Genomic DNA, 57,468 nt, shown 5'->3' with positions numbered 1-57,468 from the left:
CTTCCACGCCTACATGGTGGAGAAATACCCGGATTTGGAGCGCGGGGAGAGCGCCAGCAAGACAGGCCGGAAGCATATCCCCACCCGGCTGTTCAAACAGGCGGTTTCTCTCTCCAAACGGGCCAGAGCCATCGAAGCCGCCCTTGACGGCATAAACCCGCTGAACGCCGGAAAGAAAAAGGAAGAAGCCCTCTCCATGCTGAAAAAGTGGTTCCCGCAGATGGAGGACTTCTCCGGGCAGCTGAAAAAATACAAAGTCACGATCAAAGACCTTTTGGAAGAAAATCAAAAGCTGGAAGCAAGGGCAAAGGCCAGCGAAAGCGGAAAGATGAAAGACCGCATGGAACGGGCAAAGCTGGAAAGTGAACTGGAAAATATGCAAAGGCTGCTTGACCGCATCCCGCCGGAAATCCGCAGGGAATTAGGGCAGGCACAGCGACCCCGCCGGGGGCATGATCTTTGATAACCCTATCAGGTACTATTTTCCGCCTTGTTTTCATAGACATGGACAAAGGGCAGGCAGCAAAGGGGAGGTGGGAAGCTGCTGTGAAAAAGAGGAAACTCAATTACCGGTTCCATAACCCTAACCCAACGGCAGCTACCGCCGATTACTTACTGAAAATCTTTATGGAAGCAAACCAGGAAAAGGTACAGCTTGCCATACAGGCTGCCGCAGATACGGCGGACGGTTCCGGCAAAAAGGAAAACGAGGGGCACCCTGCATAAGCGGGGCGCCCCTTTCCCTATTGCAATCCTAAACAGCACATGATAAAATAGGGATGTAACAGAACGGTTTGATTTTAACAGAGAGGTTTTGCTATGAATATCGCTGCTTACTGCCGCGTTTCCACCGATAAAGAAGATCAGCTCAACAGCCTGGAGGCACAGAAGGAGTTCTTTTCAGAATACACCAAGCGCACCGGGGACAACCTGGTGCGGCTGTATGCCGACGAGGGTATTTCCGGGACAAAAATCAAAAACCGAAAAGAGTTTTTGCGGATGATGTCGGACGCGGAGCATGGCCTGTTTGATATGGTGGTGGTCAAGGACATCTCACGCTTTGCCCGGAATACAGTTGACCTTTTGCAAAATGTCCGCAAGCTGAAAGCGTTGGGAATCGAAACCCAGTTTTTGACCGCCAACATGACCAGTATGGGCAACAGCGAATTTGTGCTGACGATCTTCGGGGCCCTGGCCCAGGAGGAGAGCGCCAATACCTCCAAGCGGGTGAAATTCGGCAAGAAAATGAACGCTGAGAAGGGAAGAGTCCCCAACATCGTCTACGGGTATGATAAGATCATCGGGGATTACTTCAACCTCGCAATCAACGAGGAGGAAGCGGCAGTTGTCCGCCAGATTTATGAGTGGTATATTAAGGACGGCTATGGGGCGGCAAAAATCTCTATCTTCCTCAATGAGCGCGGCCTGCGGACAAAGCGGAACTGCCAATGGAGCCAGAACGGTGTCTGCCGCATCCTGACCAACGAACTCTATACCGGGAAAATCATCAACGGCAAGCAGGAAGTGACCGACTTTTTAACCGGCCAACGGGCGGACAAGGACGCTTCGGAATGGATGGTGGTGGAGCGGCCAGACCTGCGGATCATTGACCCGGAAACCTTTGAGCGGGCCCAGCAAATCATGCAGTCCCGCGGCAAGGCGTTCAAAGTGGATAAAGAACGGCAAAGCAACAAATACCTGTTCTCCACCCTCATCAAGTGCAAGGAGTGCGGCTGGTCTTTCCGGCGCACCGTCCGCACCTACAAGAACACCTATGTCCGCTGGGTCTGCTCCGGCCACAACGGGCGCGGGGCGGACAACTGCCCCAACGCCGTGACGGTGGACGAGGATGAACTCATTGAGGTTTTGCAGGAATATTTCGCCGGGTTGCTGAAAGCAAAGAAAAATGTCATCCGCTATGTAGTGGGGGAATTCCAGCGGGTCTACAAGGCAAAGGATGAAAACCTAAACTATGAAAAGGAACTGACCGCCCAGCTTGCCAGACTGCAAAAGACACGGCAAAAATATATGGATATGTACGCCGACGATTTAATCTCCCGCGAGGAACTCAATGATAAGATCGGCGGGATGCGGAAAGAGATCGAGCGGCTGGAAAACGAGCTGAAAATGGTGTCTTACCATCTGACAAAAGGTGAGCAGCTGGAAGGCGTCCTGCAACAAACTTTCAAAGAAATTGAGGACATCACCGATGTGCGGCAGATGACCAACGCCCAGCTCAAGCGGATCATCCAGAAAATCGAGGTGGACAAGGACGGGAATGTGGATATCTATCTGCGCCTGTTCGGTGATTTGGGCTTGGACGAAACCGTTCTAATTCGTCACGACGAAACACAAGGACCTGAGCGAGCGGCTGCCCGCCTTCAATCGCACCCTCTATCTCCAGGTCAAGCAGGTGCTGGATGAAAACAAGGCCGAGCGGCACATCCGGGGAGGGATTGCCACCAGAAACAAATACCGCGGCGGGGCATAAGCCCGCCGCGGTCATTTTTCTGCTAGTTTCAGCCCAGCAGGACCCCCAGGGCAGCCAGCGCAGTGCAGAGCACCACCGCCGCCGAGGCGCACACATCCGCCAGGATCCAGGGGGACAGGGAACGCTTGGGCGCAGGAGCCTCCTCCGGCTCAGCGTCCTCCTCCACCGGGGAGACCGCCTCCGGCTCCAGAGCCCGGCGGTAGGCCTCAAAGTCCAGCACCTTCCCCTCCGCCGGGGCGGGCTTGGCCTTTTTGGGCAGGACCACACAGCGCACCTCTTCTCCTCCGGATACCTTCCGGTCTCCCTCTACGGTGATGCGGGCGGCGTTCAGACGATAATAAATGGTCTCCATGGCGATCCCTCCTGCTCATCTTCCTTTGATAAGCACATTATCCCACGTCTGCTGTCCCATAGAATGGACTCAATGTCCCTTTATCCACATAGACGGCACAAACGGTGGAAAAGTTCCCTCTGTTTATCAGAACTTATGTTCGAGTAGAGTATACAACATATGTTCGATTTTTGCAAGAGAAACTTTAGGGAGAAAAGACCGCTGACAGGGACTGAGGAGCAGGCAGAAAAAAACACCGGAACCTTTTGGAGGTTCCGGTGTTTTTCTGTTTTAAATCATCTCTTTGGGAGGCGCCAGCCATTTGCCCAAACAGTAGTAGACCAGCATGCCGATGGAGGTGACCGTCCAGGTAATGGGATAGCTGGCCGCCACCATGTTGATGGTGTGGTAGACGGGCACCACGGTAAACAGCCACAGCAGCCGCAGACCGCACACGCCGAACACGGTAATCAGGGTAGGCACCAGGGACTTGCCCGCTCCCCGGATGGCGCCGGAGAGCAGTTCTATGAGGATGTAGGTGATATAACTGGGGGCCAGGAAGTGGACCATGCCCACTCCGATCTCCAGCACGTCGTGGTCAGGGGTAAAGATGGTAAGGATGGGCCGGGCAAAGAGCACCATAATGACGCTGATGCCCAGGGTAATCAATGCGCTCATGCCCACCGATATCCTTACACCCTTTTTCAGCCGGTCATACTTGCCTGCGCCGTAGTTCTGCCCGGCGAAGGTGGTCACCGACTGGGCCATGGCGGTAATGGTCATCCAGAAGATCACGTCCATTTTTCCATAGGCGGTCCAGGCGGCCACAGCGTCGGTGCCGAAGGAGTTGATGGCGGTCTGAATGACGATATTGGAGGCGTTGTACATCACGGACTGGAGGGCGGTAGGCACGCCCACCCGCAGGATAGCCTGGAGGAGGGAGCCATGGAAGGCCAGCTCCCGGGGAAAGAGCTGGAAGGGCGCGCCGTTGGCCCGCATGAGAGAGAGCACCACCAGCACGGCGGAGAGCAGCTGAGAAGCCACCGTGGCGATAGCCACACCCAGCACGCCCAGGTGGAACACCACCACCAGCAGCAGATCCAGCACGATATTGCACAGAGAGGCGGCAATGAGGAAATACAGAGGCCGGCGGGAATCTCCCACCGCCCGCAGTACGCCGGTACCCATGTTGTAGACCAGATTGGGGATCATGCCCAGGAAAAAGACCCGCAGATAGAGAATTGCGCCGGGCAGGGCGTCCTCGGTGGTATTCATGGCCCGCAGAGCCCAGGGAGTAAGGAGGAAGCCGACGATCATAAAGACCGCGCCCATGAAAATGGCCAGCAGCATGGCGGTGTGGACGCCTTTGTGGACTTCCTCTCCCAACCGGGCGCCGTAGCGCTGGGCAATGATCACCACCGCACCGGCAGCCAGGCCGGTAAAGATACCCACGGTCAGGTTGACAATGACGCTGGTGGAACCCACGGCAGCCAGGGCGGTCTTACCCACGAACCGGCCCACCACCACCGTATCCACTGTATTGTACAGCTGCTGGAAGAAGGTACCGAACCACAGGGGAAAGAAAAAGGCCAGAAGCTGTTTCCAGATGACGCCCTGGGTAATGTCGCCGGTCTGACCCAGCCGCATGGATATCCCTCCTGAACAGAAAAATGGTGCGGTCCCCAAGGGAGGCCGCACCAAGATTCTACACGGTTTTTTATGGAAAGGCAAGAGGGTTCCTGCGTCAGCCGGCAGCCTGGGCCGGCTTTCCGGTATAGAGCTGATAATACTTTCCTTTTTTCTCCATCAGCTGGTCGTGGGTGCCCCACTCGATGATGCGGCCCTGCTCCATGACCATGATGCAATCGGAGTTGCGGACGGTGGACAGGCGGTGGGCGATGACGAAGGTGGTCCGCCCGGTCATCAGGGCATCCATGCCGTCCTGCACCAGCTTTTCCGTCCGGGTGTCGATGGAGGAGGTGGCCTCGTCCAGGATCAGGGCGGGAGGATCGGCCACGGCGGCCCGGGCGATGGCAATGAGCTGCCGCTGGCCCTGGGACAGGTTGGCGCCGTCGCCGGTGAGCATGGTGTCATACCCGTCGGGCAGGCGGCGGATGAAGCCGTCGGCGTTGGCCAGCTGGGCGGCGGCGATGCACTCCTCGTCGGTGGCATCCAGGTTGCCGTAACGGATGTTGTCCATCACCGTGCCGGTAAAGAGGTGGGTGTCCTGGAGGACGATGCCCAGGGACCGGCGGAGGTCGGACTTTTTGATCTTGTTGATGTTGATGCCGTCGTACCGGATCTTGCCGTCGGCAATGTCGTAGAACCGGTTGATCAGGTTGGTGATAGTGGTCTTGCCGGCGCCGGTGGCTCCCACGAAGGCGATCTTCTGTCCCGGATGGGCGTACAGGCTGATGTCATGGAGCACTATTTTACCCGGCTCATAGCCGAAGTCCACGTGGTCCAGCACCACACCGCCCTCCAGCTTGGTGTAGGTGACGGTGCCGTCGGCCTTATGGGGATGCCGCCAGGCCCACACGTTGGTGCGCTCCTTGCTCTCGGTGAGCTGGCCGTCCGCCCCCTCCTTGGCGTTGACCAGCTCCACATAGCCCTCGTCGGATTCAGGCTGCTGGTCCATCAGCTCAAAGACACGCTGGGCACCGGCGGCGGCAGTGACCACGAAGTTGACCTGCTGGCTCACCTGGGTGATAGGCTGGGTGAAGCTCTTGTTCAGGCCCACGAAGGTGACCACCGTGCCCAGAGTGACCCCCGCCAGACCGTTGATGCCCAGCACGGCTCCTACGATAGCCACCAGCACATAGCTGAGCCAACCGATGTTGTTGTTGATGGGCATGAGCAGGTTGGCGTAGCGGTTGGCCTTGTCGGTGCTCTGGCGCAGGGCCTCGTTCACCTTGGCAAAATCGGCTTTGGCGGCCTCCTCATGGCAGAAGACCTTGACCACCTTCTGGCCGTCCAGCATCTCCTCGATAAAGCCGTCCACGATGCCCAGGTCCCGCTGCTGCCGGACATAGTATTTGCCGGACAGCCGGGAGAAGCACTGGGTAATGGTCAGCATCACCAGGGCGGTAAGTACCGAGATCACGGTGAGGGCGGGGTTGATGAACAGCATGGTCACCAGGGTGGCCACCATGGTGATCACCGAGTTGATGATCTGGGGAATGCTCTGGCTCAGCAGCTGCCGCAGGGTGTCGATATCGTTGGTGTACACCGACATGATGTCGCCGTGGGCGTGGGTGTCAAAGTACTGGATGGGCAGGGACTCCATGCTGCGGAACAGGTCGTTGCGCAGCCGGCGCATGGTGCCCTGGCTGACGTTGACCATGATGCGGTTGTAGGCAAAGGCAGCCACCACGCCCAGCGCCATCAGGCAGGCCAGCTTGGCGATCTGGGCAGCCAGTCCGCTGAAGTCCCGGGAGCCGCTGTTCACCATGGGCACAATGTAGTCGTCCACCAGGGTCTGGGGGAAGGTGGCGGCCATTACGGTGGCCACGGCGGAGATCAGGATGCACAGGATGACCAGCGCGAACAGGGCTCCGTAGGAGCGGAGCATATAGCGGAGCACCCGGTTGAGCACCTTGCCGGCGCCGGCCTTGGGTTTGGTTTGATTCATGGAAATGGCCTCCTTTATGCGCTCTGGTCGAAGTCGCCGCCGCCCTTGACCTGGGAATCGTATATTTCCCGGTAAATGGCGTTGGTCTTGAGCAGGTTTTCGTGGGTATCGAAGCCGTTGATGCGGCCCTCGTCCAGCACCAGGATGCGGTCGGCGTGCTCCACGCTGGAGATCCGCTGGGCGATGATGATCTTGGTGGTGCCTGGGATCTGCTCGGCAAAGGCCGCGCGGATGCGGGCGTCGGTGGCGGTGTCCACGGCGGAGGTGGAGTCGTCCAGGATCAGGACCTTGGGGTGCTTCAGCAGAGCCCGGGCAATACACAGCCGCTGCTTCTGGCCGCCGGACACGTTGGCGCCTCCCCGCTCGATGCGGGTCTGATAGCCGTCGGGGAAGCGGTCAATGAACTCGTCGGCGCAGGCCGCCTGACAGGCCCGGATGCATTCCTCCTCGGTGGCGTCCGGGTTACCCCAGCGCAGGTTGTCCAGAATAGTGCCGGAGAACAGGGTGTTCTTCTGGAGCACCACCGACACCTGGTTCCGCAGGGCCTCCATGTCGTACTGACGCACGTCCAGGCCGCCCACCCTGACGGAGCCCTCGCTTACGTCATAGAGCCGGCAGATCAGATTCACCAGGCTGCTCTTGCCCGAGCCGGTGCCGCCGATGACGCCGATGGTCTCCCCGGACTTGATGTGCAGGTCAATGTCGCTGAGGGCATTTTTTCCGCTGCCCTGCTTGTAGGAGAAGCTGACGTGGTCGAAGTCGATGGAGCCGTCAGCCACTTCGGTGACGGGCCGCTCCGGCTCGGCCAGGTCGGGGGTCTCCCGCAGGACCTCGCTGATCCGGCGGATGCTGGCCATGGACATGGAGATCATGACCACCACCATGGACAGCATCATCAGGCTCATCAGCAGGGACATGATGTAGCTGAACAGGCTGGTGAGGTCGCCGGTGGACAGGGTGCCTCCCACGATAAACTGGGCGCCCAGCCAGGAGGCGGAGAGGATGCAGAAGTACACCGCCAGCATCATGGCCGGGTTATTGAAGGCCAGCAGGCCCTCGGCCTTGACGAACAGCTTATACAGGTTGGCGGAGGCCTTGGCAAATTTCTGGTTCTCGTAGTCCTCCCGGACGAAGGCCTTCACCACCCGGATGGCGGACACGTTCTCCTGGACGCTGGCGTTCAGGTCGTCGTACTTCTGAAAGACCCGGTTGAAGATCTTCAGCGTGACCACCATAATGGCCCCCAGGACCACGATGAGGAATACCACCGCGATGAGGAACATCAGGCTCATCCGGGGGCTGATGATCAGGCACATGGCGTAGCTGAACACCAGCATCAGCGGAGCCCGCACCGCGATACGGATGACCATCATGAAGGCGTTCTGTACGTTGGTGATGTCGGTGGTCATCCGGGTGACCAGGCCAGGCACGCTGAATTTGTCGATGTTGGAAAAGGAAAAGGTCTGGATATTGTCATAGATGGCCTGGCGTAGGTTGGCCGACAGGCCGGCGGAGGCGCTGGCGGCGCATTTGCCGGCCAGGGCGCCAAAAGCCAGGCTGAGCAGGGCCAGGACCACCATCAGGATTCCGTAGCGGTATACGACGGACAGATTGGCGGCCTCCAGGCCCCGGTCAATGATGATGGCGGTGATAAAGGGCATGAGGATCTCCATAAAGATCTCCAGCGCCGCCATAGCGATGCACAGGAACGTGTCCTTCCGGTACCGCCCCAGGTGCCGTAATACTTCTTTCACGATTCGGTTGCCTCCCTTTGGGTCTCAGATAGATTGCGGAGCATTTTCTTTTGCAGGCGGTCCAGGTCGGACAGCTCCTCCGGCGAAAAACCCCGGTAGAGGATGTCCTCCATGGTTTGAAAGGAGGTCTCCAGCGCAGCCTGAAGCTGCCGGCCCTGTTCCGTGCCGAACAGCAGCCTGCGCCGGTCGTCCTCCGGACAGAGCTCCACCCGCACATAGCCCTTTTCCCGCAGCCGCTTGACCAGGTGGGAAATGGTGGCCTTGGAGCTCCCTGAAACCTGGTGGAGCGTCGTCACGGAGGCTCCTTCGCCGGCCTGCTGCAGCACATAGAGCAGCGCGTGGGCCTGCACGCCTGTAATATTGCGTTCCGCCAGCACCCGGTTGAAGCGCTGATCCAGCTGGATGCTGATCTGCCGGTTCTCCCGCATCAGCCGTCCTCGATCCAGTGCCATATGATATCCCCCCTTTGATCGCGTCGGGCGCAAATTGTTAGCTACCTTACTTTTTATAGCACTAACCAACTTGTATGTGAAATTCAAATCTGCTATAATCTATAAATAACTTTTATTGTTTTTCCGCATTGACTAAACTTTTCCCGCGGACAGGAGGCGGTTTTGTTGAATACCACGCAGTTGGAGTGTTTTATGGCGGTGGCGGATTTCCTCAACTTTTCCCGGGCGGCGGAGCATCTGCGGATCACCCAGCCCGCCGTCAGCCACCAGATCAAGACCCTGGAGGACGAGCTGGGGGTTGCCCTGTTCCGGCGCACCAGCAAAACCGTCCGCCTCACCCAGGAGGGGCACCTGTTCCTGCAATACGCCGAGGATATCCTGAAGCTGGCGGGCCGGTCCGTGACCCAGGTCAGACAGTGCCGGAGCAGCCGGCCGGTCAAGCTGGGCATTGGCTGCCGCAGCGCCGCCGATCTGCGGCTCATCCGTCCGGCCCTGGAACGGCTGCGGCAGGAGGAGCCGGAGGTGGTGCCCCAGCTGCGGCTGTTTCCCTTCAGCTCCCTGGACAACCTGCTTGCGGAGGGGGATATCGACGTCATGCTCACCTTTCAGGAGACCGTGCCGAAAAACAGCACCTATCATGAGCTGACCCGCTGCCCCATCGTGTGTATCTGCCGGGAGGACCACCCCCTGGCAAAGGCGGAGGAGCTGACTCCGGAGGAGCTGACTCCGGAGGAGCTGAAGGGGACGGCCACCATCGCCGCCTGCCGCCCTCCCGCCTGTCCTCCGTCCCTCTTCGCCCTTCAGGGGCAGATCGTCACCGCCATCCCCCCGGACCAGGTGATGTTCTGCGAAAACCAGGAGGTGCTGCTCACCCTGGTGGAGGCCGGGTACGCCTTCGCCGTGATGGCGGATTTCCCCCAGCTGCGGCGGCCGGGGCTGTGCCGGATCCCCCTGGTCGGACCCCCGTCTTTGTCCTATGGGGCGGCCTGGCCCGCCGACCGCCGGAGCCCGGTCCTGCGGCGGTTCCTGAACCTGCTGCGGGAGACCCTGTCCGGCGGCGAGATCGGGGAGAAAAAAGTGGGGATATAACTGTCCAATGGCTATTGAGGATAACAAAATCCTATGTTATAATACAATGTTGTGTTAGCGACTGCTTTGCCGCACAGGAAATAAAGGAGCTGTGGAGATAGATGAAATTAGGTATCGTGGGCCTGCCCAACGTGGGCAAGAGCACCCTGTTCAATGCCATCACCAACGCCGGCGCTGAGAGCGCCAACTACCCCTTCTGCACCATCGACCCCAACGTGGGCGTGGTGGCCGTGCCCGACAGCCGGCTGGACGCGCTGAGCGAGATGTACCACCCCAAGAAGACCACCCCCGCCGTGGTGGAGTTCGTGGACATCGCCGGTCTGGTCAAGGGTGCCAGCCAGGGCCAGGGTCTGGGCAACAAGTTCCTGTCCAACATCCGTGCCTGCGACGCCATCGTCCACGTGGTGCGCTGCTTTGACGATGAGAACATCATGCACGTGGTGGCCGACACCAGCACCAACGTGCCGGTGGACCCCGCCGGGGACATCGGCGTCATCGACATCGAGCTCATCATGGCCGACGTGGAGATGGTGGAGCGACGCATCGACAAGGCCCAGAAGGCCGCCAAGGGTGACAAAAAATTCCTGCGGGAGGTGGAGGTGTTCTCCGCCCTGAAGGACTGGCTCAACGACGGCAACTCCGCCCGCTCCTTCGAGTGTGACGAGGACGACGCCGCCATCATCGCCACCGCCGAGCTGCTGAGCCTGAAGCCCATCATCTACGCCGCCAACCTGGACGAGGACGGCTTTGCCGACTGCCAGAGCAATGCCTACTATAAGATCGTGGAGGAGCTGGCCGCCAAGGAGGGCGCTCAGGTCATCCCCGTGTGCGCCAAGCTGGAGGCCGAGATCGCCGAGCTGGACGCCGAGGAGAAGAAGATGTTCCTGGAGGAGCTGGGCATTCCCCAGTCCGGTCTGGACCGACTGATCCAGGCCAGCTACACCCTGCTGGGCCTCATCTCCTTCCTCACCTCCGGCGAGGATGAGTGCCGGGCCTGGACCATCGTCAAGGGCACCAAGGCTCCCCAGGCCGCCGGCAAGATCCACACCGACTTTGAGCGGGGCTTCATCCGGGCCGAGGTGGTCAATTTCGACGACCTGATGGCCTGCGGCTCCATGAACGCCGCCAAGGAGAAGGGCCTGGTCCGCTCCGAGGGCAAGGAGTATGTGATGAAGGACGGGGACATCGTCCTGTTCCGGTTCAACGTGTAAGATGACATACCGCGCGTCTCTCTCCCGGCCGGAGCTGCTGGACATCCGGGGACCGGAGGGACAGGTCACCCGGGGAGCCGACCAGGACTGGTACTCCGACCCCTGGCAGCAGCGGGCGGGCTGCGGCCCCACCGCCGCCTCGGTGATCTTTTCCTATCTGGCCCGCACCCATGCCGATCTGCTGCCCCTGTGTCCGGACGATGTGTCGGGCCGGGCGGCCTTTGTGGAACTGATGTGCAGGGTGTGGGACTATGTCACCCCCATTTCCCACGGGCTGAACAAGCCGGATCTGATGGTGGACGATATGGCGGCCTATGCCGGATCGGTGGGGCTGGAGCTGTCGCCCGCCCTGTTCACCGTACCCGCCGCCCGCACCAAGCGGCTCCCCTATGAGCAGGCCGCCGCCTTTGTGGCCGCCAGCCTGGAGCGGGACTGTCCGGTGGCCTTTCTCAACCTCCACAACGGGCTGGAAAAGCGGCTGGACTGGTGGCACTGGGTGACCATCACCGCCCTGGACGGGGACAAGGTCACCATTCTGGACAGCGGGGCGGAGCTGGAGATCGACTTGAGGCTGTGGTACCAGACCAGTAAAAAAAGAGGCGGCCTGGTGGCCGCCTTGGGGGTAGACGCATGCTGAAATGGATCGGGCTGTGGGTGCTTGCCCTCAGTATTCTGGACTTTTCCCTCATGGGGATCGACAAGCGAAAGGCCAAACGGGGCGCCTGGCGGGTGCCGGAAAAGACCTTTTTCCTGGTGGCTGTGCTGGGGGGCTCCCCGGGCGCCATCCTGGGTATGAGGCTTTTCCACCACAAGACCCGTCACTGGTACTTTAAGTGGGGCCTGCCGGCGATCCTCATCGCCCAGCTGGCTCTGGGGTTCTGGCTCTTCTGGATATGGAACGGGCGGCCGTAACGGCCGCCCGTTTTTGCTATGTTTTTTTCCAACCGTACATGCCCCGATTGCGCCACAGCAGAAGGCCGGAGAGCACGCAGCTCAGAGCTTCCGCCGCCGGCACCGCCAGCCATACTCCAGGTACCCCCAGCAGCCGGGGCAGCAAGAGCAGCCCGGCCATCAAGAAGCCAAAGGTGCGGGCAAAGGAGATGATCGCCGACCGGGTTCCGTCCCCCAGGGCGGTGAACAGGGCAGAGGCAAAAATGTTCACCCCGGCGAAGAGGAAGGCGGGCGCAAACAGCCGGAAACCGTACAGGGCCAGGTCGTAGACCTGGGTACCTTTGGGGGAGAAGACCCCCACAATAACGGGCGCCAGCAGCTGAGCCGCGGCGAAAATGGCCAACGCCCCCAGCAGGATAAACCGGGCGCAGTGGGCAAACACAGCCCGCAGCCGATCGTACCGCTCCGCCCCGTGGTTGAAGCTGAACACCGGGGCAACTCCCATGGAGAAGCCCAAAAAGAGGGCGATCAGCAGGAACTGGGCGTAGAGCACGATGGTAATGGCGGCCACACCCGGCTCTCCCAGCAGATCCAGCATGATGGCGTTAAAGAAAAAGGTGGTAACAGCGGTGGACAGGTTGGTAACCATCTCCGACGAGCCGTTAAAGCAGGCCCGGCCCAGCAGCCGCCACCGCAGCTCCGGCTTGCCGAAGCGCAGCCCGTGCTTCCGGGTCAGAAAGAAGATCACCCCGCACACCGCCGGGATGCAGTAGCCGGTGACGGTGGCGATGGCCGCGCCGGCGATGCCCATCTCCAACGGACCCATGTACAGCCAGTCCAGCACCCCGTTGGTCACCCCCGCCGCGATGGTGAGGCCCAGACCCAGGCCGGGCCGGCCGGCGGTGACGAAAAAGCTCTCAAACAGCAGCTGGAGCATGGCCATGGGGGCAAACAGCAGCTGGATGCGCAGATAGGTGACTGTGTCGGCCATCAGCACATCGCTGGCTCCCAGCAGCCCGGCTAGCTGCTCCGCTCCCAGGCAGCTCACCAGGGTAAAGACTCCGCCGGCACACACAGCCGTCAGAGCCAGAAAGCCGAAGGTACGCCTGGCGCCCTCCAGATCCCCCGCCCCCATTCGGTGGCCCACCACGGCGCTGCCGCCGGTACCCAGCATGATGCCTACCGCCAGCATGACGCTGACAGCAGGATAGGCGATATTGATGGCAGCCAGGGCGTTCTCTCCCACCAGCCGGGAGGTAAGTACGCCATCCACAATGGTATATAAAGATGTGACCAGCATCATAATGGTAGTGGGCAGGGCAAAGTACAGCAGCCCGCCCAGACTGAAGTCCTGGTCCAGCCGGTTTTTCACAAAAATTCCTCCTTCCCCAGGTGCTCCGAATATGATAAACTATCGGGTAACCCGAAAGTCAAGGGGGAGTTGACCAAATGCCGCAGAAAAACAAAGGCTTTACCACCGGGGAGTTTGCCCGGCTGTGCGGGGTGAGCAAACACACCCTGTTTCACTACGATGAAATCGGGATCTTTTCCCCCGCCATCCGAGGAGAGAACGGCTACCGTTACTATGCGCCGGTGCAGATCGAGGTCTTTAACGTCATCGCCGCCTTGAAGGAGCTGGGGATGCCGTTGGCGGAAATCCGCTCCTACCTGGACCGGCGCAGCCCGGAGGAGCTGCTGGTTCTGCTGGAACGGGAGCAGGCGGCTCTCACCCAAAAGCTGACCCGGCTGGGGCACATCCGGCGGCTCATCGGCCGCCGGGCGGAGCTGACCCGCCGGGCCATGGCAGTGGTCCCCGGCCGGGTGGAAATGGAGGATCAGCCAGAGCGGTGGTATGTGACCACTCCTGCCGCCGGCATCACCGATCAGGAAAAGTATGTCCATGTGATGGCCCGGCACCTGGAATACTGCGACGCCCACGGGGTGGACAGCCCCTACGCTCTGGGGGCTCTCATGCCCACGGACGCCGCACGGCGGGGAGATTGGGACGGCTACACCATCTGCTACACCCAAGTGGATCGCCCGCTGAAGGGGGTGGAGCTCTTCACCGCCCCGGCGGGACGGTACCTGACCTACTGCCACGCCGGCAGCTTTGACACTATACGGGAGGGATACGCCCGCCTGCTCTCCCACGCCGATGAAAACCGGCTGGAGCTGGGTCCCTGGGTGCTGGAGGATGTGCTGCTGGACGAGCTGTGCTGCAAGGGCTATGACCAGTATTTGCTGAAATTGTCTGTTTCGGTTATGGATGGAATTTAAAAAAGATGCAAAGTTTCTTCATGTTTTATACACAATTTCCGGTTATCCTAAGTACCGTTCCAAAGAGAAAAACCAAACCCGTCAAAGGAGCGAAGCGTTATGTATTACAGCGATTATAACAGACCCCCTGAGGAACGGGAGCCTATCATAGAGACCGATCAGTTCCACGTCCATGATACCGAACCGCCCAAGCCGAAGAAAAAGGGCATGGCCGCCAAGTTTGTGGCTCTGGGCCTGTGCTGTGCCCTCATCGGCGGCGCAGTGGGCGGCGGCGGCGTGTGGGCCGCCAGCCGGCTGGCAGGCAGCCATTCCGTGATTTATCAGGGCACCGGCAACACCACCGCCGTGTCCCTGGCCAATGTGGACGGCCAGACCGTCCTCACCCCGGAGGAGATCTACGCCGCCAACTTGGGCGCTGTGGTAGGCGTCAACGGCAATGTGGACACCAACGTGTTCGGCTACACCGTGAAGAACGCCGTGTCCGGTTCCGGCTTTGTCATCAGCTCCAATTCCACCACCAGCTACATTCTGACCAACTACCACGTCATTGACGGCGTCAGCGACATCACCGTGTTCTTCTCCGACGGCAAGAGCTATGACGCCACCCTGGTGGGCGGCGAGGCCGACAACGATATCGCCGTGCTGAAGATCGACGTGGGCAACCTGCAAACCGTGGTGCTGGGCGACTCCGACACCCTGAACGTGGGCGAGAACGTGTACGCCATCGGCAACCCCCTGGGTGAGCTGACCTTCACCTTCACCGGCGGCTACGTCTCCGCCAAGGACCGCTCCGTCACCATGAGCGACGGCACCGTGATGAACATGCTTCAGACCGATACCGCCATCAACTCCGGCAACTCCGGCGGTCCTCTGTTCAATGAGTACGGCCAGGTGGTGGGCATCGTGTCCGCCAAGCTGTCCAGCAGCTCCAGCTCGGAGGCCTCCGTGGAGGGCCTGGGCTTCGCCATTCCCATCAACGACGTGAAGGATATGATCACCTCCATCATGGAACACGGTTATGTCACCGGCAAGCCCAACGTGGGCATCCTGATGAACGACGTCAATGAGGCCGCCCAGCGCTACGGCGTTCCCGCCGGCGCTGAGGTCATGGCCGTGCTGGAGGGCTCCGGTGCCGATAAGGGCGGCCTGCAGGTGGGCGACATCATCACTGCCGTCAACGGCGAGACCGTGGAGAGCAGCGACGCCCTCAAATCCGCCGTTCAGGACTGCAAGGCCGGGGAGCAGGTCACCTTTACCGTCTACCGGGACGGAGACACCCTGGATGTGACCGTCACCCTGGACGAGGATAACCAGGACACCCAGGCGGCCATGGACCAGCTCTATCAGGAATATCAGGAGCAGCAACAGCAGCAGTCCCAGTCCCAGCAGCAGGGCGGGAACTACTACTACAACTTCCCCTTCGGCTGGTAATTTGAGATAAAAAAACCGCCCTCCCACACGGGAGGGCGGTTTTTTGTGTTTAGGGCTTCTTGCCCAGCTTATGCCGGGTGCCGTCGGGCTCCACGATGACAGTGTTCTCCAGCTGGGCCACCAGATTGTTCCGGTAGGCGGCAATATACTCCTGCCGCAGCAGGTCCCGCTCCACCATCTCTTCCGGAGTAAGACCCTCCTCGCTCTTGGCCTTTTTGGCCAGTTCATTGATCCGCGCGATTTTTTTCTCGTCCATTATACATACCGCTCCAATACGATCATAATACGCCCCTTTTTGGACGGGCCGCCCACTTCCTTCACCACGCACTTGCCAAAACCCCGGCAGGAGAGGGTGTCTCCCTCATTCACCGGCCGGTCGGGCTTGAGGCACTCCTGGTGGTTGAGCTGTACCTTGCCGGAGGAGATCAGGTCGGCGGCCTTGCCCCGGGATATGGAGAAACCGGAGGATGCCACCGCGTCCAGCCGCAGGGAGCTCACCGTATCCCGGATGGTCCTGACCTGCACCGGCGGAGGAGACACCATTTCCAGGGAAATGGAGCTCACCTTCAAGTGTACCCGGCCCGCCTGCTCCAGGTGGAGGAGCAGGAAGTCCGCCACGTCCTCCAGCACCAGCACGTCGCACACGCCGTCTCTCACCAGCAGGTCTCCCACCTTCTCCCGGTCCAGGCCCAGGCCCAGGATGGAGCCCAGGAAGTCCCGGTGGGTCAGGCTGCCGCCGGTCCAGGTACAGCGGAGGGCCCGGATGGGGTCATACTCCTGTCCGGCCAGCCAGTCCTCCTCCTCCAGCCAGTCGGGGAGAAAGGCGCACACCGTCCGCTCGGCGTCGGCAAAGCCGCCGAAAAACAGGTGCCGGGGCCAGCCCTCCGCCCGGATCAGCCCCTCCACAACGGCGCGCTCATGGGGGGAGAGAAAGCCGGTGTGACTGGGGACGCCCCGGTCCCAGGCCAGCTCCAGCTTGTCCAGTACCCGGGCCAGCAGCAGCCGCTCCTCACCGTCCCGGGCCAGCTTGTTCAGCAGTTCCGTCTTGGTCATGGTCCCCCTCCTTCGGAAGAATAGTATAGCATATCCGAGAAAAATCGTATATAATCAATTTAAAAATGATGACAAAGGAGATTGCACCCCATGCCTCAGCAGATCATTCCCAACCTGTACCGCATCCCCGTCCCCCTGCCGGGCAACCCGCTGAAGGAGCTCAACGCCTACCTGATCCGGGGAAAGGACCGCTGCCTGCTGGTGGACACCGGCTTCCGCCAGGATCCCTGCCGCCAGGCCCTCTTCTCTCAGCTGAAGGAGCTGGGTCTGGCTCCCGGCGACGTGGACGTGCTGCTCACCCATCTCCACTCCGACCACGCCGGTCTGGCTCCTGAGGCGGCGGGGGAGAAGGGCACGATTTTTGTCAGCGCCATTGACCGCCCGGCTCTGGACTGTTACAAAGAGCAGCGGGCCGCTCAGTGGGATGCCTGGCTTCTACGCTTTGGGCAGGAGGGATTTCCGGCGGAGCTGCTGAAGGATATGGAGCACACCAATCCCGCCTGGTCCATGGCGCCTCCGGAGGGGGGCCACTATGAGAGCCTGGTGGACGGCCAGGTGCTGGAGGCCGGCGGATTCCGGCTCCGGGCCCTGCTGATGCCCGGCCACACCCCCGGCCAGATGTGCTTCTGGGTGGAGGGCGAGGGCCTGCTGCTGCTGGGCGACCACGTGCTCTTTGATATCACGCCCAACATCACCGCCTGGCCTGACATGCCCGACGCCCTGGGCTCCTATCTGGAGAGCCTGGACGCCATCCGGAACTATGTACCCAAGTGTGCCCTCCCCGGCCACCGGGAGAGCGGCAACCTGGTCCAGCGGGTGGACCAGCTGAAGGAGCACCACCGCCAGCGCCTGGAGGAGGCCTTCCAGGCCGTAAAGAACCATCCCGGCGCCGGAGCTTATGAGCTAGCCGGATACATGACCTGGAAGATCCGGGCCAGAAACTGGGCGGAGTTCCCGGTAGCCCAGAAGTGGTTTGCGGTAGGGGAGTGCATGTCCCACCTGGATCACCTGATGACCCAGGGCCGGATCACCTGCAAAGCGGAGGACGGTCTGAACCGCTATCAGGCGGTATAATGAGCGAGGCACCGAAATGGACGCATGGTATGAGAAATACAAGGCCCTGAAGCTGGACGGCTACCCCATTGGTCTGGCGGAGGAGGACAGTGAGCCTTATTTCTGCACCCCCGTGGACGCGGAGATCATCGGCTGGGACAACGGAATCCACTACTGCTTCCTACCGAAATTCGGAGAAATGGTCTTTTGCGTCAACCCGGAGACCCGCTGCGACCAGTTTGTCTATCCCATCGCGGAAAATTTCCGGGATTTTCTGCGGCTGATCCTGGCCGTTGGGTGCACCAATCCCTTACAGCAGATCGTCTGGTGGGGCAGAAAGCAGTTTGAGGACTTTATCCGCAACCCGGAGGAGGCAGCCTATGCCGCTTCGCCGGAGGTGACGGCGGTGCTCCGGGCCATTGGGGAGCATCTGGACCTGACGCCCATGGAGGACCCCTTCGGGTACGTCAAGGGGCTCCAGACTGATTTCCCCTATGAGCGTATCCCGTTTTCCAACGAATACTACGACACCCTGGGCCTGGAGCGGCCCGACGGGACGGAGCCGGAGGAGAACGGCTTTGCCTTTGAGGCGGCGGTCTTTACCTTCCCCTCTGAACCGTAACACCCTGAAAAAGAACCGGCGCCCGGCCATTTTTGCAATGGCCGGACGCTTTTCTTATACGGAAACTGATTTTTGGAGACTGTATAACCGGGCGTATTCGCCGCCCTTGGCCATCAGCTCCTCGTGGGTGCCCTCCTCAGCGATACCGCAGCCGTCAATGACGATGATGTGTCCGGCAGAGCGGATGGTGGACAGCCGATGGGCGATGATAAGGGTGGTGCGGCCCTGGGCCAGCTCCTCGAAGGCGGACTGGATGCGGGCCTCGGTGACACTGTCCAGAGCGGAGGTGGCTTCGTCCAGGATCAAAATAGGCGGGTCCTTGAGGAAGATACGGGCAATGGACACCCGCTGCTTCTGGCCGCCGGAGAGCATCACGCCCCGCTCACCCACCTGAGTCTGGAAACCGTCGGGCATCTGCATGATGTCGTCATAAATCTCCGCCCGCTTGGCGGCCTCCACCACCTCCGCCTCAGTGGCGTCGGGGCGGCCGTAGCGGATGTTGTCATAGATAGTGCCGGCAAAGAGGAACACGTCCTGCTGTACGATGCCGATGTGCTCCCGCAAAGAGCGCTGCTGGAGCTCCCGCACGTCCTGGCCGTCCACCAGCACCCGGCCGCCGGTAACGTCGTAGAACCGGGGAATGAGCTGGCACAGGGTGGACTTGCCGCCGCCGGAGGGGCCCACCACCGCCACCGTCTCGCCGGGGCGGACATGGAGGGTGACGTGGTCCAGCACCGGCTCGGCGGAGGACTCATACCGGAAGGACACGTCGTCCACCAGAATATCACCCTTCACATGCTCCAGGGGATGGGCGTCGGGGGCGTCCTGGATGGCGGGCTCTACCCGCATCAGCTCCACGAACCGCTTAAAGCCCGCCATGCCCTGCATGAACTGCTCCACGAAGGCGGACAGCTTGCGGATGGGGGTGATAAAGGTGGTGACGTACAGGGCAAAGGTGGTCAGATCGATAAAATCCATCTGTCCCACCATGATCAGGTAGCCGCCGAAGGCGATGACCAGTGCGGACAGAATGCCCATAAAGAACTCCATCCCCGACTGGTAAAAGGCCATGGTGCGGTAGTAGCCCCGTTTGGCCCCCCGGAACTGGTCGTTGGCGGCGTTGAACTTGTCGCTCTCGGCCTGCTCGTTGGCAAAGGCCTTGGCGGTGCGCATGCCAGAGATGGAGGACTCCACCTCACCGTTGATGCCGGCCAGCTTGGCCTTGACCTCAATGGAGGCCTTCATCATCTTCTTCCGGGTGAGGGCAGTAAAGAGGATGAAGATGGGGATGACGGCAAAGACCACCAGGGCCAGCCGCCACTGGACGGTGAGCATGATGCAGAAGGCACCCAGAATGGTCACCGAGGAGATAAACAGGTCCTCCGGGCCGTGGTGGGCCAGCTCGGTGATTTCAAACAGGTCGCCGGTGACCCGGCTCATCAGCTGACCGGTACGGTTCTTGTCATAAAAGGAGAAGGACAGATCCTGCATGTGGGCAAACAGGTCCCGGCGGATATCCGCCTCCATCCGCACACCCAGCAGGTGTCCCCAGTAGGTGACAATAAAATAGAGCGCCCCCTTGAGGACGTAAGCTCCCACCAGGGCGGCCATGACGGCGAAGAAAGCGGTAAACAGCTTCTGGGGCAGCAGGGTCTGCATGGACCAGCGGGATACCATGGGGAAGAGCAGATCCACAATGCAGATGCACAGCGCGCATACCATATCCAGCAAAAAGAGCCGCCAGTGGGGCTTATAGTAGGAGACGAAGATCTTCAGATATCCGTCCTTGCGTGCGGCCATGGGGAGGCCCTCCTTTCTTTTCCTTACAATGAAGCAAAATTCAGTATATCCCGCCCCGGAATACTTTGTCAACCTGTTTGCAATTTCCAGGGAAATCGGTATAATGGTACTGCTTAATAAAAAGGAGCTGTTGGATGTGGCGGAGAATTTTCTGCTGGTCGCTTCCCAGGTTGGAACCCTGTTTTTAATGATGGGCGTGGGCTATGTACTGGCAAAAACCGGTAAGCTGACCGGAGATGGCCTGGCCCAGATGACATATATGCTGCTCTATGTGGTGGTGCCCTGCCTGATGATCGACACCCTGCAGATTCCCCGCAGCGCTGAGCTGATGCGGGTCATGGGGCTGTGCATGGCCCTTACCCTGGGACTCTATCTGCTGATGGCCCTGGGCGTATGCCTGCTGTTCCGGCGTCAGCCCACCAACACCCGCATTGTGCTGCGCTATGGTACGATGTATGGCAATATCGGCTTTATGGGGCTCCCTCTGATCCAGGCGGTGTTGGGAGATGAGGGCATGGTGTTTGCCATTATGGGCCAGGTGGGCTTCACCATCTTCGCCTGGAGCCACGGTGTACTGCTCATGGGTGGCAAAGAGGGCTTTTCTGTAAAAAAGATGCTCTTTAACCCCGGTATTTTCGGAGCAGTGGCCGGTGTGGGCCTGTTTTTGCTGGACTTCCGCCTGCCCGCCTTTCTGGGAGACGGCGTGGCCTTCCTGGGCAGTATGAATTCTCCCCTGGCTATGGTGGTCATCGGCGCACAGATGGCCTCCGCCGATCTGGGTGCTACCTTCCGCAACCCCCTGCTCTACTCCGCCGCCCTGGCCAAGCTGGCCGTTGTTCCCCTGGCCACCGCCCTGATCCTGCTGCCGCTGCACCTGGACCCGGTGATGTACACCACCCTGGTGATCCTGGCGGCCACCCCCACGGCGGGATACACCTCTATTTTCTCCCAGCAATACCAGCGAGATACATCCACTGCCGCCCAGCTGGTCACCCTGACCACCCTGTGCTGCATTCTTACTCTGCCCTGCTTTGCGGTGCTGGCCGCTCTCTTTGGTGGTTTATCATAGCAAAGTAGAATAAAAACCGACTTTCAAAAAAGGCCAAACCTATAGAATACAACAAAGTTAAACGTTTCTCTTGCAATGACTAGGACACTGTGGTATAAAAAAGTATATTTATACAGCGGAGCAGAAAATCTGAGGTCCGCAGCAGTTCCAGGAAAATAGCGGGGCGTACTGCGGTACAAGGCCGTAGTACGCCCTTTTCTATTTTATGCCATTCATTTTTATACTATATTTTTACAAGGAGGATCAGGTATGAAGATTAAGGAAAAATACCGCAGTTTCTACTACGAGACCATGGACGAGGTGCCTGAGCCCAAGATCGACCCCAAAAAGACCGCCCTGCTGCTGGTGGATCTGCAGAACGAATTCGTGCTGCGTGACTTCGGTGAGGCGCTCCAGTTCAAGGCCCAGGGTGAGTGGGAGCGTTGGATTCCCTTCCATGACCGTCTGGACGACATCGTGATCCCCAACAACAAGAAGCTGCTGGATTTCTTCCGCAAGAACAAGATGACCGTCACCTACGGCCGCATCGCCTGCCTGCGTGAGGACGGCGAGGACCGCTCTCCCGTGCAGAAGAGCGAGGGCTGGAACGGCATGCTTCTGCCGGTGAACAGCTACGCCGCTCAGATGATCGACGAGCTCAAGCCCATGGAGAACGAGATCGTGGTGAACAAGACCACCGACAGCGTCACCACCGGCACCAACTACCTGACCCTGCTCCAGTTCATGGGCATCGAGACGGTGGTGGTTACCGGCATCGTTACCGACCAGTGTGTGGCCTGCACCGTCCGCGGCCTGGCCGACGCCGGCTACAAGGTTATCTGCGTGGAGGACGCCTGCGCCGCCGGCAGCATGGAGCTCCACGACGCCGAGCTGAAGATCATGAATGTGATCTACTGCGATGTGCTCTCCACTGACGAGACCATCGCCCTGATTGAAAAGAACCTGTAACAGGTTTTTTTGTGTGCGAGAAAAAGAGGAGTGAAAAACAATGGCAAATGGTTTGAGAAAGGAATTGAAGCTGAGCAGCATGATCGCCATGGCCGCCGGCGGCATGATCGCCGCCTGGATGGTGGAGATCAAGTATTGGTTTGAGCTCAGCGGCGTAGGCTCTGTGCTTTCGCTGCTGACCTGCGCCATCCTGCTGCTGCCCCTGTGCTTCATCTATTCCGAGATGACCAGCATGATGCCCTACGCCGGCGGCCAGAACATCTGGGTCACCAACGCGCTGGGCTGGAACATCGGCTTTGGTGCCTGCTGGCTGGTCATGCTGCTTTACGTCATGGCCATGCCTACCGTGGCCTACGGCATTGCCAGCATGATCGGATATCTGACCCCCATCACCGCCCTGCAGACCAAGGTCGTGGCGGCCATCATTCTGGTGATTTGGTTCTTCCTGACCAACAAGGAGCTGAAGGTGCTGGCCAAGCTGCAGAACATTCTGTTCTGGAGCACCCTGGCGGTGTCCCTGGCTGCCTCCGTCATTTTCATTTTCAGCGGCCAGTGGAGCTTTGAGACCATGCAGCCCATCTTCCCCAACGGCTTCAATGGCTACACCGCCGCCGTGGCTCTGCTCATCATGAAGTTCGTGGGCTTCGACCTGATTCCCCAGCTGTCTGAGGAGGCCAACTTCCCCAAGAAGAACCTGTGGAAGGCCTTCCTGGGCGCCCTGGGCTGCACCGTACTGATTTACGGCATGGCCGTTATCGGCGTGGGCGGCATTGTGGACAACGAGTGGATCGCCCAGACTGACATCGTGGATCCCCGTGTGGCCGACATCATCGGCATGCACTGGCTGGGCGTGGTCATCGTGGTGATGGGCGCTCTCACCTGCATTACCACCCTGTCCTCCTTCTGGCTGAGCGCCTCCCGTATCCTGTACGGCGCCTCCCAGCAGCACCAGATGACCCCCCGCTTCTCCAAGCTGAACAAGAACGGTCAGCCCCAGGTAGCCAACATCGTGGTGGGCATCCTGTCTATCTACTTCACCATCTTCGCTCCCGACGCGTGGGTGAACTACATCTACACCATCTACGGACTGGCGGCCGGCCTGGTTTACCTGCTGGTGGCTATCTCCTTCCTCAAGCTGCGCTCCTCCCACCCCGAGTGGCCCCGTCCCTACAAGATCAAGGCGGGCACCCTGCTTGGCATCCTGGCCATCGCCTTCTGCGTGTGGGTCATCTACTCCTCCGCTATTGCCATGGATATGGGCGCGTGGATCGTGCTGATCATCTACGCTGTGCTGGGCATCCTGCTGTGGATCTATGCCAAGCACATGCAGAAGAAAGACCCTGTCAACTGGGCACCGGTGGAGCTTTCCCCCGATACCGTGAAGGCGGACATCGAGTAACAATCAGACATAGCAAAGGCCCCGGGCAAACAGCCCGGGGCCTTTATTTTACCCATTTCTTATGATCTATCCCGCAGATGGGGACGCCGTGGCAAAACTTTCTTGTAGAGCTCAACCTCGTCGACACAAGCTCCACATCCCTCGCTTCGCCGTATACGGCAAAGCTCTCTCGTTCCGCTGTGTCTCCTCTCCCACCCGCAGTCACTTCATTCGACTGCGGGTGGGCTCCCGCGAGATGCTCGTAGCGCTCCTTGGCGGCCAGCCAAACCCCGAAGAGGCCGCCGCAACAGAAAGACCCCCGGGCAAACGCCCGGGGGTCTTGGTGCTACAACTTACTTGTAGAGCTCGACCAGCTTGGTCAGGTGCTCGTAGCGCTCCTTGGCGGCCTCTTCGTTGCGGGCGAAGAGCTCCTTGGCGCGCTCGGGGAAGGCGCGGGTCAGGGAGGAGTAACGAGCCTCGTTCATCAGGAACTCCTGATAGCCGCCAGCGGGGGCCTTGGAGTCCAGAGTGAAGGGGTTCTTGCCCTCGGCCTTCAGAGCGGGGTTGTACCGGAACAGGTTCCAGTAGCCGCACTCCACAGCCTTCTTCATCTCCATCTGGCAGTTGGCCATGCCGCCCTTGATGCTGTGCATCTCGCAGGGAGCGTAGCCGATGACCAGAGAAGGACCATGATAGCTCTCGGCCTCGGTGATGGCCTTCAGAGTCTGGTTGGGGTTGGCGCCCATGGCGATCTGAGCCACGTAGACGTAGCCATACTGCATGGCGATCTCAGCCAGGCTCTTCTTGGGCTGGGTCTTACCGGCAGCGGCGAACTGAGCCACCTGGCCGATGTTGGAGGACTTGGAAGCCTGTCCGCCGGTGTTGGAGTACACCTCGGTGTCGAACACGAAGATGTTGACGTCCTCACCGGAAGCGATGACGTGATCCAGGCCGCCGTAACCGATGTCGTAGGCCCAGCCGTCGCCGCCGAAGATCCACACGGACTTCTTGTTCAGGTACTCCTTCTCCTTCAGGATCTCGCGCACCAGAGTGCAGGCCTCGCAGGTGCAGCCCTCGCCCTGAGCCTTGTGACCCTCCATGGCGGCGATGTAAGCCTTGGCGGCCTCGCCGTTGGCCACGCCGTCATCCATGGTATCCAGCCACTTCTGAGCAGCAGCGGCGATGGTCTCGTCCACATAGTCGATGGCGATCAGCTTGCGGGTCTGGTCAGCCAGACGGTTGCGGATGGCCTTCTGGCCCAGGTACAGGCCCAGACCGTGCTCAGCGTTATCCTCGAACAGGGAGTTGGCCCAAGCGGGACCCTTGCCCTCCTTGTTGACGGTGTAGGGAGAGGTAGCAGCAGGACCGCCCCAGATGGAGGAGCAGCCGGTGGCGTTGGAGACGAACATCCGCTCGCCGCACACCTGAGTGATCAGGCGGGCATAGGCGGTCTCAGCACAGCCGGCGCAGGAGCCGGAGAACTCAAGCAGAGGCTGCTTGAACTGAGAACCCTTGACGGTGGTGGTGTCCTCCACGTCGGCCTTGGGAGCGACCTTGGCCACCATGTAGTCGAAGACCTCCTGCTGGGCGGCCTGGGACTCCTGAGGCACCATGGTCAGAGCCTTCACGGGGCAGGTGCTCACGCACACGGAGCAGCCCATGCAGTCCAGGGGGCTGACGGCCAGAGCGAACTTGTACACGCCCTTGCCCTTGCCGGCCTTGATGTCCACGATCTTCGCCTGAGCGGGAGCGGCAGCAGCCTCTTCCTCGGTGAGGGCGAAGGGACGGATGGTGGCGTGGGGGCAGACGTAGGAGCACTGGTTGCACTGGATACACTTGGTGGCATCCCACTCGGGCACGTTGACGGCCACGCCGCGCTTCTCGTAAGCAGCAGCGCCCTGGCAGAAGGTGCCGTCCTCATGGCCGTTGGCGAAGGCGGAAACAGGCAGGCTGTCGCCGTCCATGCGGCCCACGGGCTCCATGATCTCCTTGACCATCTTCACGGTAGCGGCATTGCCCTCCAGGTGCTCGACCTCCACCTTGTCCTCGGCGGTAGCCCAGGAGGCGGGGACCTCGAACTTGTGGAACGCGGTGGCGCCCATGTCGATAGCCTTGTGGTTCATATCCACCACGTCCTGACCCTTCTTCAGGTAGGAGTGAGTGGCGGCGTCCTTCATGTACTTGATGGCCTCTTCCTCAGGCATGACCTTGGCCAGCTTGAAGAAGGCGGACTGCAGGATGGTGTTGGTGCGCTTGCCCATGCCGATCTCGATGGCCAGATCGATAGCGTTGATGGTGTAGACCTGGATGTTGTGCTCAGCAATGTAGCGCTTGGCAGCGGCGGGCATGTGGTGATCCAGCTCCTCGTCGCTCCACTGGCAGTTGATCAGGAACACGCCGCCGTCCTTCACGTCGCGGACCATGGGGAAGCCCTTAACGATGTAAGCGGGCACGTGGCAGGCCACGAAGTCAGCCTTGTTGATGTAGTAGGGAGCGCGGATGGGCTGATCGCCGAAGCGCAGGTGGCTGATGGTCACGCCGCCGGTCTTCTTGGAGTCATACTGGAAGTACGCCTGAACGTACTTGTCGGTGTGGTCGCCGATGATCTTGATGGAGTTCTTGTTGGCGCCCACGGTACCGTCGCCGCCCAGACCCCAGAACTTGCACTCGATGGTGCCGGGAGCAGCGGTGTTGGGGGAGGGCTTCTCCTCCAGGGAGGTGAAGGTCACGTCATCCACGATACCCACGGTGAACTGACGCTTGGGCTGATCCTTGGTCAGCTCCTCATACACGGCGAACACGTTGCTGGGCGGGGTGTCCTTGGAGCCCAGGCCGTAGCGGCCGCCGATGATGGTGGCCTGACGCCCAGCGTTGGCGAAGGCGGTGACCACGTCCAGATACAGAGGATCGCCCTGAGCACCGGGCTCCTTGGTGCGGTCCAGAACAGCAATCTTGGTAGCGGTGGCAGGAATGGCCTCCAGCAGCTTGTCGGCGCGGAAAGGCCGGTACAGGCGGACCTTCACCAGGCCCACCTTCTCGCCGTGAGCATTCAGGTAGTCGATGACTTCCTCAGCCACGTCGCAGATGGAGCCCATGGCCACGATAACGCGGTCAGCATCGGGGGCGCCGTAGTAGTTGAACAGCTGATAGTTGGTGCCCAGCTTGGCGTTGACCTTGCCCATGTACTCCTCGACAATGCCGGGAATGGCGTCGTAGTACTTGTTGGCGGCCTCGCGGTGCTGGAAGAAGATGTCGCCGTTCTCGTGAGAACCGCGCATCACGGGACGCTCGGGGTTCAGGGAGCGCTTGCGGAAGGCTTCCACAGCGTCCATGTCCACCATATCGGCCAGGTCCTCGTTGTCCCAGATGGCGATCTTCTGGATCTCGTGAGAGGTCCGGAAACCGTCAAAGAAGTTCAGGAAGGGAACGCGGCCCTTGATGGCGGCCAGGTGGGCAACGGCGCCCAGATCCATGACCTCCTGGGGGTTGGACTCACACAGCATGGCAAAACCGGTCTGACGGCAAGCCATGACGTCGGAGTGATCACCGAAGATGTTCAGAGCGTGGGTAGCCACGGTACGAGCGGACACGTGGAACACGCAGGGCATCAGCTCGCCGGCCAGCTTGTACATGTTGGGGATCATGAGCAGCAGACCCTGAGAAGCGGTGTAAGTAGTGGTCAGAGCACCGGCGGCCAGGGAGCCGTGGACGGTACCGGCAGCACCGGCCTCAGACTGCATCTCCACCACGTTGACGGTGGTGCCGAAGATGTTCTTGCGGCCCTGAGCAGCCCACTGGTCCACGTTGTCAGCCATGGGGCTGGACGGAGTGATGGGGTAGATGCCAGCGACTTCAGTGAAGGCATAGGACACATGAGCAGCAGCGGTGTTGCCGTCCATGGTTTTCAGCTTTCTCGCCATTGAAACGATTCCTCCTTTTCGTTTTTCCAGGGCAATGGGAATCTGTCCCCGTTTCCCCTCAGAACCGGGCCCGATTCCCATTACCCTGGCAGTTCCCATTTGTTTACAGGCATAGGCTCCTAAAACGCCTTCATTTTATCACCATCCAATCGGTTTGTAAATCAATTCTTACTTTAAAACAAAAATTTTCTGTTATGCTCCAAAAACAGGTTAGCTTTTGTGAGTTTTGCCACTAAAATGCGGAAAAACAAGGGGTACGCCCCAGTCGGAAAATGAAACTGAATGTACTGAAACGAGCAGTTTAAGAAGTTATGCTAATGACACAATAAGCACGGTTGAATAAAGGGAAAAATCAGCGCCGGCCAGAAGACTTTCCACCGGGCCGGGGATGTGGTATAATCAACCATCAGATGTGTGGGAAAGGCGGTGGTTTCGTGCTGTGCGAGGTGCGCTCATTGGGGCTGTCCGGCGTCTCGGGCTACGAGGTGCGGGCCGAGTGCGACCTGTCCGGCGGCCTGCCCGCCTTCGAGATCGTGGGTCTGCCCGACGCGGCGGTGAAGGAGGCCCGGGACCGGGTGCGCGCCGCCGTAAAAAACTGCGGCTTTGCCTTTCCCGTCTCCCGCATCACGGTGAATCTGGCTCCCGCCGACCGGAAAAAGGGAGGCACCATGTATGACCTGCCCATTCTGGTGGGGGTGCTGGCCGCCGGCGGGCAGCTGAAGCCGCCGGACCCCAACAGCGCCTTTGTGGGAGAGCTGTCTCTGTCCGGCAGGCTGCGGCCTGTGGCGGGCATGCTGCCCATGGCTCTGGCCGCCAGGGCAGCGGGAATTACTACCTTATATGTACCCGCACCCTCCGCCGCCGAGGCCACTCTGGCAGGAGGACTGACGGTGTACCCGGTGGAGGATGTGGGACAGCTGGCCGCCCACCTGCGGGGAGAGGCCCTCATTGCACCTGCCCAACCCTGGACGCCTGGGGCGGAGGATCTGGCCTGTCCCGACTTCGCCGACGTGAAGGGGCAGGAGAACGCCAAACGGGCCCTGGAGATCGCCGCCGCCGGCGGGCATAATATCGCCATGGTGGGCCCGCCGGGGTCGGGCAAGTCCATGCTGGCCCGGCGTCTGCCCTCCATCCTGCCCGACCTGTCCCGGAAGGAGGCCATGGAGGCCACCGCCGTCCACTCGGTGATGGGCCTCACCGATGCTCAGCACCCTCTGCTGCTCAAGCGGCCCTTCCGGTCTCCCCACCACTCCATCTCCGCCACCGGCATGGCAGGGGGCGGCTCTCCCATCCCCAGGCCCGGGGAGATCTCCCTGGCCCACAACGGAGTGCTCTTTCTGGATGAGCTGCCTGAGTTCCATAAGGACGTGCTGGAGGTGCTCCGCCAGCCTCTGGAGGAGGGCCAGGTGGTCATCAGCCGGGCGGCGGGCAGCGAGAAGTTCCCCGCCCGCTTTATGCTGGTGTGCGCCATGAACCCCTGCAAGTGCGGCTGGTACGGCTACTCGGACCGGTGCCGGTGCTCGGCCCAGTCGGTGGAAAAGTACCTGGGCAAGCTGTCGGGGCCTCTGCTGGACCGGGTGGACCTCTATGTGGAGGTGCCGCCCCTGGAATTTGACGAGCTGTCCCGGCGGCCCCAGGCCGAATCCTCCGCCGCCATCAAGGCCCGGGTGGACGCCGCCCGGGCGATTCAGGCCGCCCGCTTCGGCCCAGACGGCCCGGCGTGCAACGCCCAGATGGGTCCCAAAGAGCTGGGGGAATACTGTATTCTGGACGAGGGCGGCACCGCCCTCATCAAAGGCGCCTTTGACCGGATGGGCCTCACTGCCCGCAGCTATGACCGCATCCTGCGGGTGGCCCGCACCATCGCCGACCTGGACGGAGCCAAGCAGATCGGTGTGGAGCACCTGGCCGAAGCCATCCAGTACCGGGAGAGCGCCCTGCTCCGACGGTAACACTGGAACTTGTGTATGATGGGAGGAACATGATATGTGGATCCTTGCGCTGCTTCTCTTGCCGGTGTTAATTATTTTAGATGTGTCAAAACGATATAAATAAAAAGGAGAACTACCATTGAACGAGATCATTTTGTTAAAGCTGGGCGAGCTGGTGCTGAAGGGCCTGAATCGCCGCACCTTTGAGGACCGGCTCATTGCCAACGCCAAGCGCCGCCTGCGTCCCCACGGGGATTTTAAGGTGTACTCCAAGCAGTCCACCATGTATGTGGAGCCCAAGAACGACGACTGCGATCTGGACGGGGCCTGGGAGGCCATGACCAAGCTGTTCGGCGTGGTGGGTCTCAGCCGGGCCCGGGCCTGCGAGAAGGACGCCGACGCCATGCTCAACACCGCCATCGAGTATCTGGGTGACAAGCTGGCCGCCGCCCGTACCTTTAAGGTGGAGTCCAAGCGGGCGGACAAGAGCTTCCCCATGACCTCCATCCAGCTGTCCCAGTACGTGGGCGGCGAGCTAGACGAGAAATATCCCAACCTGAAGGTGGACGTCCACAACCCGGAGCTGACGGTGTATCTGGAAGTGCGGGACTACGCCGCCTACGTCCACGCCGACCCGGAGCCGGGCGCCGGCGGCCTGCCGGTGGGCGTGGGAGGCCGGGCGGTGAGCCTGCTCTCCGGCGGCATCGACTCCCCCGTGGCCTCCTGGATGATCGCCAAGCGGGGTATTGCCCTGGAAATGGTCCACTTCTTCTCCTATCCCTACACCTCTGAGGAGGCCAAGCAGAAGGTGCTGGATCTGGCCAAGCTGCTCACCCCCTGGTGCGGACGGCTCACCGTCCATGTGGTGCCCTTTACGGAGATCCAGGAGGAGCTGCGCCGGAAGTGCCCCGAGGAGCTGTTTACCGTCCTCATGCGCCGGTTTATGATGCGCATTGCCGAACGGGTGGCCCAGCGCTGCGGTGCCGGCGCCATTGTCACCGGCGAGTGCCTGGGCCAGGTGGCCAGCCAGACCATGGAGGCCATGCGGGCCACCACCGCCGTCTGCTCCCTGCCCATCCTGCGGCCTGTGGTGGGCATGGATAAGGAGGAGATCGTCCGCATCGCCCGCAAGATCAACACCTTTGAGACCTCCATTCTGCCCTACGAGGACTGCTGCACCGTGTTCACCCCCCGCCATCCCCGCCTGCGCCCCGTGCTGGGCGAGCTGGAGGCCGCCGAGGAGGCTCTGGATGTGGAGAGCCTGGTAAACGCCGCCGTGGAGGGCATCGAGCGCATTCAAGTGTAAAGGAAGTGCATTCCCATGTCTCATACCGCTGAACTGATTGCGGTAGGTACCGAGCTGCTGCTGGGCAACATTGCAAATACCGACGCCCAGATGATTTCCGAGGCATTGTCCGCCCTGGGCATCAACGTCTACTACCACACGGTGGTGGGTGACAATCCCCAGCGGCTCAAATCCGCCGTGGAGATCGCCAAGGGCCGGGCGGATATCATCATCACCACCGGCGGCCTGGGTCCCACCTGCGATGACCTGACCAAAAACGTGCTGGCCCAGTGCTTTGGCAAGCAGCTGGTGTTCCATGAGCCCTCCGCCAAGCGGATCGAGGACTATTTCCGCACCCTCCACCCCACCCGGCCCATGACGGAGAACAACTACCAGCAGGCCATGCTGCCCGAGGGCTGTACCGTGCTGGACAACGACTGGGGCACCGCCCCCGGCGTGGCTTTTGAGGCCGACGGGGTGCGGGTCATTATGCTCCCCGGTCCGCCCCGGGAGTGCCGGGCCATGCTCACCTACCGGGTAATCCCCTACCTGAAGGAGCTGTCCGACGGGGTCATCGCCTCCCGCACCCTCAAGCTGTTCGGCATCGGGGAGTCGGCCATGGAGGCCCAGCTGCGGGACAAAATGAACGCCATGACCAACCCCACCCTGGCCCCCTACGCTAAGGAGGGGGAGTGCGAGCTGCGCATCACCGCCAAGGCGGACACCGTGGAGGCGGCTCACGCCCTCATTGACCCGGTGGAAGCCGACCTGAAGGCCCACTTCGGGCCTCTGGTGTACGGGGTGGACGTACCCAGTCTGGAGGCGACGGCTTTCGCCCTGCTGAAGGAGAAGGGGCTCACTCTGGGTACCGCCGAGAGCTGCACCGGCGGCCTGGCCGCCAAGCGTTTTACCGACCTGCCCGGCGCCTCCGCCGTCTTCCGGGGCGGCGTGGTAAGCTACGCCACCGAGGTGAAGCACACCGTCCTGGGTGTGGACCAGGCTTTGCTGGATCAGTACGGCGCGGTGAGCGAGCCCACGGCCCGGGCCATGGCTGAGGGAGCCCGGAAGGTGCTGGGCTGTGACCTGGCTCTCTCCTTCACCGGCGTGGCGGGGCCTGACCCCGACGAGCGGGGCAACCCGGTGGGCCTGGTGTTCATCGGCCTGGCCACCCCGGAAGGCACCTGGGTGCGGCAGGTCAATCTGACCCGTGGCCGCCAGCGTATCCGCCACATTGCCGCCAGCCACGGCTTTGATTTGGTGCGGCGGTACCTCACCGGCCTGGAACTGAAATAAAAAAGAAGCCTGTCATTCCGAGGAATGACAGGCTTCTTTTTTAGCCTTCCACAGTAAGGGCCACGGCGTAGGCCCGGTCATAGCTGTTGAGTTGTCCGGCATTGGTGAAGGTGTCGGGCAGAGTGGCGGAACGCACCCCGTCTCCGCTGTCGTACACCTCCAGATAAAGAGGCACCCGCTCACCGGCCACCAGCTCCTGGGGAGCGTCCATCCATACCCAGCTCCGGCCGGAGTTCAGATCCCGGTCCATGCCCTCCACCTGGGGAGCGTAGCTGTACTTGGAGCTGCCGTCCTGGAAGTTGACGGTGATCTTGTTGCCGCTGAGCACGATGCCCAGCCGCAGGGTCTCCGACGAGCTGGAGGACAGGCCGCCCTCCGCCAGGGTCTGCCAGGCCCCGTCCTCCCAGGACAGCACCTCGATGGTGCAGCCGGTCATGTCCTCGCCCATGCCGCAGGCGTACAGACCGTACTCCCCGTCGGTGCCCGCGATCAGATCCAGCAGGGCGCTCTCCTCCTCGCTGAGGGTCAGAGGAGCCACCTGATGGGCAGCGGCGGCGCTCTCTTCCGGGTTTTTGTCCCCGCGTCCGGCGCAGCCGGTGAGCAGTACGGCCAGGGCCAGGGGGATCAGCAGCAGCTTTTTCATGCAAAAGACTTCCTTTCTCTCTATACGATCCAGGCGGAGCCTACCACGGCATCCCCCTGATAGAATACCGCCAGCTGTCCCGGCGTGGGAGCCCGGGCGGGGGTCTTCATGTCCAGACGGATGCCGTCACCCTCGGGGGAAAGGACGGCCTCCTGCTCGGTGCGGGAGTGGCGCAGGCGCACCGCCACCTCCATAGGCTCCGTCAGGGTTTCCACGGCGATCCAGTTGGGCTGCACGCCCCGAACCACGTCCCGGCCCAGGTCGGTGCCGTCAGAGAGCACCACCTCGTTGGTCTCCGGCCGGATGGCCGACACATAGTACCGGTGTGGGCCGGAGACGCCCAATCCTCGTCCCTGACCCAGGGTATAGTGGTGGATGCCCTTGTGGCGGGCCAGCACGTTGCCTTCTTTGTCCACAAAATTGCCTTCTGGTGTGGAAAACCCGTGTTCCTCCAGCCAGGCGGCATAGTCCCCGCTGGGGATAAAGCAGATCTCCATGGAGTCGGGCTTGTCCGCCACCGGGACGCCAAATTCCCGGGCCAGCCCCCGAACCTCCCGTTTTTCGTAATTTCCAAGAGGAAAAATTACGCTTTGTAATTGCTTTCTGGTGAGCCGGGCCAGCATATAGGACTGGTCATTGGCGGGGCGGCCCTTTTTCAGCACACCGTTTTCCACATTGGCATAGTGCCCGGTGGAGACGTATTTGGCTCCGATCTCCTCCGCCAGCCGGAACAGGGCGGGGAACTTCACCGTGGGATTGCACATGGCGCAGGGCAGCGGGGTATGGCCCGCCAGGTATCCGGCGGCGAAGGGGGCGCACACCTCCCGTTCCAGTTCCTGCCGGATATCCGCAATTTTCAGGGGGATGCCCAGTCGGTCGGCCACGGCGGCGGCGTCAGCCGCTCCGGTGCCGCCCAGGCCGATGTCCAGATACAGGCCGGTGACGGCAAAGCCCTGCCGGGCTAAGAGGGTGGCCGCCACGGCGGAGTCCACCCCGCCGGACAGGCCCAAAACAACGGGTTGCTTCATAGATGCTCCTTATTTCTCCAAAAATACCAGCAGCACCGCCACATCCGCCGGGCTGACCCCGGAAATGCGGCTGGCCTGGCCCAGGTTCAGGGGCCGGATGCGGTCCAGCTTCTGCCGGGCTTCCAGCCGCAGGCCCTCCATGTGGAGATAGTCCAGGTCGGCTGGCAGGGGCCGGTCTTCCATCTTCCGCTGCTCCGCCACCTGGCGCAGCTGCCGGTCGATGTATCCCTGATATTTTACCGCAATTTCCACCGCCTCAGTCACCTCATGGGGCAGGGCGGGCCGGTCGGGATCTACCGCGGCCAGACTTTCATAGCTGTTCTCCGGGCGGCGCAGCAGGTCGCACAGCCGCCCGTCCTTGGTGCCGGTGTGCTCCAGGCGGCGTATCTCCTTGTCCACGGCGGCGTATTTTGCTTCTACCTCCGCCATGCGTTGGTCGCTGACCAGGCCGATGGCGTGGCCGATGGGACACAGCCGCCGGTCGGCGTTGTCCTGCCGGTGGAGGAGGCGATACTCCGTCCGGGAGGTCATCATCCGGTAGGGCTCGTCGGTGCCTTTGGTCACCAGGTCATCGATAAGCACTCCGATGTACCCCTGGTCCCGCCGCAGAATCAGCGGCTCCCGGCCCAAAATCTTCAAAGCGGCGTTGACACCCGCCACAAAGCCCTGGACGGCGGCCTCCTCATACCCGGAGGAGCCGTTGAACTGCCCAGCGCCGTACAGGCCGGGCACTTTTTTGTGCTCCAGGGTGGGCAGCAGCTCGGTGGGGTCCACGCAGTCGTACTCGATGGCGTAGGCGGGCCGGGTCATCTCGGCCTGCTCCAGGCCGGGGATGGTGTGGAGCATCTCCACCTGCACGTCCTCCGGCAGAGAGGAGGAAAAGCCCTGGATGTACAGCTCCTCGGTGTTCAGCCCCATGGGCTCCACAAAGAGCTGGTGCCGCTCCTTGTCGGGGAAGCGGACGATCTTGGTCTCGATGGAGGGGCAGTACCGGGGACCCACTCCCTCGATGGTGCCATCGTACAGGGGAGAGCGGTCCAGGTTGGCCCGGATCACTTCGTGGGTGCGCTCGTTGGTATAGGTCAGCCAGCACACCGCCCGGTTTTCCGGCGGGATCTTGGTTTCAAAGGAGAAGGGCAGAACCTCCTCATCCCCCGGCTGAAGCTCCATTTTGGAAAAATCCACGCTGCGGGCGTTGACCCGAGGCGGGGTGCCTGTCTTGAACCGCCGGAGGGACAGCCCCAGCTTTTCCAGGCAGGAAGTGAGGGAGTTGGCGGCGGCCAGGCCGTCAGGCCCGGAATCCCGGGTGACCTCTCCCACGATGGTGCGGCCCCCCAGATAGGTGCCGGAGGCAATAACAGCGGCCTTCACCTGATACACCGCCCCGTAGACGGTGCGCACGGCGGACACATGGCCGTTTTCCGTATAAATATCGGTAATCTCCACCTGCTTCACCCACAGGTTTTCCTGCCGTTCCAGGGTGTGCTTCATCACCTCCTGGTACCGACGCCGGTCGGCCTGGGCCCGGAGGGACCACACCGCCGGGCCTTTGCCCCGGTTCAGGAGCCGGTACTGGATGCAGGCCTGGTCGGCCGCCCGCGCCATCTCGCCTCCCAGGGCGTCCAGCTCCCGCACCAGGTGGCCCTTGCCGGTGCCGCCGATGGCCGGGTTGCAGGGCATGTTGCCCACCGCGTCCAGGTTGACGGTGAAGCACAGGGTGCGCAGACCCAGCCGGGCGGCGGCCAATGCCGCCTCGATGCCCGCGTGGCCCGCGCCGATCACCGCAATGTCATAAGTTCCCGCTTGATAGTCCATCTGTGTGTATTCCTTCTTACTTTCCGTATACGATGGTCACCGCCTGCTTGTGGTTGACGATCTCCGCCGTCTGGCAGCTGCCGCCGAACTCCCCGTCCAGGGTCCAGTCAATGGGCTCCTGGGCGGTGATCTTCAGTTTGGTGGTGCGGAAGCAGGTGACCAGACCCCCGTCGTCGGGAGCCATGGTGGTCAGGCTCTTGAGAATGCCCTGGAGCTGGAGAGGATTCTGGGGCTGGCGCACCAGAGCCACCTCGAACAGGCCGTCGTCCAGATCCACCGGCTGGGCGGGGGTGCCCTTGAAGCCGCCCACCGACACGGTGTTGGAGATCATGCCGTAGCAGAAGCCGTCGGTGACCGTTCCGCCGTCGTACTCCACCGTCATGGGGTAAGGGTGGATGGAGCCCAGCCGGGTGGCGCCCTCCAGCACGTAGGCCAGGTGGCCCAGCAGATTCTTGGCCTGCTGGGGGGTGTTGTAGGCCACGTCGGTAAAGGCACCGAAGGCGGCGATATAGATAAAGCTCTGCCCGTTAAAGGAGCCGATATCCACCGGCCGCGGGAAGCCCGCCGCCGCCACGGCGGCGTCCTCATTCAGGGAGCCGGGCAGGCTCAGATTCTTGGCAAAGTCATTGGTGGTGCCCGCCGGCACATAGCCCACCTGGGGCCGGGCCTCCCGGGGCAGCTCCATCAGACCGCTGACCACCTCATGCAGGGTGCCGTCGCCGCCGGAGCACACAATGCGTTTGAATTCACCCGCCCGGTCCCTGGCGGTGGCGGCGGCGTCCCCGGGGCCGCGGGTGGGGTGGACGGTCACATCCCAGTCCGCCGTCAGCGCGTCCAGAATGGGGGCCAGCTTGCCCCGCAGCATCCCCTTGCCCGCATGCAGATTGTAGAGAAACAGCAGTTTGTCCATAGACACGCTCCTCGTATCGTTTACTGAGTATTATACAGATTTTTTCTGAAAAAACAACGTGCTGTGTGGCGGGAACACAAAATTGCGCCGCCGCTATTGCTTTTCCCTGCTAAAGTGTGTAAAATGAAAAACCAACCACAGAAAAAGGAAGTGACCGACCATGGACCGCAAAGCCCTGGCCGCCGCCTTTCCGGTGACGGTGCCGGTGCTGATGGGCTACCTGGCTATCGGCATGGCGTTTGGCTTTATGCTCCAGGCCATTGGATATAACTTCATCTGGGCCTTTTTTATGAGCCTGACTATCTACGCCGGTTCGGGCCAGTATCTGGGGGTGAGCCTGCTGGCCGCCGCCGCCTCTCTGGGCACAGTGGCTCTCATGACCCTGCTGATCAACTTCCGGCACCTGGTGTACGGCCTGTCCATGCTGGAAAAATTCCGGGGTATGGGCTGGCGGAAGTTTTACATGATCTTCTCCCTCACTGACGAGACCTATGCGCTCCTGTCCTCCGCCCAGGCTCCGGTGGGGGTGGACCCCAAAAACTTCTACTTCTCCATCGCCCTGCTGGACCAGAGCTACTGGATCCTGGGGTCGGTGATCGGCGCGGTGGCGGGGGAGATCCTCCCCATCAGCACCGAGGGCATCGACTTCGCCATGACCGCTCTCTTTGTGGTCATCGCCGTGGACCAGTGGAAGGCCTATCAAAAACACCTGCCCGCCTTCATCGGCGGCATCGTCACCATCGTATGCCTGCTGATTTTGGGTCAGATCTTCGGCCAGCAGCAGATGCTCATCGTCTCCCTGGCGGTGATCGTGGTGCTGCTGCTGATCCTGCGGGACAAGCTGGAGGATAAGGAGGAGGAAAAAGCATGCTGACCACTGCCGGTGCCATTGCCGCCATCGCGGTGATGGCTGTCGTCACCTTCCTCACCCGGGCCCTGCCCTTCCTCCTCTTCGACCGGGGCTCCGCGCCCCCCAAGATCGTGCTTTACCTGGGCCGGGTGCTTCCCCCCGCCATCATCGCCATGCTCATCATCTACTGCCTGAAGGACCTGTCCTTCCTGTCCGTGGGCGGCTGGGTACCTCAGCTGGTGTCGGTGGCGGTGGTGGTGGCTCTCCACCTCTGGAAGCACAACAACCTGCTGAGTATTTTCGGCGGTACGATTTTATACATGGTTTTGGTACAGACGGTATTCGCATGAAAAGCGGGCGGCCAGAGGCCGCCCGTCTTTTTTGTCCCCAAACGCAGAAGCACAGGCCCGCCGCCTACGCGGGCCTGTGCTTCCGGAATTGAAAGAAGAGAGGAAAGAGAGGGAGTGTGGTCTTTTCTGACCACGGTCTTATCCTAAAGCCCGGCTGTGAACCTGTTTTGAACCGGATGTGAACGATTTGTGAAAACCCTTCCCTCAGCCTTCCTGAGCTGCCAGCTCCTGGGCCACCTGGGTCAGATAGTTAGGCTCAAAGTCCTCGATGCGGCCGCTGTCGCAGGCGGCAGCCACTGCCGGATCGATGGGCAGACGGGCCAGCACCTTCAGGCCCAGGTCGGCGGCCACCTGCTCGATGTGGCTCTCGCCGAAGATGTTGTGCTGCTTGCCGCAGTCGGGGCACTGGAAGTAGGAGTAGTTCTCCACCAGACCCAGCACGGGGATGTGCATCATCTCGGCCATCTTCACCGCCTTGGTGACGATCATGCTCACCAGGTCCTGGGGAGAGGTGACCACCACGATGCCGTCGATGGGCAGGGACTGGAACACGGTCAGGGGCACGTCGCCCGTTCCGGGAGGCATATCCACGAACATATAGTCCACGTCGCCCCAGATCACGTCGGTCCAGAACTGCTTCACCGCACCGGCGATGACGGGGCCGCGCCACACCACGGGGTCGGTCTCATGCTCGGTGAGCAGGTTCAGGCTCATGATCTCGATGCCGGTGCGGGTCTGGGCGGGATAGATGCCCAGCTCGCTGCCCTCGGCCCGGGTGTGGACACCGAAGGCGGTGGGGATGGAGGGGCCGGTGATATCGGCGTCCAGCACGCCCACGGATTTGCCCAGACGGCGCATGGCCACCGCCAGGGAGGAGGTCACCAGGCTCTTGCCCACGCCTCCCTTGCCGCTGACCACGGCGATGACCTTGCCCACGTGGGACAGGCCGTTCACCGGCACATGGAGATCCTGGGGCTCGGTGCGCTCCCCGCAGTTCTCACCGCAGGTGGAGCAGTTGTGGGTACATTCTGACATCTTGTTTTTCCTTCTTTCGTGAATTGTAGGATTTAATATTGATAGCTGCCCCCGCCGATGAACTCCCGGATCAGGGATTCGGGGGCTACCAGGGTCTGATCCACCGGCTCAAAGTACCGGAAGGAATCCACCAGATCGTGGAACTCCCTGTACCGGGGGTTGTCCTTGGGTACCTGATCCACCGCTTTGCCCAGGGCCTCGGCGTAGTTGGCAAACACCGACGGCTCGTAGGGCAGGGAGGAGTCAATGATGATATTGGCCCGGTTTTTGAAGGGGGATATGTAGGTTTTTTCACCCCGGCGGACATTATACCACATCATCAGCGTTTCCAACAGGTCTGTGCCTCTAAAATTATAGTCCCGGACGGCCCGGCGGGAAATGCGCATCCAGGTACCCTTGAAGCGCAGCTCCTCCCCCTCCAGCACGTTGGAGCGGGCGGAGATGTACAGCCCCGTGGCCTCGGGATGGCGGCCGAAGATGTCGTCGTTGAGGGCGTGGATGCCCTCGAAAATGGCGATCTCGTTCTTGTCCAGCTTCAGGAAGGTGCCCCGGCTGTCGTTGCGCATCTGCCGGGCAAACTCATACTTGGGCACCACCACCCACTCCCCGCGGGAGAGCCTGCTGAAGGTGTCGTCCAGCAGGTCCAGGTCCAGCAGGAGAGGGGACTCGTAGTCGATGTCCCCTTCCGGTGTCCGGGGCGCCGTCTTGCGGTTGAGGGTTTTGTAATAGTTGTCCATGGAGATGGTGTGGGTGTTCACCCCCCGGCGCTCCAGCTCCTGCTCCAGCTTAAGGGCAGTAGTGGTCTTGCCCGAGCCGGAGGGGCCGGAGAGGAGCACGATGGGGCTGACCTTCATCCGCTCCAGGATGCGATCCACGGCGGCGTTGATGCGCCCCTGATAGGCGGCGTCGCAGGTCTCCAGAAAACCCTTGGGGTCGGTGCGCAGGCCGTGGTTGATCTCACTGAGCTGATAGGGCATGGTCATCCCTCCTGTTCTGACCGGCAGAAGCGGACCACCTGCTCCTTCTCGGCGCAGACGGTGTCGATCCGCTCCAGATATTCCTTGGGGTACTTGGGGTTGGCGATGCGGACAATGTGTCCGGCTTCGGCATCCACCAGTTTGGTCATGCCGCCGCCCCCCAGAGATAATATGGTGTGCAGTTCCTCCATCATGCAGATGTTGTAGAGGCTTTCCGTCCCCGGCAGGCACCAGCCCACATTTTCAAAGGAGCCGGACATGTACTTCTGCCGGTAGAGGTAGTAGGGCAGCTGCCCCGCCTGCCGCAGAGCCGACCAGGCATAGTCCAGCATGGCGGCCACGTCGGCGCCGGAGGGAATGGCGGAGCCCTCCTCCATCAGCCGGGAGCCCTTTTTCAGGGCCAGGGTGTGGACGGTGATGTTTTCCGGCCCCAGAGCCAGCACCTGGTCCAGGGAGGATCGGAAGCCGTCCACCGTGTCGGCGGGCAGTCCGGCGATGAGATCCATGTTGACGCAGGGGATACCGCTCTCCCGCACCAGGTCATAGGCCCGCAGGATGTCGGCCGCCCGGTGGGAGCGGCCCATGGCGGAGAGCACATGGTCGGCCATAGTCTGGGGATTCACCGACACCCGGCCGCAGCCCCGCTTGGCCAGCACTGTCAGCTTTTCCCGGGTAATGGTGTCCGGCCGTCCGGCCTCCACCGTGTACTCGGTGCAGCCCGACAGGTCCATGTGGTCGGCAAGTTCCCCCATCAGCCGGTCCAGCTGGGGTGCGTTGAGGGTGGTGGGGGTACCGCCGCCGAAGTAGATGGTGCGCACACGCAGCCCCGCCTCCTCCAGCACCTTGCCGGTGGCGGCGATTTCCTGGGAAAGGGCGTCCAGGAAGGGGTCAATGAGCTTTAACGACTTCCCCACGTCGGCGGACACGAAGGAGCAGTAGGCGCACCGGGTGGGGCAGAAGGGGATGCCCACATAGAGGGACACTTCCTTGGGCTCCAGGGACGCCTTGGCCGCCAGGGAGGCCCGGGCGCAGTCCATAGCCAGCTGCCGCCGGAGGGGAGAGACGTGGTAGGTGTCTTTCAGCACCCGCTCGGCCTGGGCGGCGGTGGCTCCGGCCAGCATGGCCTTGGTGGGGATCTTCACCGGCCGTACTCCGGTGAGGGCGCCCCAGGGGGGCTCGTATCCCAGCAGGGTGGTGCCCGCCTCGTAAAAGGCCAGCTTCAGAATCTGCTGAAAGGCCCGGTCACTGGCCACCTTGTCTCCCGCAGGCGGCAGGGAGCACCGCCGGGTCTTCCGGCAGCTTTTCCCCCGCCAGGTGAGGGCGGCGGAGGCGGTAGCCCACTGTGCTCCCGTGCTCAGGGTGAGCACCAGATGGTCCTCACCCTCCTCCGGTGCCCCGTCGGGATATTCCGGCCGCTGGTCAGGGAACAGGGTCAATAACATCTGCTCGGCGGCGTATTTGTAGTCGTGGCCGTGAAAGTACAGCTTCATAGTGTGGAAAATCCTTTCCTGGGAAATGATTACCCCATGGCCTCCTGCATATAGTAGTTGCTCCGCCGCTCGGCCTCCAGAGAGGAGGTGCCCATGTGGCCGGGGAGCACGTGGCAGTCGCCGGGCAGCTGGCCCAGCCGCTTGAGGGAGGCCATGATCTCGTCATAGGAGCCGCCGGGAAAGTCGGTGCGGCCCATGGAGCCCTGGAACAGGGTGTCTCCGGTAAAGAGGGCGTCCTCCACCTTCAGGCACACCCCGCCGGGGGTGTGGCCGGGGGTGTGGAGCACGGAGATGGTGAGGCTGCCCAGCGTCAGGGTGTCCCCCTCGTCATAGGGCACGGTGGGCACGCCGATGGCGGGGAACACGTTGGTGCCCAGCAGGGCGGCGTCGGCGGGGTGGAGATACACCGGCACGTCGGGCAGAGCCTTGTGGAGGGCGGCCACGCCGCCGGTGTGGTCAAAGTGGGCGTGGGTCAGCAGGATGAGCTTGACCTCCATCCCGTCGGCCTGGACCTGAGCCAGCACCCGATCCCCCTCTCCGCCGGGATCGATGATAGCGGCGGAATTGGTGGTCTCGTCCTCCAGCAGGTAGCAGTTGGTGCCCAGCTCTCCCACGTGCATGATCTTGATCTTCATTCCGTTCACCTCGTCCTGTTACATGGTGTCGGTGTCCAGCAGGATGGTCACCGGGCCGTCGTTCTGGGAAAAGACCTGCATGTCCGCGCCGAACTCGCCGTGCTGGACGTTGAAGCCCTTAGCGGCGCACTCGGCCATGAATTTCTCGTACAGGGGGATGGCAATGTCCGGCTTGGCGGCCCCGGTGAAGCCGGGGCGGCGGGACTTGGTGTCGGCGTACAGGGTGAACTGGCTCACCACCAGCAGGGAACCCCCCACCGCCTCCAGATTCAGGTTCATCTTCTCATTCTCGTCCTCGAAGATGCGCAGGCCGCACACCTTGTCGGCCATCTTCACCGCCTGGGCCTCGGTGTCGTTGGGGCCGACCCCCAGCAGCACCAGAAAGCCCTGGCCGATCTCTCCGTTCACCTTCCCGTCGATGGTGACGGAGGCGTTCTTCACTCTGGTTACAACTGCGCGCATAGCAGATCATTCCTTTCTGAGCGTTCTTACCGGTACTCCCGGACAAACCCCTTGGCAAAAATGGGGTCGATATCGAAAACCGCCTTGTCTCCGGCGGAACATTTCAGGTCGGTGACATCCACGATGGTCTCAATGGCGCCGATGCCGCCCAGCACCCGGGCCTTCTGCCCGTTGACCCGGACGGTGATCTTCCGCCTGGCCCGCCAGCGGCGGAAGGCGGCCAGCAGGCCGTCCACTCTGGGCCGGGCCACCCCGAAGCCGTTCTGGTAGCCCACCGGCAGCACCGCCACCCGGGTGGGCCGCTTCATGAGCACCGGGTGGTCGCCCCCCACGCTGTGGCCCTTGGGGAGCCACCGGGTCTCCTCAATGCCCACCTCGCCGTAGCCTACCCGGCGCAGGTCGTCCCCTCTCCGGCGGCGGCACCGGCCCAGCAGGGCCGAACCCGCCCGCACCCCGTCCAGCCGGGCCTGGGCACAGTGGAGCAGGGCGTAGGACCCGGCGGCGTGGACGATGCCCGTCTCAAACCCGGCGGCGTGGATGGCGTCCACCGCCCGGGTGAAGTCGGCCAGCTGACCGTCCAGATCCTTGCCGTTGGGCTTCAGGGTGTGCAGCTGGGTGCACAGGCCGGACACCGCCACGTTGGGCAGGCCCCGGTAGACAGACAAAATCTTCTCCGGCTCCTCGGCCAGGAAGCCGCCGAAGCCCATGCCGGTGTCGATCTGGATGTGGGCCTCCGCCACGGTGGAGCGGCCCTCCGCCACGGCGTTGAGGGCCAGGCCGGTGTCCACCGAGCCGATGGTGCACACCACGTTCAGGTCCAGCAGCTGATCCAGCTCCTCCCGGTCGGTAGTACAGCGGAGCATGAGGATTTCTTCCTCCACGAACCCGGCCTTGCGCAGGGCGGCGGCCTCCGCCACCTCGCCCACGGCAAAGCGGCCGATGCCCTCTTCCCGGAGGGTGCGGGCCAGCTCCACCAGACCGGCTCCCTGGCCATCCCCGGTGAGCACGCCGTAGATCACGGCCTCACCTGCCCGCTCCTTCACCACCGAGATATTATGCTTCAGCGCGTCCCGCTCGATGACCAGTGTTTTCAACCCGTCCGCCGCCTTTCCATACCCTGGGGATGCTGAGTATTCCTATTATATACGCTGGCAAAGTTGCCGTCAATGAAAAGGGCTTCCTGCTTGTGTTTTCCCGGGAAAAGTGGTATGATTTTAAAATTAAGACCGTATTTTTTGGAGGAACTGCTTTGAACCGACAGACCACGAAAATCACCCCCCAGGAAGTGGAGCGGCAGCGTGATTTCTGCCATAAGCTTCATGAGCGCAACGCCGCCCGTCCCACCCCGCCGCTGGCCTTTGTGGACACCTACGGCTGCCAGCAGAACGAGGCCGATTCCGAGCGGCTGCGGGGCTACCTGCGGGAGATGGGATATGAGTTTACCGACAGCGAGGCGGAGGCCGACCTGATCCTGATTAACACCTGTGCCATCCGGGAGCACGCCGAGATGCGGGTGCTGGGCAATGTGGGCGCCCTGGTGCACACCAAGCGGGCCAAGCCCAACCAGCTCATCTGCGTGTGCGGCTGCATGGCTCAGGAGCCCCACCGTGCCCAGAAGATCAAGGAGAGCTACCGCCAGGTGGACCTGGTGTTCGGGCCCCACGCCCTGTGGCGGTTCCCGGAGCTCTTGTACCGGCTGGTGACCCGCCGGGGCCGCATCTTCGACATCGCCGACGAGCCTGGCTCCATCGCCGAGGGCATCCCGGTAGTGCGCCAGGACAAGGTGAAGGCCTGGGTGTCCATTATGTACGGCTGCAACAACTTCTGCACCTACTGCATCGTGCCCTACGTCCGGGGCCGGGAGCGCTCCCGTCAGCCGGAGGTCATCCTGGAGGAGATCCGGGCTCTGGCGGAGGAGGGGTACAAGGATATCACCCTCCTGGGCCAGAACGTCAACTCCTACGGCAAGGATCTGGAGAAGCCCATGGACTTCGCAGACCTCTTGAAGGCCGCCTCTGAAATTCCCGGGGACTTTTTGCTGCGCTTCATGACCAGCCACCCCAAGGACGCCTCCCAGAAGCTTTTTGACACCATGGCCTCCTCCCCCAAGATCGCACCCTGCTTCCACCTGCCCTTCCAGGCGGGCAGCGACCGGGTGCTCAAGGCCATGAACCGGGTGTACGACCGGGCCGGGTATCTGGACAAGGTGCGCCGCCTGCGTCAGGCCATCCCCGACGTGGTCATTACCTCCGACGTCATCGTGGGCTTCCCCGGCGAGACCGCTGGGGAGTTTGAGCAGACCATGACCCTGCTGGACGAGGTGCGGTTCGACGCCCTTTTCACCTTCATTTACTCTCCCCGGGTAGGCACCCCCGCCGCCAAGATGGACGACCCCGTCTCCAAGGAGGAGAAGGCGGCCTGGTTCCAGCGGCTGGTGGAGCGGCAGGACCAGATTTCTGAGGAGAAGCACAAGGCCTATATCGGCAAGACGGTGCGCTGTCTGGTGGACGGCACCGACGACAAGGGCCTCACCGCCCGCACCCCCGGCAACCGGCTGGTGCGCCTGACGGGAGACCAGGCCCTCATCGGACAGTTTGTCAACGTGAAGATCACCGGGGCCAACAAGTGGTCCCTCAGCGGGGAGCTGGCGGAATAAGGACCGCCCCGTATTTTATTGTTTAGAACAGGAGAACCGCTATGCCGTCGGAACTGACCCCCATGATGCGCCAATATCTGAAAATGAAGGAACTCCACCCGGACTGCATCCTGTTTTTCCGGCTGGGCGACTTTTATGAGATGTTCCAGGAGGATGCCAAGCTGGTGTCCAAGGAGCTGGACCTGACCCTCACCACCCGGGACCGGGGCAAGCCGGCGGACCAGCGCACCCCCATGTGCGGGGTGCCCTACCACTCTGCCGACGCCTATATCGCCCGGCTCATCGCCAGGGGATACAAGATCGCCATCTGTGAGCAGATGGAGGACCCCGCCACCGCCAAGGGTCTGGTGGACCGGGACATTATCCGCATCGTCACCCCCGGCACGGTGATGAACGCCTCCATGCTGGAGGAGGGGCGGAACAACTTCATCTGCGCCATCTACCGGGACTCCGTGGGCACCGGTCTGTGCATCTGCGACATCTCCACCGGCGAGATCTCCGCCGCCTTCTTCCCCGCCGGACCGGAGGGGGAGGAGCACCTGTACAATGAACTGGGCCGGTTCTCTCCCCGGGAGGCCATGCTGTCTGACGGGGCGTACAGCGACGCCGCACTGGTGGACTTCCTCACCCAGAAGCTGGACTGCCGCTGTGAAAACGGCGGGGAGGCCCGCTTCCGGGAGGATACCGCCCGGCCTGCCGCCGAGAAGCAGTTTACCTCCGGCCTGGAGGATGTGCCCCAGGGTGCGGAGGGCGCCATTCAGGCGGTGGGCGGCCTTTTGAGCTACCTGTACGAGACCCAGAAGACCGACCTTTCCCACATTACCACCCTGACCTGGCTGGCCGCCGGGCAGTATATGGAGCTGGACCTGACGGCCCGGCGCAACCTGGAGCTTACCGAGACCCTCCGCTCCAAGGAGAAGAAGGGCAGCCTTCTGTGGGTGCTGGACAAGACCCGCACCCCCATGGGCCACCGGCTCATCCGTGCCTGGATGGAGCGGCCCCTCCTCTCCCCCGTGGCCATCGGCAAGCGGCTGGGCGCGGTGGAGGAGCTGGTGAACGACCCCATCCGCCGGGAGGAGCTGAGTACCACCCTGCGGGAGGTCACCGATCTGGAGCGGCTCATCGGCCGCATCGTCTACGGCACCGCCGGCGGCCGGGACCTGATGTCCCTGGCGGTGGGCCTGGGCAAGCTGCCCCGGCTGCGGGAGCTGCTGGAGGGCTCCTCCTCCGTGCTGCTGTCCGCCCTCTCCAAGGCCCTGGACGACCTGCCCGAGCTGCGGCAGCTCATCTCCTCCGCCATTGTGGACGAGCCTCCCTTCTCCGTCCGGGAGGGCGGCTTCATCCGCCTGGGCTACGACAGCGAGGTGGATCGCCTGCGGAATATCCTCACCAACGGCAAGGACCTGGTGGCGGGCATTGAGGCCCGGGAGAAGGAAAAGACCGGCATCAAGAGCCTGAAGGTGGGTTTTAACAAGGTATTCGGCTATTACATCGAGGTGTCCAAGTCCTACTACGACCAGGTGCCCGACACCTATATCCGCAAGCAGACTTTGGTGAACTGCGAGCGGTACATCACCCAGGAGCTGAAGGACCTGGAGCATGAGATTCTCTCCGCCCAGGACCGCATCTGCGCCCTGGAGTTCCAACTGTTCTGCGACGTGCGGGAGCAGGTGGCCGCCCGGGTGGGCGACATCCAGCGCTCCGCCGCCGCCGCGGCCCAGGTGGACGTGCTCACCTCCTTCGCCAACGTGGCCGCCGAAAACGGCTACTGCCGGCCGGAGGTGGACCAGTCCGACTGCCTGGAGATCGTGGAGGGCCGCCACCCGGTGGTGGAAAAGATGCTGAAAAACGCCCTCTTTGTCCCCAACGACACCCACATGGACGGCGGGGAGAACACAGTGGCTATCATCACCGGCCCCAACATGGCGGGCAAGTCCACCTACATGCGGCAGGTGGCCCTCATCGTCTTGATGGCCCAGATGGGCTCCTTCGTCCCCGCCCGCTCGGCCCGGGTGGGCGTGGTGGACCGGGTATTTACCCGCATCGGAGCCAGCGACGATTTGAGTGCCGGTCAGTCCACCTTTATGGTGGAGATGACCGAGGTGGCGGAACTGCTGAAAAACGCCACCAGCAAGAGCCTGCTCATTCTGGACGAGATCGGCCGGGGCACCTCCACCTACGACGGCATGTCTATTGCCCGGGCGGTGCTGGAGTACTGCGCCGACAAGAAGAAGCTGGGGGCCAAGACCCTGTTTGCCACCCACTACCATGAGATCACCGCCCTGGAGGGCGCCATCCCCGGGGTGAAAAACTACAATATCGCCGCCAAGAAGAAGGGGGACGACATTCTCTTCCTGCGCAAGATCATCCGGGGCGGCGCCGACCAGAGCTACGGCATCGAGGTGGCCAAGCTGGCCGGGGTGCCTAACAAGGTTATCTCCCGGGCCCGGCAGATTTTGACCGAGCTGGAGGCGGGGGGCCTGGCGGCTCCCGCGGCCCCTGCCGCCCCGGTGTCCGATCAGGTGTCCCTCACCGATATGGGGGGCAGTGAGGTCACCCGCCGTTTGCAGATGGTGGATCTCAACACCCTCACCCCCATCGAAGCCATGAATCTGCTCTTTGAGCTCAAGCAGATGGTATAACGTCCCATCCGAATGAAATAAGGAGGAACATGCCATGACCAACCGGCAGAGCCGCCCCTGGCGGCCCCAGCTGACCCGGGCCGAAATGGGCCGGGGCTGGGTGTTTTTTGCCCTGTATGTCCTCCTCTTTCCCTGGATCATGGGGTGGGTCCAGCGCTCCTTCCACGGGGAACTGCCCATTGCCGAGGCCAATGTGGTCTACTACCTGCTGTCCGGTACCCTGGTGTTTCTGGTGTTCTGGACCTTCCTGAAGCACGGCTTCCACCTGCTGCTGGACTGGCTGCCGGAGAACCTGTTTGCCTTCGGCACCGGCCTGGTGGGCTGGGCGGTGCTGGCCTTCCTGGCGGGGTTGATCCCCCTGCCGGTACAGAACCCCAACCTGCTCAGCTACCCGGAGCAGTATGCCCTGGCTCCCAAGGCCACAGTCATTATCCTGGTGGTGCTGATGCCCATTGTGGAGGAGCCTTTGTTCCGGGGTCTGCTGTTCGGCACCAGCCGGAAATACAGCCGGATTTTGGGCTACGTGCTCTCCACCTTTGTGTACGCCTTCTACTGCGTGTGGCAGTTCGTCTACGCCTATGGAGAGGTGGATTTCCGCTACCTGCTGCTGGTGGTGGAGTATCTGCCCATGTCCCTGGCTCTGACCTGGTGCTACGACAACGGCGGCTCCATCTGGAGCCCCATCGCCCTGCACATGGTCATCAATACCGTTACCCTGGTACGTGCCCTGTAAAGGCGCGCCGGTTAGAAAGTTGGTACTTCTATGCCCCATATTCAACAATTAGACGCCCATGTGGCCGACCTGATCGCCGCCGGTGAAGTGGTGGAGCGGCCCGCCAGCGTGGTGAAAGAGCTGATGGAGAACGCCATCGACGCCGGAGCGGACAAGCTGACGGTGGAGATCCAGCATGGCGGCATGACCCTCATCCGAGTCACCGACAACGGCTGCGGCATCGCCCCGGAGGAGGCGGCCACCGCCTTCCTCCGCCACGCCACCAGCAAGCTGCGCACCGAGTACGACCTGGAGGCCATCGGCACCCTGGGCTTCCGGGGCGAGGCTCTGGCGGCCATCTCCGCCGTTTCCCGGGTGGAGCTGCTCACCCGCACCAAGGAGCACGAGCTGGGCTGCGCCCTGTCCCTGGAGGGGGGCGTGGTGGTGAGCCAGGACGAGGCGGGCTGTCCTCTGGGCACCACCATGGTGGTGAAGGACCTCTTTTACAACACCCCCGCCCGGCTGAAATTCATGAAGAAGGACTCTGCCGAGGGCGCCGCCTGCTTCGCTATGGTGCAGCGGGTGGCTCTGTCCCACCCGGAGGTAGGCGTGAAATTCCTGCGGGACGGCAAGCAGGAGCTACTGACCCCCGGCGACGGGCAGATGAAGTCCGCCCTGTACGCCGTGCTGGGCCGGGACATGGCCCTGGGCTTCGTGCCGGTGAAGGGTTCCGGGGAGGACATGAGCGTAACCGGCTTTGTCTCCCTGCCCACCTGCTGCCGGGGCAGCCGGGGCTATCAGCACTTTTTCGTCAACGGCCGGTATGTGAAAAGCCGCACCATGATGGCCGCCCTGGAGGAGGCCTACGCCAACCAGAAGATGGTGGGCAAGTTCCCCGGCTGCGTCCTCCACCTGACCACCAAGCTCAACGCGGTAGACGTCAACGTCCACCCCACCAAGCAGGAGGTCAAGTTCGGCAGCGACAAGAAGGTGTTTGACGCGGTGTATTACGCCGTCAAGTCCACCCTGGAGGCTGACCGCACCCGGCCCTCCGCCGTGGCGGAGGAGCCCGCGCCCCGGCTGGCTCCCAAGGCGGCCAAGGACACCGTGACCCCCAACCAGACCTCCCTGCCTCTGCGGGACTTTACCGCAGCCAAGACCATTCAGCGGCCGGCCGCAAGGGTCACTCCCGCCTGGCAGGCTCCTGTCCGTCCGGAACCGAAACCGGCACCTGTGGTCACACCGGCGCCAAAGCCCGCACCCTCCGTAAAGGCGGATATCCCTATCCGTCCAGAGCCCAAACCTATGCACGTACCCACCCCGAAGCCGGAACCCGCACCGGAACCCACTGTGAAATTCGAAGCGGCACCCCGGCCGGAGCCTGTCCCCGCCCCGGCGCCGCCCGTTGTTCCCCAGCCGGAGCCGGAGCCCGTACCGGAGGAAATCCCTTGGCGCATGGCGGGCGAGGTGCTGAACACCTACATCATCGTGGAGCAGGGGGACAAGGTGCTGCTCATCGACAAGCACGCCGCCCATGAGCGGATGAATTTTGACCGTCTGAAGGCGGAGGGCTACCAGCCCATGGTGCAGGCTCTCCTCACCCCGGTGGTGTTCACCCCTCCCGCGGAGGAGGGGGCGGCTCTGCTGGCCCACCTGCCTCTGCTGGAGCGCTTCGGCTTTGAGGCGGAGGACTTCGGCGGCGGGACCATCATCGTCCGCTCCGCCCCCAGCAACGTGGCGGCGGGGGAGATCCCCGACCTGCTGCTGGAACTGGCGGGCAAGCTGCTGACCTGCGGCACCGCCGACCCGGACGCTGCCCGGGACGAGCTGCTCCACACCATGGCCTGCAAGGCGGCCATCAAGGGCGGGCAGAAGAACGACCAGGCGGAGCTGATGAAGGTAGCCAGAGCCGTGATGGCCGGGGAAGTGAAATATTGTCCCCACGGCAGGCCGGTGGCCATCGAGCTCACCCGTGGCCAGATCGAAAAGCGATTCGGCCGGGCCTGAGCCCCCAGGAACCGACAAAATCCGCCTTAAAATTGGTATATATTGGATGCATCTCAGAGAAAAAAGGAGTGCATCCACATGCAAAAGACACACAACCTGCAAGATCTCTTTCTCCTCCGGGCCCGCCGGGACCGGGCCAACGTGACCCTGTTTCTGATGAACGGCTATCAGCTCAAGGGCCAGATCACCGGCTTTGACGCCTTTGTGGTGGTACTTATGACGGGGGAGCGGCAGCAGGTGATCTACAAGCACGCCATCTCCACCATCGTGCCCGAGCGGGCCATTTCCCTGGAAACGGAGGAGGGGGCGCAGTAACACAAGGAGCGACCCATGAAGCAAGGTACCCTGAACAGTAAAATCGTGATACTGGCTCTGCTGGCGGCGGTAGTGGTCTACTTAGGCGTGTCCGCCTGGCAGAGCTTCCGGGATCCCTTTACCACGGCGGCCACCTACTCCTACACGGTGGATGACAGCGTGGAGATCACCGGCTTTCTGGTGCGGGAGGAGCAGGTGCTGGCCAATACCGGCGGCGTGGTGGAGCTGATTCCCCAGGAGGGTGAGAAGGTGGCCAAGGGCGGGACGGTGGCCCTGCTCTACCAGAATTCCTCCGGCCTGGAGCAGAAGCAGCAGCTCCAGCAGCTCCAGCTGGAAAAGGAACAGCTGGAGTACGCTCTGGAGCGCTCCGACGTAGGCGGCGGTGACTCCGGCCAGCTGAGCCAGCAGGTGCTGGACGCCATCGTGAGCCTGCGGGCTTCGGTGGCGGAGGGGGACCTGACCGGCCTTGAGAGCCAGGCTCTGGAGCTCAAGAGCCTGATCTACAAGCGGGAGTATGCCTACACCGACACCGAGGAGGAGGGGGGCGACAGCACCGCCTCCATTCAGGCGGCACTGGACAGCGTAAACAGCCAGATCTCCGCCCTGTCCGCCCAGGCGGCCCAGAGCACCAGCCGCATCACCGCCAGCCAGTCGGGGACCTTCTCCGGCTATGTGGACGGGTATGAGAGCCTGCTCACCCCGGACATGCTGGGGACCATCACCCCCAGTCAGCTGACTCAGCTGGCCAAGGACCGGCCCCAAGAGGACACCACCGCGGTGGGCAAGCTCATCACCGATACCACCTGGTATTTTGCCTGCGCCCTGTCGGAAGAGGACGCTGAGCGTCTGGTGGAGGGCCGGAAGGTCACCGTCCGGTTCTCCCGGGACTGGTCCGGCGAGGTGAGTATGACCATTGAGCGGGTAGGGGACCCGGAAAACGGCCAGTGCGCGGTGGTTTTGTCCAGCGACAAGTACCTGGCCGACACCACCCTGCTGCGCCGGCAGACGGTGGAGCTGGTCTTTGACTCGGTCACCGGCGTGCGGGTACCCAAGGAGGCCATCCGGGTGGAGCAGCGGACCGTTACCGACGAGGAGACCGGAGAGGAGTCCCAGGCGTCCGTCACCGGCGTGTACGCCCTGGTGGGAGAGCAGGCGGAGTTCAAGCCTGTCACCATTCTGAAGCAGGGGGACACCTTTACTTTGGTGGAGGCCGCCGACACCAGCGACCGTAAGGGTCTGCGCGCCGGCGACATCGTCATCGTGGCGGCTGAGGACCTGTATGACGGCAAGGTCATCCAATAGAGATAGAACATGGGGGAGGAATTCCAAATGACACTGGAAGAAAAGATCGCCCAGGTAAAGGAAAATATTGCCCGGGCCGCCCGTGAGGCAGGCCGGGACCCGGCGGAGGTCACCCTGGTGGCGGCCACCAAGGTCCAGACCTCTGACACCATCCGCCAGGCCATCGCCGGGGGAGTCACCATCTGCGGCGAGAACCGGGTACAGGAGATGACCGCCCATCTGGACGACGACGCCTATGCCGGCTCCGCCCTGCACTTCATCGGCCACCTTCAGACCAACAAGGTCAAACAGGTGGTGGGCCGGGTGGATCTCATCGAGTCGGTTGGCTCGGAGCACCTGCTCCAGGCCATCGAGGCTCAGGCCGCCAAGCTGGACCTGGTGCAGGACATCCTGCTGGAGGTAAATATCGGCGGCGAGGACTCCAAAAGCGGGGTATCTCCGGCGGAGGTTCTGGCTCTGGCGGAGCGGGCAGCAGCCTGTCCCCACGTGCGTCTGCGGGGCCTGATGGCCATTCCCCCCATTCAGGAACAACCCGGCGGCAATCGACCATTTTTTGCAAAAATGTATCAGCTTTATGTTGACATAAGAACGAAATTGGACCATAATGGTGCTGTTATCAACTGTCTTTCCATGGGCATGAGCGGCGACTATGAGGACGCCGTGCGGGAGGGCGCCACCCTGGTCCGGGTGGGCACCGCCCTGTTCGGACCCCGCCCGCCGATGAAACAAGGCTGACCCAGGACAGAAAATTCGGGAGGTAAACCGAAATGGGATTTTTTGATGAGCTGAAGCGTCTGGCCCGTCCTTATGAGGATGAAGAAGAGGACGAGGAGTTTGACGATTTTGAGCCTGTTTCCCGCAGCGAGCGGATGGACCGCACCGGCGGCGACCGTGTGGAGCGGCGGAGCAATAAGCTGCAGGACACCAATGCCGGTATGTTCGCGGTAGAGCCGGAGCGCCGGAGCAATAAGGTAGTCAATATCCACACCACCACTCAGCTGCAGGTGGTGCTGGTGAAGCCCGAGCGGTTTGAGAACGCCAGCGAGATCGCCGACCACCTGCGGGAGAAGCGCACGGTGGTGCTCAACCTGGAGTCCACCAACAAGGACATCGCCCGCCGCCTGCTGGACTTCCTGTCCGGCGTGGCCTACGCCAACGAGGGCAAGATCAAGAAGGTGGCCATCTCTACTTACATCATCACGCCTTATAACGTCGATATTTTAGGTGATCTGATCGACGAGTTAGAAAATAACGGGCTGTATTTCTAAACGGAGCGAGGGGAATCGACTATGCTGACACCGCAGGAAGTCTCTGAGCACGCCTTTGCGAAGGCGTCTTTCGGCGGATACAATATGGCCATGGTGGACGAGTTCCTGGATGTACTGACGGAGGACTATACCGCCCTGTACAAGGAAAACGCCACTCTGAAGGCCAAAATGAAGGTGCTGGTGGACAAGGTGGAGGAATACCGCTCCACCGAGGACGCCATGCGCAAGGCTCTGCTCACCGCCCAGAAGATGGCGGACGACCTGGTGGCCGAGGCGGAGCAGAAGCGCAACAAGCTGCTGCAGAGCGCCGAGGCGGACGCCAAGGCCCGCATCGGGGAGATCCAGCAGGAGATCCGGGACGAGCAGCTGCGCCTGGCCGCCGCCCAGAACGCCACTGCCGCCTATGTGGCCAAGCTGAAGGAGCTCTATCAGCATGAGATGGACTACCTGAGCGGTCTGTCCAAGCTCACCGCTCCCACGGCCCAGGCTGACCCGGTGGCCTCCGCGGTGAAGGATATCGAGGAGAACGTGGAGAAGCTGGTGCAGCAGGAGGAGGCCGCGCCCGCGCCCCAGGCTGAGGGCAGCCTGTACGCCGAGCTTATGGAGCTCAACCGGAACGGCGGGGAGGCGCAGGCCAAGCCGGAGGATGACGAGGACGAGGTGGAGGAACCCACCCGCCGCATCGACTTCGACCACCTGCAGTTCGGCAAGGACTACGAGATCCGCTGAGCCGGTCTGAACAACACACGATCAGCGCCGCCGCGGTTTCCCGCGGCGGCCTTTTTTGGAGGAATCGCCATGCACTATCTGCACACCACCCTTTATGTCACTGATCTGGATGTCTCCGCCGCCTTTCTGGAGAACTGGACCGGGCTGAAGGTCACCCGAAGCTTTGCTTTGGGCGATACCCGCTTTGTCTTTCTCTCCGGCGGGGAAGGGGAGACCGCCCTGGAGCTGATCCAGAGCCCCAGCCACCCTGCTGTCCACTATGACGGTCTGTCCCTGGGCTTTGCCGTGACCGACCTGGACGGGGAGCGGGAGCGGGCTGAGGCCGCCGGACTGAATCCCAGTCCCATTCGTGAGCCCGCCCCGGGCGTCCGCTTCTGTTTTCTTTCCGGCCCGGACGGACTTACCGTTCAGCTGATGCAAAAGGGGTAAAACCTCTTGACAGAAACCCTGCGAACGGGTAAGATACTGGGAGACGCCGTTTTTGGCGTCTCCCAGTGGATTTTTTCATCGGAAAATGCTGTGATGAGGACAAGTACCCATCCCGCCCCTGCGCAGAGAGCCGCCGTTTGGTGCAAGGCGGACAGGAGGGCTGGCGAAGATCACCTCGGAGCGGCCCGCCGAACACAGTAAGCGGGCACGGCTGGCCCCGTTACCGGCCTTTGAGTGGTCCCGGCACGCCCGGGACAACGAGAGTGGTACCGCAGAGGTGTGCGCCTTTGTCTCTTGGGAGACAGGGGCGCTTTTTGTTTCCCCGAAAAAACAAAAATTTACGATAGAAGGAGACCTACTCATGGACTACAACCAGACCGTCCATCTGCCCCAGACCGACTTCCCCATGCGGGCGGGGCTGCCCAAGCGTGAGCCGGACATGCTCAAGGAGATGTACGACCACGACCTGTACCACAAGATGGTGAAGCGCAATGAGGGCAAGCCCAGCTTCGTCCTCCACGATGGCCCGCCGTACGCCAACGGCAACATCCACATCGGCACCGCCCTGAACAAGATCCTCAAGGACATGATCGTCAAGCACAAGAACATGACCGGTCACTACGCCCCCTATGTGCCCGGCTGGGACACCCACGGCCTGCCCATTGAGTCCGCCGTTCTGAAGGACAAGAAGGTAAAGCGGGACGAGATGACCACCGCCCAGTTCCGCACCAAGTGCCGGGAGTACGCCGAGGGCTATATTGCCAAGATGACCGAGCAGTTCCAGCGTCTGGGCGTGCTGGGCGAGTGGGAGAACCCCTATATCACCCTGCTGCCCGAGTTTGAGGCCAAGCAGATCGAGGTCTTTGGCAAGATGGCCGAGAAGGGACTTATCTACAAGGGCATGAAGCCCGTGTACTGGTGCCCCGCCGACCAGACCGCTCTGGCTGAGGCCGAGATCGAGTACGCCGACGATCCCTGTACCACCATCTTTGTCAAATTCCCCGTCCGGGACGACAAGGGCAAGCTGGGCCAGTACACCGACCTGAAGAAAACCTACTTCGTGATCTGGACTACCACCCCCTGGACCATCCCCGGCAACTTCGCCATCTGCCTGAACGCCGAGTTCGACTACGTGCTGCTCCAGGTGCCCAACGGCGACGTGTACGTGCTGGCCAAGGACCTGGCCGAGAGCGTGTGCAAAGCCGCTCACATCGACTATGAGGCCTGCCAGGTGCTGGCTACCCTGAAGGGCAGCGAGTTTGAGCTGATGACCGCCACCCACCCCCTGTTCGACCGGGAGTCCGTCATCCTCAACGGCGACCACGTCACCCTGGACGCCGGCTCCGGCTGCGTCCACACCGCCCCCGGCTTCGGCGCCGAGGACTTCCAGATCTGCCAGCAGTATGACAAGGCCGGCCTGACCCACATTGGCGTGCCCGTGCCCGTCAACGCCAAGGGCGTTATGACCGACGAGCGCTACAACGGCCAGTTCTACGCCAAGGGCAACGATATGGTGGTGGAGGACCTGGAGAAGGAAGGCTTCCTGGTTGCCAAGGAGAACATCACCCACTCCTACCCCCACTGCTGGCGCTGCAAGAACCCCATCATCTACCGTGCCACCGAGCAGTGGTTCTGCTCCGTGGACGCCATCAAGGACGCCGCTGTCAAGTCCTGCGACGACATTCAGTGGAAGCCTGAGTGGGGCAAGGAGCGCATGATCTCCATGATCTCCGAGCGCTCCGACTGGTGCATCTCCCGTCAGCGCGTGTGGGGCGTGCCCATTCCCATCTTCTACTGCGACGACTGCGGGGCCGACATCGTCACCCCCGAGACCATTGCCCACGTGGCTCAGCTGTTCCGTGAGCACGGCTCCAACATCTGGTTCGACAAGGATCCCAAGGACCTGCTGCCCGAGGGCTTCGTGTGCCCCAAGTGCGGCAAGACCCACTTCTCCAAGGAGACCGACATCATGGACGTGTGGTTCGACTCCGGCTCCACCTGGGCCGCTGTCGCCGCTGAGCGTCCCTATCTGAAGTACCCCGCCGACCTGTACCTGGAGGGCGGCGACCAGTACCGCGGCTGGTTCCAGTCCTCCATGCTCACCTCCATCGCTGTCAACGGCGTGGCTCCCTATCACCAGATTGCCACCCACGGCTGGACCGTGGACGGCGAGGGCAAGGCCATGCACAAGTCCCTGGGCAACGCCGTTTCCCCCGACGAGGTCATTAAGGAGTACGGCGCCGACATGCTCCGCCTGTGGGTGGCTTCCGCCGACTACACCCAGGACATGCGCATCTCCAAGGACATCATGAAGCAGCTCTCCCAGGCCTACCTGAAGATCCGCAACACCGCCCGCTACATGCTGGGCAACCTGTGTGACTTTGACCCCGACACCAACCTGGTGCCGGTGGAGCAGATGATGGATCTGGACCGGTTCGCCCTGGCCTCCTTCAACGAGCTGGTGAAGACCGCCCGTGCCGCCTATGACAAGTACGAGTTCCACGGCGTCTACCGTGCCGTGTACAACTTCTGCGTGGTGGATATGTCCAACTTCTACCTGGACATCATCAAGGACCGGCTGTACTGCGGCGCCGAGGCTGAGCGCCGCTCCGCCCAGACCGCCCTCTATTATATCCTGGACGGCATGACCCGTCTGGTGGCCCCCATCCTGGCCTTCACCTCCGACGAGATCTGGCACGCCATGAAGCACGCCAAGGACGTGGACGCCGAGAGCGTGCTGCTCAACGACATGCCCAACGACAACGCTGCCTTCACCCTGGACGCCGCCGCCCAGGAGCGCTGGAACAAGCTGGTCAGCCTGCGGGACGCCGTGAACAAGGCTCTGGAGAACGCCCGCAATGCCGGCGTGTTCAAGAAGGCCCAGGACACCGAGGTCACCATCTCCGTGTCCGCTGAGGACGCCGCCGCCCTGGCCGCCGAGGACCTGGCTACTCTGTGCATCGTCTCCAAGGTCACCGTTACCACCGAGGCTGTGGAGGGCGAGAAGAATGAGGACTGCCTGATCCCCTGCACCATCGCTGTCAAGCTGTCTGAGGCCCCCAAGTGCCCCCGCTGCTGGAACCACAACGAGCACATCGGCACCGAGGGACATCACGCCGAGCTGTGCGACCGCTGCGCCGCCGTGGTGGGAGAATAAACCTTATAGCCAGAAAGGACGCTGTGAGTTTTCACGGCGTCCTTTTTCTTTAAGTAAGAGGCTGCGGGCCTCCGGCGGCACCGCTTTCTTTCCAAAGAAAGCGGCGGGAAAGAAAGGGTCGGGGGGGGGGATTCCGAATATCACGG

49 protein-coding genes, 2 pseudogenes and 1 other annotated feature (1 of these 52 only partly in view) are annotated in these 57,468 nt (G+C 61.9%); of the genes and pseudogenes, 31 read left to right on the top strand and 20 right to left on the bottom strand.

What is annotated here, in order from left to right; all coding sequences use genetic code 11:
- From mobV to ACTNB1_RS07500, 4 genes and pseudogenes are all read left to right on the top strand, one after another.
- Nucleotides 1-463: the end of a MobV family relaxase gene (gene mobV / locus ACTNB1_RS07515; RefSeq protein ID WP_441168641.1), read on the top strand. Its footprint begins 485 nt before the window's first position; only the last 463 of its 948 coding nucleotides appear in the window; the start codon falls outside the window, past its left edge; its stop codon occupies nt 461-463.
- 83 nt (nt 464-546) lie between these two features.
- The gene (locus ACTNB1_RS07510) at nt 547-726 is read left to right on the top strand and encodes a hypothetical protein (RefSeq protein WP_441168640.1); all 180 of its coding nucleotides are present in this window, start codon (nt 547-549) and stop codon (nt 724-726) included.
- A gap of 93 nt (nt 727-819) precedes the next feature.
- Nucleotides 820-1,857: pseudogene (locus ACTNB1_RS07505) on the top strand (recombinase family protein); the annotation flags it as partial.
- Nucleotides 1,858-2,341: 484 nt separating this feature from the next.
- Nucleotides 2,342-2,491, top strand: a pseudogene (locus tag ACTNB1_RS07500) (sporulation transcriptional regulator SpoIIID); the annotation flags it as partial.
- A gap of 28 nt (nt 2,492-2,519) precedes the next feature.
- Here the strand turns inward: ACTNB1_RS07500 and ACTNB1_RS07495 are convergent.
- The 5 genes from ACTNB1_RS07495 to ACTNB1_RS07475 all read right to left on the bottom strand — a co-directional run bounded on the left by ACTNB1_RS07495 (nt 2,520) and on the right by ACTNB1_RS07475 (nt 8,659).
- Nucleotides 2,520-2,843 (bottom strand): hypothetical protein, encoded by a 324-nt coding sequence (locus ACTNB1_RS07495; RefSeq protein ID WP_441168639.1) that lies wholly within the window; start codon nt 2,841-2,843, stop codon nt 2,520-2,522.
- Between the two features lie 270 nt (nt 2,844-3,113).
- Nucleotides 3,114-4,469 carry an MATE family efflux transporter gene (locus ACTNB1_RS07490; RefSeq protein WP_441168638.1) on the bottom strand — a complete coding sequence of 452 codons (1,356 nt, stop codon included), beginning with the start codon at nt 4,467-4,469 and terminating at the stop codon, nt 3,114-3,116.
- Nucleotides 4,470-4,566: 97 nt separating this feature from the next.
- Nucleotides 4,567-6,453, bottom strand: a complete 1,887-nt coding sequence (locus ACTNB1_RS07485; protein ID WP_441168637.1) for an ABC transporter ATP-binding protein — start codon at nt 6,451-6,453, stop codon at nt 4,567-4,569.
- Nucleotides 6,454-6,467: 14 nt separating this feature from the next.
- Nucleotides 6,468-8,207, bottom strand: coding sequence for an ABC transporter ATP-binding protein (locus ACTNB1_RS07480; protein WP_441168636.1), 1,740 nt, complete (start codon nt 8,205-8,207; stop codon nt 6,468-6,470).
- Nucleotides 8,204-8,659 carry a MarR family winged helix-turn-helix transcriptional regulator gene (locus tag ACTNB1_RS07475; RefSeq protein ID WP_441168635.1) on the bottom strand — a complete coding sequence of 152 codons (456 nt, stop codon included), beginning with the start codon at nt 8,657-8,659 and terminating at the stop codon, nt 8,204-8,206. Before ACTNB1_RS07475 ends, ACTNB1_RS07480 begins: the two co-directional genes overlap by 4 nt.
- A 165-nt stretch (nt 8,660-8,824) precedes the next feature.
- Between ACTNB1_RS07475 and ACTNB1_RS07470 the strand changes: the two genes are divergently transcribed.
- The 4 genes from ACTNB1_RS07470 (at nt 8,825) to ACTNB1_RS07455 (ending at nt 11,871) form a co-directional block, all read left to right on the top strand.
- Entirely contained in the window at nt 8,825-9,748 is a 924-nt protein-coding gene (locus ACTNB1_RS07470) for a LysR family transcriptional regulator (protein ID WP_441168634.1), read from the top strand.
- Between the two features lie 101 nt (nt 9,749-9,849).
- Nucleotides 9,850-10,959: a redox-regulated ATPase YchF gene (ychF, locus tag ACTNB1_RS07465; protein WP_441168633.1), complete on the top strand. Its 1,110-nt coding sequence runs from the start codon at nt 9,850-9,852 to the stop codon at nt 10,957-10,959.
- A gap of 1 nt (nt 10,960) precedes the next feature.
- Nucleotides 10,961-11,596 carry a hypothetical protein gene (locus ACTNB1_RS07460; protein ID WP_441168632.1) on the top strand — a complete coding sequence of 212 codons (636 nt, stop codon included), beginning with the start codon at nt 10,961-10,963 and terminating at the stop codon, nt 11,594-11,596.
- A complete protein-coding gene (locus tag ACTNB1_RS07455; RefSeq protein WP_441168631.1) occupies nt 11,590-11,871 on the top strand; it encodes a DUF1294 domain-containing protein in 282 nt (93 codons plus the stop codon). Before ACTNB1_RS07460 ends, ACTNB1_RS07455 begins: the two co-directional genes overlap by 7 nt.
- Nucleotides 11,872-11,887: 16 nt before the next feature.
- On the opposite strand, the gene ACTNB1_RS07450 is transcribed toward ACTNB1_RS07455, so the two are convergent.
- Complete coding sequence (locus ACTNB1_RS07450; protein WP_441168630.1) at nt 11,888-13,222, bottom strand: MATE family efflux transporter; 1,335 nt, start codon at nt 13,220-13,222, stop codon at nt 11,888-11,890.
- A 77-nt stretch (nt 13,223-13,299) separates the two neighbouring features.
- Here ACTNB1_RS07450 and ACTNB1_RS07445 point away from each other — a divergent pair, with 77 nt between their 5' ends.
- Nucleotides 13,300-14,127, top strand: a complete 828-nt coding sequence (locus ACTNB1_RS07445) for a MerR family transcriptional regulator (protein WP_441168629.1) — start codon at nt 13,300-13,302, stop codon at nt 14,125-14,127.
- A gap of 99 nt (nt 14,128-14,226) precedes the next feature.
- Nucleotides 14,227-15,558 carry a S1C family serine protease gene (locus ACTNB1_RS07440; RefSeq protein ID WP_441168628.1) on the top strand — a complete coding sequence of 444 codons (1,332 nt, stop codon included), beginning with the start codon at nt 14,227-14,229 and terminating at the stop codon, nt 15,556-15,558.
- Between the two features lie 49 nt (nt 15,559-15,607).
- On the opposite strand, the gene ACTNB1_RS07435 is transcribed toward ACTNB1_RS07440, so the two are convergent.
- Nucleotides 15,608-15,814, bottom strand: a complete 207-nt coding sequence (locus tag ACTNB1_RS07435) for a DUF896 domain-containing protein (RefSeq protein ID WP_441168627.1) — start codon at nt 15,812-15,814, stop codon at nt 15,608-15,610.
- A complete protein-coding gene (locus ACTNB1_RS07430; RefSeq protein WP_441168626.1) occupies nt 15,814-16,611 on the bottom strand; it encodes an RNA-binding protein in 798 nt (265 codons plus the stop codon). The genes ACTNB1_RS07435 and ACTNB1_RS07430 overlap by 1 nt, the downstream gene beginning before the upstream one ends.
- 90 nt (nt 16,612-16,701) lie before the next feature.
- On the opposite strand from ACTNB1_RS07430, the gene ACTNB1_RS07425 reads away from it, so the two are divergent.
- Nucleotides 16,702-17,685: an MBL fold metallo-hydrolase gene (locus ACTNB1_RS07425; protein WP_441168625.1), complete on the top strand. Its 984-nt coding sequence runs from the start codon at nt 16,702-16,704 to the stop codon at nt 17,683-17,685.
- Nucleotides 17,686-17,701: 16 nt separating this feature from the next.
- Nucleotides 17,702-18,286, top strand: coding sequence for a hypothetical protein (locus ACTNB1_RS07420; RefSeq protein ID WP_441168624.1), 585 nt, complete (start codon nt 17,702-17,704; stop codon nt 18,284-18,286).
- 54 nt (nt 18,287-18,340) lie between these two features.
- On the opposite strand, the gene ACTNB1_RS07415 is transcribed toward ACTNB1_RS07420, so the two are convergent.
- Nucleotides 18,341-20,086: an ABC transporter ATP-binding protein gene (locus ACTNB1_RS07415; RefSeq protein WP_441168623.1), complete on the bottom strand. Its 1,746-nt coding sequence runs from the start codon at nt 20,084-20,086 to the stop codon at nt 18,341-18,343.
- A gap of 103 nt (nt 20,087-20,189) precedes the next feature.
- On the opposite strand from ACTNB1_RS07415, the gene ACTNB1_RS07410 reads away from it, so the two are divergent.
- From ACTNB1_RS07410 to ACTNB1_RS07400, 3 genes are all read left to right on the top strand, one after another.
- The gene (locus ACTNB1_RS07410; protein ID WP_441168622.1) at nt 20,190-21,155 is read left to right on the top strand and encodes an AEC family transporter; all 966 of its coding nucleotides are present in this window, start codon (nt 20,190-20,192) and stop codon (nt 21,153-21,155) included.
- 249 nt (nt 21,156-21,404) lie between these two features.
- Nucleotides 21,405-22,103: a cysteine hydrolase family protein gene (locus tag ACTNB1_RS07405; protein WP_441168621.1), complete on the top strand. Its 699-nt coding sequence runs from the start codon at nt 21,405-21,407 to the stop codon at nt 22,101-22,103.
- Nucleotides 22,104-22,143: 40 nt separating this feature from the next.
- Nucleotides 22,144-23,502, top strand: a complete 1,359-nt coding sequence (locus ACTNB1_RS07400) for an APC family permease (RefSeq protein WP_441168620.1) — start codon at nt 22,144-22,146, stop codon at nt 23,500-23,502.
- A gap of 332 nt (nt 23,503-23,834) precedes the next feature.
- Here ACTNB1_RS07400 and nifJ read toward each other — a convergent pair whose 3' ends face one another.
- Nucleotides 23,835-27,401: a pyruvate:ferredoxin (flavodoxin) oxidoreductase gene (nifJ, locus tag ACTNB1_RS07395; RefSeq protein ID WP_441168619.1), complete on the bottom strand. Its 3,567-nt coding sequence runs from the start codon at nt 27,399-27,401 to the stop codon at nt 23,835-23,837.
- 434 nt (nt 27,402-27,835) lie between these two features.
- Between nifJ and ACTNB1_RS07390 the strand changes: the two genes are divergently transcribed.
- The 3 genes from ACTNB1_RS07390 to ACTNB1_RS07380 all read left to right on the top strand — a co-directional run bounded on the left by ACTNB1_RS07390 (nt 27,836) and on the right by ACTNB1_RS07380 (nt 31,910).
- Nucleotides 27,836-29,353, top strand: coding sequence for a YifB family Mg chelatase-like AAA ATPase (locus ACTNB1_RS07390; protein ID WP_441168618.1), 1,518 nt, complete (start codon nt 27,836-27,838; stop codon nt 29,351-29,353).
- A 118-nt stretch (nt 29,354-29,471) separates the two neighbouring features.
- Nucleotides 29,472-30,638 (top strand): tRNA uracil 4-sulfurtransferase ThiI, encoded by a 1,167-nt coding sequence (thiI, locus tag ACTNB1_RS07385; RefSeq protein ID WP_441168617.1) that lies wholly within the window; start codon nt 29,472-29,474, stop codon nt 30,636-30,638.
- Nucleotides 30,639-30,653: 15 nt separating this feature from the next.
- Complete coding sequence (locus ACTNB1_RS07380; protein ID WP_441168616.1) at nt 30,654-31,910, top strand: competence/damage-inducible protein A; 1,257 nt, start codon at nt 30,654-30,656, stop codon at nt 31,908-31,910.
- A gap of 40 nt (nt 31,911-31,950) precedes the next feature.
- Here ACTNB1_RS07380 and ACTNB1_RS07375 read toward each other — a convergent pair whose 3' ends face one another.
- From ACTNB1_RS07375 to ACTNB1_RS07360, 4 genes are read right to left on the bottom strand one after another with little or no spacing between them, the layout of a single operon-like run.
- Nucleotides 31,951-32,553 (bottom strand): hypothetical protein, encoded by a 603-nt coding sequence (locus ACTNB1_RS07375; protein ID WP_441168615.1) that lies wholly within the window; start codon nt 32,551-32,553, stop codon nt 31,951-31,953.
- Between the two features lie 20 nt (nt 32,554-32,573).
- Nucleotides 32,574-33,581 (bottom strand): tRNA 2-thiouridine(34) synthase MnmA, encoded by a 1,008-nt coding sequence (gene mnmA / locus ACTNB1_RS07370; RefSeq protein ID WP_441168614.1) that lies wholly within the window; start codon nt 33,579-33,581, stop codon nt 32,574-32,576.
- Between the two features lie 9 nt (nt 33,582-33,590).
- Nucleotides 33,591-35,396 carry a tRNA uridine-5-carboxymethylaminomethyl(34) synthesis enzyme MnmG gene (gene mnmG / locus ACTNB1_RS07365; protein ID WP_441168613.1) on the bottom strand — a complete coding sequence of 602 codons (1,806 nt, stop codon included), beginning with the start codon at nt 35,394-35,396 and terminating at the stop codon, nt 33,591-33,593.
- A 16-nt stretch (nt 35,397-35,412) separates the two neighbouring features.
- Nucleotides 35,413-36,306, bottom strand: a complete 894-nt coding sequence (locus tag ACTNB1_RS07360) for a diacylglycerol/lipid kinase family protein (RefSeq protein WP_441168612.1) — start codon at nt 36,304-36,306, stop codon at nt 35,413-35,415.
- Between the two features lie 160 nt (nt 36,307-36,466).
- On the opposite strand from ACTNB1_RS07360, the gene ACTNB1_RS07355 reads away from it, so the two are divergent.
- Together ACTNB1_RS07355 and ACTNB1_RS07350 are read left to right on the top strand one after the other, a co-directional pair.
- Entirely contained in the window at nt 36,467-37,180 is a 714-nt protein-coding gene (locus tag ACTNB1_RS07355; RefSeq protein WP_441168611.1) for an AzlC family ABC transporter permease, read from the top strand.
- Entirely contained in the window at nt 37,174-37,506 is a 333-nt protein-coding gene (locus ACTNB1_RS07350) for a branched-chain amino acid transporter permease (RefSeq protein WP_441168610.1), read from the top strand. The genes ACTNB1_RS07355 and ACTNB1_RS07350 overlap by 7 nt, the downstream gene beginning before the upstream one ends.
- A 204-nt stretch (nt 37,507-37,710) precedes the next feature.
- On the opposite strand, the gene ACTNB1_RS07345 is transcribed toward ACTNB1_RS07350, so the two are convergent.
- Genes ACTNB1_RS07345 through ACTNB1_RS07320 form a run of 6 tightly spaced genes read right to left on the bottom strand, consistent with a single transcriptional unit; the run spans nt 37,711 to nt 43,199 of the window.
- Nucleotides 37,711-38,541, bottom strand: coding sequence for a P-loop NTPase (locus ACTNB1_RS07345; RefSeq protein ID WP_441168609.1), 831 nt, complete (start codon nt 38,539-38,541; stop codon nt 37,711-37,713).
- Nucleotides 38,542-38,573: 32 nt separating this feature from the next.
- Entirely contained in the window at nt 38,574-39,518 is a 945-nt protein-coding gene (locus tag ACTNB1_RS07340) for a uridine kinase family protein (protein ID WP_441168608.1), read from the bottom strand.
- 2 nt (nt 39,519-39,520) lie between these two features.
- Nucleotides 39,521-41,008 carry a coproporphyrinogen dehydrogenase HemZ gene (gene hemZ / locus ACTNB1_RS07335; protein ID WP_441168607.1) on the bottom strand — a complete coding sequence of 496 codons (1,488 nt, stop codon included), beginning with the start codon at nt 41,006-41,008 and terminating at the stop codon, nt 39,521-39,523.
- Nucleotides 41,009-41,037: 29 nt separating this feature from the next.
- On the bottom strand, nt 41,038-41,643 hold the full coding sequence (locus ACTNB1_RS07330; RefSeq protein ID WP_441168606.1) for an MBL fold metallo-hydrolase: 606 nt from the start codon (nt 41,641-41,643) through the stop codon (nt 41,038-41,040).
- A gap of 18 nt (nt 41,644-41,661) precedes the next feature.
- Nucleotides 41,662-42,105, bottom strand: coding sequence for a D-aminoacyl-tRNA deacylase (gene dtd, locus ACTNB1_RS07325; protein WP_441168605.1), 444 nt, complete (start codon nt 42,103-42,105; stop codon nt 41,662-41,664).
- A gap of 26 nt (nt 42,106-42,131) precedes the next feature.
- Complete coding sequence (locus ACTNB1_RS07320; RefSeq protein ID WP_441168604.1) at nt 42,132-43,199, bottom strand: alanine racemase; 1,068 nt, start codon at nt 43,197-43,199, stop codon at nt 42,132-42,134.
- A gap of 155 nt (nt 43,200-43,354) precedes the next feature.
- Here ACTNB1_RS07320 and miaB point away from each other — a divergent pair, with 155 nt between their 5' ends.
- From miaB to ileS, 11 genes are all read left to right on the top strand, one after another.
- On the top strand, nt 43,355-44,761 hold the full coding sequence (miaB, locus tag ACTNB1_RS07315; protein ID WP_441168603.1) for a tRNA (N6-isopentenyl adenosine(37)-C2)-methylthiotransferase MiaB: 1,407 nt from the start codon (nt 43,355-43,357) through the stop codon (nt 44,759-44,761).
- Nucleotides 44,762-44,802: 41 nt separating this feature from the next.
- On the top strand, nt 44,803-47,403 hold the full coding sequence (gene mutS, locus ACTNB1_RS07310) for a DNA mismatch repair protein MutS (protein ID WP_441168602.1): 2,601 nt from the start codon (nt 44,803-44,805) through the stop codon (nt 47,401-47,403).
- A 34-nt stretch (nt 47,404-47,437) separates the two neighbouring features.
- A complete protein-coding gene (locus ACTNB1_RS07305; RefSeq protein ID WP_441168601.1) occupies nt 47,438-48,136 on the top strand; it encodes a lysostaphin resistance A-like protein in 699 nt (232 codons plus the stop codon).
- 30 nt (nt 48,137-48,166) lie between these two features.
- Nucleotides 48,167-50,122: a DNA mismatch repair endonuclease MutL gene (mutL, locus tag ACTNB1_RS07300; RefSeq protein ID WP_441168600.1), complete on the top strand. Its 1,956-nt coding sequence runs from the start codon at nt 48,167-48,169 to the stop codon at nt 50,120-50,122.
- Between the two features lie 78 nt (nt 50,123-50,200).
- On the top strand, nt 50,201-50,437 hold the full coding sequence (gene hfq / locus ACTNB1_RS07295) for an RNA chaperone Hfq (protein ID WP_441168599.1): 237 nt from the start codon (nt 50,201-50,203) through the stop codon (nt 50,435-50,437).
- Between the two features lie 15 nt (nt 50,438-50,452).
- Nucleotides 50,453-51,739, top strand: a complete 1,287-nt coding sequence (locus tag ACTNB1_RS07290; protein WP_441168598.1) for an HlyD family efflux transporter periplasmic adaptor subunit — start codon at nt 50,453-50,455, stop codon at nt 51,737-51,739.
- A 27-nt stretch (nt 51,740-51,766) separates the two neighbouring features.
- Nucleotides 51,767-52,474, top strand: a complete 708-nt coding sequence (locus ACTNB1_RS07285; RefSeq protein ID WP_441168597.1) for a YggS family pyridoxal phosphate-dependent enzyme — start codon at nt 51,767-51,769, stop codon at nt 52,472-52,474.
- Nucleotides 52,475-52,506: 32 nt separating this feature from the next.
- The gene (locus ACTNB1_RS07280) at nt 52,507-53,007 is read left to right on the top strand and encodes a cell division protein SepF (RefSeq protein WP_441168596.1); all 501 of its coding nucleotides are present in this window, start codon (nt 52,507-52,509) and stop codon (nt 53,005-53,007) included.
- A 21-nt stretch (nt 53,008-53,028) separates the two neighbouring features.
- On the top strand, nt 53,029-53,736 hold the full coding sequence (locus tag ACTNB1_RS07275) for a DivIVA domain-containing protein (protein WP_441168595.1): 708 nt from the start codon (nt 53,029-53,031) through the stop codon (nt 53,734-53,736).
- A gap of 69 nt (nt 53,737-53,805) precedes the next feature.
- Complete coding sequence (locus ACTNB1_RS07270) at nt 53,806-54,165, top strand: VOC family protein (protein ID WP_441168594.1); 360 nt, start codon at nt 53,806-53,808, stop codon at nt 54,163-54,165.
- Nucleotides 54,166-54,246: 81 nt separating this feature from the next.
- Nucleotides 54,247-54,463, top strand: a binding site (T-box leader).
- Nucleotides 54,464-54,526: 63 nt separating this feature from the next.
- On the top strand, nt 54,527-57,322 hold the full coding sequence (gene ileS / locus ACTNB1_RS07265) for an isoleucine--tRNA ligase (RefSeq protein ID WP_441168593.1): 2,796 nt from the start codon (nt 54,527-54,529) through the stop codon (nt 57,320-57,322).
- Nucleotides 57,323-57,468 lie beyond the last annotated feature (146 nt).

Origin of the sequence: Flavonifractor sp. HCP28S3_F3 (assembly GCF_052065355.1) — a bacterium.
Taxonomy (GTDB): Bacteria; Bacillota; Clostridia; order Oscillospirales; family Oscillospiraceae; genus Flavonifractor.
The sequence above is the reverse complement of the archived record's forward strand: the minus strand, read 5'-3'. Positions and strand labels throughout refer to the sequence as shown.

Bases quoted from the DNA above. Each gene is read 5' to 3' on its own strand.
- hfq (WP_441168599.1), top strand. From the start codon at position 50,201: ATGCAAAAGACACACAACCTGCAAGATCTCTTTCTCCTCCGGGCCCGC.
- ACTNB1_RS07355 (WP_441168611.1), top strand. From the start codon at position 36,467: ATGGACCGCAAAGCCCTGGCCGCCGCCTTTCCGGTGACGGTGCCGGTG.
- ACTNB1_RS07430 (WP_441168626.1), bottom strand. From the start codon at position 16,611: ATGACCAAGACGGAACTGCTGAACAAGCTGGCCCGGGACGGTGAGGAG.
- ACTNB1_RS07485 (WP_441168637.1), bottom strand. From the start codon at position 6,453: ATGAATCAAACCAAACCCAAGGCCGGCGCCGGCAAGGTGCTCAACCGG.
- ACTNB1_RS07405 (WP_441168621.1), top strand. From the start codon at position 21,405: ATGAAGATTAAGGAAAAATACCGCAGTTTCTACTACGAGACCATGGAC.
- ACTNB1_RS07425 (WP_441168625.1), top strand. From the start codon at position 16,702: ATGCCTCAGCAGATCATTCCCAACCTGTACCGCATCCCCGTCCCCCTG.
- ACTNB1_RS07415 (WP_441168623.1), bottom strand. From the start codon at position 20,086: ATGGCCGCACGCAAGGACGGATATCTGAAGATCTTCGTCTCCTACTAT.
- ACTNB1_RS07420 (WP_441168624.1), top strand. From the start codon at position 17,702: ATGGACGCATGGTATGAGAAATACAAGGCCCTGAAGCTGGACGGCTAC.
- ACTNB1_RS07460 (WP_441168632.1), top strand. From the start codon at position 10,961: ATGACATACCGCGCGTCTCTCTCCCGGCCGGAGCTGCTGGACATCCGG.
- ACTNB1_RS07495 (WP_441168639.1), bottom strand. From the start codon at position 2,843: ATGGAGACCATTTATTATCGTCTGAACGCCGCCCGCATCACCGTAGAG.
- ACTNB1_RS07360 (WP_441168612.1), bottom strand. From the start codon at position 36,306: ATGGACAAACTGCTGTTTCTCTACAATCTGCATGCGGGCAAGGGGATG.
- ACTNB1_RS07270 (WP_441168594.1), top strand. From the start codon at position 53,806: ATGCACTATCTGCACACCACCCTTTATGTCACTGATCTGGATGTCTCC.
- nifJ (WP_441168619.1), bottom strand. From the start codon at position 27,401: ATGGCGAGAAAGCTGAAAACCATGGACGGCAACACCGCTGCTGCTCAT.
- dtd (WP_441168605.1), bottom strand. From the start codon at position 42,105: ATGCGCGCAGTTGTAACCAGAGTGAAGAACGCCTCCGTCACCATCGAC.
- ACTNB1_RS07455 (WP_441168631.1), top strand. From the start codon at position 11,590: ATGCTGAAATGGATCGGGCTGTGGGTGCTTGCCCTCAGTATTCTGGAC.
- ACTNB1_RS07435 (WP_441168627.1), bottom strand. From the start codon at position 15,814: ATGGACGAGAAAAAAATCGCGCGGATCAATGAACTGGCCAAAAAGGCC.
- ACTNB1_RS07330 (WP_441168606.1), bottom strand. From the start codon at position 41,643: ATGAAGATCAAGATCATGCACGTGGGAGAGCTGGGCACCAACTGCTAC.
- mnmA (WP_441168614.1), bottom strand. From the start codon at position 33,581: ATGAAGCAACCCGTTGTTTTGGGCCTGTCCGGCGGGGTGGACTCCGCC.
- ychF (WP_441168633.1), top strand. From the start codon at position 9,850: ATGAAATTAGGTATCGTGGGCCTGCCCAACGTGGGCAAGAGCACCCTG.
- ACTNB1_RS07400 (WP_441168620.1), top strand. From the start codon at position 22,144: ATGGCAAATGGTTTGAGAAAGGAATTGAAGCTGAGCAGCATGATCGCC.
- ileS (WP_441168593.1), top strand. From the start codon at position 54,527: ATGGACTACAACCAGACCGTCCATCTGCCCCAGACCGACTTCCCCATG.
- mutS (WP_441168602.1), top strand. From the start codon at position 44,803: ATGCCGTCGGAACTGACCCCCATGATGCGCCAATATCTGAAAATGAAG.
- ACTNB1_RS07490 (WP_441168638.1), bottom strand. From the start codon at position 4,469: ATGCGGCTGGGTCAGACCGGCGACATTACCCAGGGCGTCATCTGGAAA.
- ACTNB1_RS07445 (WP_441168629.1), top strand. From the start codon at position 13,300: ATGCCGCAGAAAAACAAAGGCTTTACCACCGGGGAGTTTGCCCGGCTG.
- ACTNB1_RS07350 (WP_441168610.1), top strand. From the start codon at position 37,174: ATGCTGACCACTGCCGGTGCCATTGCCGCCATCGCGGTGATGGCTGTC.
- ACTNB1_RS07290 (WP_441168598.1), top strand. From the start codon at position 50,453: ATGAAGCAAGGTACCCTGAACAGTAAAATCGTGATACTGGCTCTGCTG.
- ACTNB1_RS07285 (WP_441168597.1), top strand. From the start codon at position 51,767: ATGACACTGGAAGAAAAGATCGCCCAGGTAAAGGAAAATATTGCCCGG.
- ACTNB1_RS07340 (WP_441168608.1), bottom strand. From the start codon at position 39,518: ATGCCCTATCAGCTCAGTGAGATCAACCACGGCCTGCGCACCGACCCC.
- mnmG (WP_441168613.1), bottom strand. From the start codon at position 35,396: ATGGACTATCAAGCGGGAACTTATGACATTGCGGTGATCGGCGCGGGC.
- hemZ (WP_441168607.1), bottom strand. From the start codon at position 41,008: ATGAAGCTGTACTTTCACGGCCACGACTACAAATACGCCGCCGAGCAG.
- mutL (WP_441168600.1), top strand. From the start codon at position 48,167: ATGCCCCATATTCAACAATTAGACGCCCATGTGGCCGACCTGATCGCC.
- ACTNB1_RS07380 (WP_441168616.1), top strand. From the start codon at position 30,654: ATGTCTCATACCGCTGAACTGATTGCGGTAGGTACCGAGCTGCTGCTG.
- ACTNB1_RS07410 (WP_441168622.1), top strand. From the start codon at position 20,190: ATGGTACTGCTTAATAAAAAGGAGCTGTTGGATGTGGCGGAGAATTTT.
- ACTNB1_RS07275 (WP_441168595.1), top strand. From the start codon at position 53,029: ATGCTGACACCGCAGGAAGTCTCTGAGCACGCCTTTGCGAAGGCGTCT.
- ACTNB1_RS07305 (WP_441168601.1), top strand. From the start codon at position 47,438: ATGACCAACCGGCAGAGCCGCCCCTGGCGGCCCCAGCTGACCCGGGCC.
- ACTNB1_RS07345 (WP_441168609.1), bottom strand. From the start codon at position 38,541: ATGTCAGAATGTACCCACAACTGCTCCACCTGCGGTGAGAACTGCGGG.
- ACTNB1_RS07440 (WP_441168628.1), top strand. From the start codon at position 14,227: ATGTATTACAGCGATTATAACAGACCCCCTGAGGAACGGGAGCCTATC.
- ACTNB1_RS07475 (WP_441168635.1), bottom strand. From the start codon at position 8,659: ATGGCACTGGATCGAGGACGGCTGATGCGGGAGAACCGGCAGATCAGC.
- ACTNB1_RS07280 (WP_441168596.1), top strand. From the start codon at position 52,507: ATGGGATTTTTTGATGAGCTGAAGCGTCTGGCCCGTCCTTATGAGGAT.
- ACTNB1_RS07375 (WP_441168615.1), bottom strand. From the start codon at position 32,553: ATGAAAAAGCTGCTGCTGATCCCCCTGGCCCTGGCCGTACTGCTCACC.